Consider the following 42,209-nt stretch of genomic DNA (forward strand, 5'->3'; position numbering starts at 1 on the left):
CCGTAAGGGAATATAGGGGGAGTGTCCGCAGGACGAGGGGGTTAACCCTTACAGTCAAAAATTTTATGCTATCTTTTTCACACCCTCTCCTCAGGAACTACCGTTTCTTCGGTCTCTTCCCTATATTGTTTACACAACTCCCCGCAATGCCACTGGACACGGCAGGGGAGAAGGACAAATACGATCCATCTCATTCGATAAATAATGAGATAGAAGGGCATTAAATCTCTTTTCCTGTGTTTTGCACAGCAAAATATAGGGGAGGTGGCACACAGTGACAGACAGAGGGGTTAAATGTAGGCAAAGAGGATTACAGATTTTAAACATACCGTCTACTCCCGTCCCGAAAAACGAGCGAAAGCGAACCGCACGGCAAACCACAAATGACGCAAGAACGTCGGTAAAGTCCCGTAATATCGGCACATAATCTCGTATCTCTCCTGCAACGAAGCCTTTCGGTTGGCGGTAGTGACCCCCTCATTCAAATAATCGATAAGCACCTCGTGCGTATGAGTTATCGTTCTCGCCATTTGCATGCACCGGATACACCAGTCGAAGTCGGCGGAGAAACTATACCGCAAATCATATTCCGGCGCAATCTCCCGGCGAACGATAAACGCCTGATGGCACACCAGCATCCCCATGCGAAAACTCTTCACCGATAACCTTTCGGGAGCCTGTAACCTCCGCATGGATATAAAACGTCTTTCCGAATCGACCAATGCCGTCTCTCCATAGACAATATCGGGGTCGTTTTTTTCGATGGAATCGGCGATTTTCTGCAATGTATCAGGCTCGTGAAACGCATCGCCGGCATTCAGAAAAACGAGATAACACCCTCGTGCTTTACGCAAACCCTTGTTCATGGCATCGTATAAACCCTTGTCGGGTTCGCTCGTCACCGACGAGACCGCTGCCGAGTGCTGCGCAATCGCAACCGTACCGTCGGTCGATGCACCGTCCACGATCAAATACTCATAGTCGGTAAACGTCTGTCGTTCCACACTTTTCAACGTAGCCGGCAAAGTCCCGGCAGCGTTAAACGTAATCGTAATAATCGAAAAAAGCGGCCGTCCCATTACAATCCGTTTTTCATGAACAATCCGATATCCGAGAAACTGTCCGCCTCTTTCCGAAGTTCGTCGAACGGACGTTCCCACCATCGCGAAGCCAACAGATAAGCAATCTGCTCATCGTCGAACCGTTTCCTGATTTCCCGGGCAGGTACACCGCCCACAATCGCATAAGGAGCCACATCGCTCACCACCACGGCTCCGGTAGCAATCACCGCCCCCGTACCGATTCGAATCCCCGACATCAACGACACGTTGTTCCCAATCCACACATCGGCTCCCACCTCTACGCTCACTCGTCGTTCCCGATCGAGATACCGGCAGTCCTCATACCGCTTTTCCCGGACAAACGAAAACCCCGGTTGCCCGTTGGGAGAGAAAAAAGCCGGGTGAGTAGATACGAAGGTGCGGGTCGGATGCTGTCCGTTGACGATACGGACATTCCGACCGATCGAACAAAACGCACCGACCTCTGCATCGGTGAAATTGCTCCCTCGGCAAATATAAGTGCCCCGGCCGATACGGGCGCCGGCCAACAAAACATTGTCCTGTATGGTATTATATCCGGCCAATCGGGTACGACCGTCGATATAAGCCTTGTACGAAACCCTCGAATGACGAGCCAGTCGATAATAAAACTGCATGAAAAACATAACGATACGACTGGCTAAACGAGTCAAATCCCTCATAATCTATCTCTTTTTACGATTGAATACACGAATCCACAGATTCCCGATGAATACTTTCAATTTATGCCTGTACGAATAATTATAACGATAGGTTCGGGAATAGACTTTTCGGGCGAGCAAGTTCTCTTTTACCGGTGAAATGGGAACTACCGCTATCGGATTCATCGACAAAGTCTGCGTGCAAAGCTGCATAGTATTGCAATGCGTTCCGCTTCCGTCGAATCCCGCATTATCGACCAACGAACGGCCCGTGCCCAACATCAGCTTGTCACACAGAAACAGCGATGCATACCACCGTATGAACCACGAGTTATTCCGACCCTCGATTTGGTCGCGCAACATCTGGGTAAAGTGGAAACCTCCGTCCAAATCGAATTGCCTACACAAATCCCGTCGTTCGATTTCCTGCAACGATTTTCTACCGTTTGGCTCGAAATATTGCCATGCACGGCTCCAAGTTCCCCACCCCCAACTGTTACACCAGCGTATCAAAAACGTATCGGGCAACTCTCCTTTATGGTCGAGCATGTGGCAAGTCACATGGCAAACCTCCTCCGTATCTTTATAAACTTCCAGTGCCTCGTTCATAAAACGCAGAAAATAAGGAGAAACGATCAAATCGTCTTCCAAGACGATCACCCGGTCGTGCGTCTCCAAAACCGAAGTCACCCCCGCAATCACATTGGCTGCCAGCCCCTTGTTCTCCGGTCGCTCCACGACATTCAACCGTTTGAATTTCCACGGTTCGGCAATCACCCGACGCACGGCGGCCACCGCCTCCTCGCTGCCCTGTTTCGCGCCGTCGGCGAAAACATACAATTCGCTTTCCGCCGCCAGCTCGTTCCGCTCCAAATATTCCAGACAAGCGCGCGTATGTTCAGGACGATTATAAACGAATAAAACAATCGGGGCTAACTCCATATCGGTTTAATTTTTGAATGAACATTTTCCAAAAACACAGGTCTTCCCTGTTTGCAAAATCGCTTGATTTCTGCAATAGAAGGGTATCGACACAAAAGCCGGACACTTGTGCCTGTATAAAAACAAAATTCTTTGAATCTTCCCCGCAATAAAGCGAGCACGCCCGGTTTCAAAGGAGCTAATACCCCCCCCCACAGACACTTAGCCATTCCCGAATTTAAATCCGAAACAACCGACAAATAATAAACCCTATCCAATTTCATTTGTGTCTGGCGGGTAATCGGTCGATTTTGCCGGTCATGACACCCCGAAGTCAACGGAGTGTATCCCACCCGATAACCATAGAATCGCATTCGGTGAATATAGTCCACATCTTCGCCATAATGAAAAAACAACGGCGAAAAACCTCCCACCTTTTTCAACGCCGACACCGGGATAAACCAGAAAGCCGCATTAACGAAAGCTGCTTCGACGATATCCGATTTTTTCGATGAAACCGCCGATGCTCCCCCTACATACTTGGCGAACGAACCGTCGAGATGCTCCCCCTTCCCGTCAAGATGCACCGGCGAAAGCACTCCGTAATCGGGATATTTTTCTGCCAACCCCACCAAAGTCCCCACCGTATTCGCCTCTATCCACGCATCCTGATTCACGAGAAACACATAATCGTAATCCTCCTCCAACGCCATTCTCATGCCGATGTTATTCGCTTGCCCGAATCCGAGATTTTTCCTACTCCGCACAAGACGAATCCATCGATACCTCTCGGCGATGATCGACACCGTCCGGTCGGTCGAAGCATTATCGATTACCACAAGATCCGAGGGGTAATCCGAATCCCGAATACTACTCAGACATCGTTCGATCCACGGCTCGAAATTATACGAAACGATCACCGTCAAGACCCTCGGTCGAGCAACTGCTACCTCGTTCACGCTTCACCTCCTCTCTTCACACGACTCTTCAACATCGACAGCATCTCCTGCAACATCTCCAATTTCAACATGTATGCTCCGCCCAAATACAAAACGACATAAACGACCGGGACAAGACACAACCGCCACAAATCGCTCGGCAAAAGCAGATAAACGCCGCACGAGAGTATCGCCGACGCCAACGCCAAGATAAAATACGGAAAAATATCTTTCACATACTCCCCGAAACCGTATCCGAGAAAGCGACGGGCAAAAAAGATCGAAGCCGCCAGAGACAACACCGAATAAGAAATCCACCACCCTATCAGCCACAAAATGCCCGAAGAATAAAACAAAGCGATACCCGCAAACAAATAAATCTTTTTCCCGATTTCCAGTTGTAAATTCAGCCGGGAATAGCCCAGACTATTGAACAAATCGAAAAACAAAATAATAAACGGAGAGCATATTCCCGAAAAACAAAGCAAGCGGAAATACGGCACGGACGGAACCCATTGCTCTTTCAACATGATCGATATGAGCGGATACGAAACGACGACCATCAACAGCATGATAGGAAAAATGAAAAATGCGATGGCCCGTACATTCTTCCGGCAAATCCGTTTCAACCGTTGCAAATCGTCTTGCACCTTCGAGAAAACAGGGAAAGCGACCGAACGGAATATATTGCTGATAAGCGAAGAAGCTATATCCTGATACTTGTCGGCCTGAGTATAGTAGCCGGTCTGCGTCATGCCATAAAACTTACCGATGATAATGGGATATATCTTGTTAAACACATTGTTGATAATACCCGAAACGACCAAGTTGGAACTATATCCGAAAAACTCCCGCAACGAAGCCATGCGAAATATCCATCGGGGACGCCAGTCGTTAAACACCCAGAAAAAAACAGCCCTGAAAAACGAGAGTCCGAGTGTCTGAGCCACCAACGACCAGACTCCCATACCGCCGTAAGCCATCGCAATGGCAACGACCGAAGCGATACCCAACGACCACAAATTGACACGAGCGCTTACAGAGAGCTTGAAATGCTTCAACAACAAAGTCTGCTGTATAAGGGAAAGTGCATTCAACGGAATCACGAGAAACAAAATCCGGCAGATATATATCAAATCAGGGACTTTAAAAAACACTGCAATATAAGGAGCTGCTGCATACAACAAACCATACAGCACGCAACTGATTGCCACATTCACATAAAACACCGTGCTGTAATCGGCCTGAGTAGCCTCCTTTTTCCGAATCAAAGCCGAAGAAAAACCGCTGTCGATCAATATCCCCGACAAGGCGATAAATATCGTGAGAACCCCCACCTTGCCATAATCCTCAGGAGAAAGTTGACGAGCGAGAATAATACCGGCGACAAGATAGAACAACTGCTGTCCCAACTTGTCGGCCGTGCTCCACACGAGCGCTTTCGTCGTCTTTCTCTTCAAATTCTCCTCCATCAGCTAAATGAAAGTCGATAACCTTCTGCTCCACAAAGATAGTGAAAGGTGAGTGCAGAGACAAACGAAAACCTTGTTTCCGATTTGACTATGCCGAACCGCAGCCTATCTTCGTACTCACAAAGATAGCGAAAGGTGAGTGCAGAGGCAAATGGAAATCTCGTCTCCGATTTGACTATGCCGAACCGCAGCCTATCTTCGTACTCACAAAGATAGCGAAAGGTGAGTGCAGAGGCAAACGGAAATCTCGTCTCCGATTTGACTATGCCGAACCGCAATCCTATCTTCGTATGTACAAAGATAGCGAAAGTCGAAAGCAAAAAGCTCAATCGAGCTTAGTTTTTTGCTGAACAAGATAAGCTCCGCGGGACGGGTCTCGCATTTTTCGGAGCGAAAAAGCACTCATATATTTTCTCTTTTCGTAATTTCGCATCCGAAAACAGTTGTGTCAAACAATTTTAAAGGCTATTTTCAGTTATTATAAATATCCGGACTTCGGTGTGTACCCCCCGAAAAGTCTGGAAAAGAGAGTATGCAGATTGTAAGAATCGTTATTCTAACCCTGTGTTGTTTGGTCTTTGCCACAGCAAAGGCTCAGATCGATACGCAGTTCAGCCAATACTGGGCTCTGCCCGGCTATTACAATCCGGCAGCTGCGGGAAGTTCCGACAAGCTCAACATACTCACCTCCACCCGGCAACAATGGATAGGTATGCCGGGAGCCCCTCAAACCTATTTCGTGACAGGCGACATGCCTTTCAAATTCTTGAAACAGAACCACGGAGTAGGACTGGTCGTCACTTCCGAAACCGAAGGGCTATACTCCCATCTGATTTTAGGAGCGCAATATGCCTTCAAAATCAAATTATGGAAAGGAGTACTCAGCCTCGGCATACAACTGGGAATGCTCGATGAACGTTTCGACGGCACACAAGTCAGCATACCCACGAGCGATTACCATCAAGCCACCGACGACGGAATCCCTACTACCGAGTTGCAAGGCATGTCGTTCGATATGTCTTTCGGGGCATGGTACACCCACCCGTGGTTCTATGCGGGAATTTCGGTCTCACACCTCAACGAGCCATCGATCACCTTTGAAGACAAATACGAAACATACATCGGCAGATCCTATTATTTTATCGCCGGGAGCAATATTCCCATTAAAAACACGTTATATGAAGTGCAGCCCTCCATGATGGTGAAAAGCAACCTCAACATCACGCAGTACGAGTTATCCTGCCGTGTAAAATACAACAAACTGTTCTGGGGAGGCCTTTCATATCGCTGGAAAGACGCATGTATATTTATGATAGGTGCGGAATATAAAAACTTTATAGCGGGATATGCCTACGACTACCCGGTATCGGCCATTGTAAAAGCCAGTAGCGGAAGCCACGAAGTATTTCTCGGATACAGTTTGAAACTCGACCTGTCCGATAAAAATAAAAATAAACACAAAAGCATACGCATAATGTAGCCTATGAAAAAGATAATCGTGTATATCACCCTTGCCATTCTCGTCGCAGCATGCGCACCTTCGTCGCGCCATAGCGGTGAAGTTACAGGTGTCGGAGGTACGGCATGGAATGAGCCTACACCCTACGGTATGGTTCTCATTTCTCGTGGATCCTATAAAATGGGACCGGCCGAGAAGGACAGTATTTGGGGAACACAACAAGAACCGAGGGCTGTCTCTATCGATGCCTTCTGGATGGACGAAACGGAAATCACCAACTCAAAATACAAACAATTTGTATTCTGGGTACGCGACTCTATCATTCGGGAACGCCTCGCCGATCCCGCCTATGGAGGTAACGAAGTGTTCAAAATCGAAGAAGACCGGGAGGGAAACCCCATCAAGCCTCGGTTGAATTGGGATAAAGCCATTCCGTGGAGAAATCCCAATGAAGACGAAGCGCGAGCCATCGAAAGCGTGTACAGAATCAACCCCATTACGGGAGAGCGCCAACTCGATGCCTCCCAAATGAACTACCGCTACGAGATCTTCGACCACACCGAGGCATCCAAACGGAAGAATCGTCTCGACCCGGCACGCCGTGACCTCAACACCGACCATACCCCCGACTACGATGAAATCGTAATGATATCCAAAGATACCGCATATATCGACGAAGACGGGCGTATCATTCGCGAAACCATCACACGGCCATTAGGCAGTGAGTTTGACTTCCTCAATACCTACATCGTCAATATCTACCCCGATACCACCGTATGGGTAAACGATTTCGAGAATGCCTACAACGAGCCATACGTGAGACTCTATTTCTCCCATGCCGGCTATAACGACTATCCGGTCGTAGGAGTTTCGTGGGAACAAGCAAACGCATTCTGCGCTTGGCGTACCGCGCTCTTGAAAGGTTCGGTGGGACGTAACGCCGTTGTTATCGAACCGTACAGGCTTCCCACCGAAGCCGAATGGGAATATGCGGCAAGAGCCGGGAAAAACGAAAATAAATTCCCGTGGACGGGTAACCTGCCTATGGCCGAAAAAGGGTGTTTCTATGCCAACTTCAAGCCCGATGACGGGAATTACGTGAAAGACGGAAACCTCATCACTTCACCGGTAGGCTCCTATTCCCCAAACGAGTTCGGATTATACGACATGGCCGGTAACGTATCGGAATGGACTTCGACAGCCTATACCGAAGCCGTATCGCAAAACACCAGCGACCTTAACCCCGAATACAAATATAATGCGGCCAAAGAAGACCCCTACCGCATGAAACGCAAAGTAGTCCGGGGCGGTTCGTGGAAAGACGTTTCCAACTTCATTCGTTCCGATATCCGCATGTGGGAATACCAAAACGAACAACGATCCTATATCGGATTCCGTTGCGTTCGCTCTCAAATCGGATTCGCAAAAGCAAAAAGATAATATCAAAACCCGATAAAACCAATCATCAAGGATCATGGGAAAATACAAAAGATATAAAAACAGTATTGAAAAGTTCTTATCCAGCGATAAAGGACAACGATTTTTCAATTTCGCATACAGTATAGGTGCTGCGATTGTAATCTGGGGTGCTCTGTTCAAAATCCTGCACCTCCCCGGAGGCAGTCTCTTGCTTTCTATCGGTATGGGAACAGAAGTGCTCATGTTCATTCTATCCGCCTTCGACACTCCCCCGAAAACATATCATTGGGAAGAAGTTTTTCCCGTACTAAATAGTAAAAACCCCGAAGACCGGCCCGAATTTTCAGGAGGGAAAGGAACCGTCATTATCGGTGGAAACGGCAAAGGTGGAGGTAGTAACGGAGGGAACTATTCCGATATCACCCCGTCCGATGCCAAAAGAGCTGTGGGAATACCCGAAGGCCTCAATTTAAGCGACGCCGACACGCAAAGCCTCACCGATAGTATTCAAAAAATGTCAGCTGCCGCCGATCAACTCTCGCGTATGGCAGAACTGACAGACGCAACCCAACAATACCTCACCCAACTCTCCGGTATAGCCGAACAAATGGAACAATTAAGAAGTGCGACCGAAAGCCTCACCGCCGTATCGAACACCCTCTTGCAATCCTACCGCAACATCACGGAAAACTCCGAAGGAATATCCGACACCTCGCAAGGATATGTTTCGGGTATGGAAACGCTCAACCGTAACATCAGTGGGCTGAACACCATCTATGAGATACAGTTGAAGAGCATCAGTTCGCAACTCGATAATATAGACCGTGTAAACAACGGGCTGAAAAACATTCGCGACATGTACGAACGCTCCGCTTCCGATAGCTCCCGTTATTGCGAAGCAACCGAAAAAATGACACAGTATATACAGCAACTCAATTCGGTTTACGAAAAGATGATCACGGCAATGACCATCAACATGTACAGACCCATGGGAGGAGCTCCCGTGGAAATGCCCGAAAAACAGAAAGACGACACCGAACAAAAATAACACATGGCATCGAATAACAACAGACTTACACCCCGGCAGAAGATGATAAACCTCATGTATATCGTCCTCACTGCCATGCTGGCCCTCAACGTGTCGTCCGATGTGCTCAACGGATTCAAGCAAGTTGAAGACGGATTGGAAAGGTCTACTTCGAATGCTTCGCTGCAAAACGATGCCCTCTACCAAAAACTGGCCGACTTCAACAGTCAGAATCCCGAAAAAGGAGGACCGTGGTACAAAAAATCGCTGGAAGTAAAAAAACAGACCGCCCTCTTGTACGACTACATCGACTCCCTGAAAAACGTAATCGTCAAGAAAGCCGACGGTAAAGACGGCGATGTAAATAATATCGAACATCAGGACGACCTCGAAGCAGCATCATACATCATGTTGTCCCCCGCCCAGAAGCAAGGAATGAAATTGAGAAAGGGAATAGACGACTACCGCAATCTCATCGGCAGTCTCATGACCGACTCCATCAAAAGAGCAGCGATCGAAAACTACCTTTCGACCACCATTCACTCGGGTAACAGAACCCAAGCCCCCTCCATGTGGGAAACGACGCTGTTCGAAAATATGCCGGTAATCGCCGCCGTAACCATTCTGACGAAAATACAGAGCGACGTGCGGTATGCCGAAAGCGAAGCGCTGCACACCCTCATCAATAACATCGACGAAGGAGACGTACGTGTCAATCAGCTGAACGCGTTCGTTATTCCCAATTCGAAAAACATTATGAGAGGCGGGAAATATAGTGCCAACATCGTTCTGGCAGCCATCGATACGACCCAGCGACCAGCCATATACATCAACGGGAAACAACTCCCTCCCGAAAATAACGGTTTATATGAATTCGTCTGTGGAAGCACCGGCATATTCGATTTTCAAGGCTATCTCGAAGTTCCGCGCGGCGACGGCTCCATGACCCGTCACGAATTCTCTTCGTCCTACACCGTAGTAGAGCCGAGTGCGACCATATCGGCGACCTTGATGAACGTTCTGTATGCAGGTATCGGTAACCCCATCAGCATATCGGTTCCCGGCATCCCCAATCACGCCATTCAAGCTACGATGACGAACGGCACTCTCACTCGTCAAGGTGACAACTGGATAGCCAAACCGGCGAAAGTAGGACAAGACGCGGTAATAACCGTAACTGCCACAATGGACGGGCGGGCGCAAACAGTCGCCAACACTCAGTTCCGGGTACGGCAACTCCCCGACCCTATGCCATTCATCGCCTATAAAGATGCAAACGGTTACGAACAAAAATACAAAGGAGGGAAACCTTTCCCCAAAACACGACTGCTTTCTGCGCCCGGTATTCAAGCCGCAATCGATGACGACCTGTTGAATGTCACCTATCGGGTACTGCGATTCGAAACGGTCTTTTTCGACTCTATGGGAAATGCGATTCCCGAAGTTTCCGACGGAGCCAATTTCTCTCAACGACAGAAAGATTCGTTCCGCAGACTATCGAGAGGAAAACGGTTCTATATATCGAGAGTCCGCGCCGTCGGCCCCGATGGTATAGAACGCGATCTGTCACCTATCGAAGTAATTGTAAACTAAGGCCAATATGAAATATAATTCAGCAAATATGAATACCCTGATAAAAAGCTGTTTGACCCTCTGCCTGCTATGGTCGGCAATAGGGAGTCATGCACAAGTAATCAAAAAAAGCGATACCGACGACTCGAAAAAGACAAACAACCAACTCAGCGTCCGGGCTCAATCGCTTTATGACACTCAGGATGCATCGGATGCCGACATTCCGTGGATGAGGGTAATCTATCGGCAAATCGACTTGAACAAAGAGAAAAACATGCCGCTCTATTATCCCGAAGAGTCCACCGAAAATCAGGAGAATCTTTTCAGAATTGTCATGAAACTTTTGGCAAACAACCAGATACCGGCATACGAATACCTCGACGGACGAGAAATATTCACCGACGAATATCGCATCAAAGTAAAAGAAATGTTCGACCGCTTCCATATCCTGTATGCCCCGGCAAAAGGATACTCCGAGAAGAATCCCCGCTTCACGGTAGAGGAAAGCGATATACCCTCCAACGAGGTACTCTCCTATTATATCTTGGAAAAATGGATATTCGACCGCCGCACCTCGCAGGTAAAACCGTCCATCGAGGCCATCTGCCCGGTGCTTCACCGTACGGGCGACTTCGGAGGAGAAGCAGTCAAATACCCCATGTTCTGGGTTAAATACAACGATATACGACCCTACATCGCACGCCAATACATCTTGGCGAGCAACGAAAACAACGTACAGCAATACAACTACGACGATTACTTCCAAATGCGAATGTACGAAGGGGAAATCTACAAAACCCAAAACCTGCGGAACCAGTCGCTCATGCAAATGTATCCCAATGACTCCATTCGGAAACAAGCACAAGACAGCATAGAAAAACAACTGAAAAACTTTAATGAAAATCTATGGGTTCCCTCCCCCGAAGAAATAGCGAAAGCCAAAGAAGAGCAAGCGGCCAAAGAAGCAAAAGAAAACGGAGAAACGCTCGACAATGACAAACAAAAGAAAGAGAAAAGCCGCACCGCTCGGTCTTCACGGGCAAAAAAACAAAAAGAGGCGAAAGTAAAAAAGCAGAAACAACCGAAACAAAAAAAATCATCTGCTGCCCCCGTACGCTCCGTTCGCCGAACTCGTTAAACTATATTAAACCATAAAAGAGTTTTCTGAAATTCAGAAAACTCTTTCTTTTATATTTCTCAAACTCTTAATATTAATTTGAGCGAATCGCCCATATCGGGTTGTCCGATTCAGATAAAATTTTTATCTTTGTCCGTATTGACTTTATGAAGGATACCATATGCAAATGCCTCCAAAATCTACGGATACGAATCTAAATCCGCAAACGCAGGAACATTTTCTACTTTCTTTTGAAAGGCCCGCTTCCTCTTCCGAGGATAATACATTACTCACATCTTCCGACAAACTTACGATCGTATTATGTACCCGAGGTTGTAAAACCGTGCAACTGAACTTTACAGAATATGTACTCGAACCCGGTAGTATCGCGTTCCTCTACCCCAACACGATTTGGAAACCGATAAAAACGAGCAGCGACTTTCAGGCACGTTATCTCTCGATGAGAGAACATTCGCCCAAAGAAAGAAATGCTTTTTTGGACTTGGAAACCATTTTCTCGTTAAGTACCTATATCGCCAGACACCCGCATACGTCCCTTTCAGCGAATGAGTCGATAGTGGTCGAAGGCTATTTTCGTCTGATACAAAACAGATACGAGGCCCACGTAAACTATGCGATCATACGTTCTCTTATTTCTGCTTTCATCTTGGAGTTAAACCAAATGTTTGCCATACGGGTAGAACGCAAGAAATTGAAAATATCCCGTAAAGAAGATATTCTATGGAGGTTTCTCTCCTTGCTTACCCAGCATTATAAAGAAAATCGCAGCGTCGATTTTTATGCCGATAAACTCTGTATATCGCCCAAGCATTTATCCTCGGTCATCAAGCAATTAAGTCACAAGACCGCTCACGAGATCATTTCCGACGTCGTTATTATGGCCGCCAAGCAACTCCTAAAAACCACGACGCTAAGTATCCAAGAAATTTCGGAAGAACTGAACTTTGCCAATCAATCTTTCTTCGGCAAATTTTTTAAACAAAATACCGGACAATCTCCGTCCTCATATCGAGGTGAATGACCGTCTATAATAAATAACACACTATTCACAAATAAAAACGATAAACGACATGAAGAACATTGTGCTATTTCTATCGGCCGCTTGCCTGTTATCCGCACCTATCTTCGGACAACAGCAAGAAAATCGATTTGCCGAAATTACCGACCCGCAATTACTCAGTATCAACAAGCTGCCGCCTCACGCCAGTTTCACCTCTTACATCGACGAGACATCGGCTTTGAACAAGGACAAGGCGAACGGAAGTTTCTACCTACCTTTGAACGGGATATGGAAATTCCATTATACCGAAAAATTCAAAGAAAGACCCATGAATTTCATGGAGCCCGATTTTAACACCGCCGATTGGAAAGAGATAAAAGTCCCCGGAAACTGGGAGCTGCAAGGATTCGGCGACCCCATCTACGTAAACGTAGGGTATGAATTCGTATCTCCGGGATTCGACAAATATCTCCAAGAGCCCAATCCTCCTATGGTTCCCGAAGCGTGGAACCCGACCGGTACATACCGCCGGGATTTTGCCCTCCCCGCAAACTGGAAAGGAAAAAGAATCTTTCTAAGCGCCGATGCGGTAAAAGGTGCTGCTTACTTCTATCTGAACGGTGAATTCATAGGTATGTCGAAAGCAGGGAAAGTTCCGGTACAATTCGATATAACTCCTGTCGTAAAACCCGGGGAAAATACCTTAGCCGTACAAATGCACAGATTCTCCGATGCCAATTATTTCGAGGGACAGGACTTTTGGAGGCTGACCGGATTTGAAAGAGACGTATATCTCTATGCCCAGCCGCAAAGCCGAATCGCTGATTTCGAAGTACAAACACCTCTCGACTCATCATTCAAGAACGGGGTATTCAAACTCGATGTAAAAGTACAAAACGACGAGGTTAAGGCGCGTTCCATTTCCGTTTCGTATCGACTCATCGACCACGCCGAACAAACCGTAGCCCACGGGGAAAAAGCGATAAAACTCGACAAGAACAGTTCACAATCCGTCTCTTTTGCAGAAACGATAAACGACGTAAAAGCATGGACCGCCGAGACTCCGAATCTATACACACTACTTATTTCGACTGCCGATGAAACAGGGAAAATCGAAGAATGCATTCCTTCCCGTATAGGGTTCCGCACCGTCGAAATCAAGAACAAACAACTGTTAGTCAACGGGCAACCTATCCTTGTAAAGGGGGTTAACGTACACGAGCACGACCCGCTTACCGGTCATTACATAACCGAAGAAACCATGCTCAAAGATTTCGAGCTTTGGAAAAAATACAATGTAAATACGGTTCGTACTTGTCACTATCCTCAACAAAAAAGATTTTATGAACTATGCGACGAATACGGATTCTATGTCATCGACGAAGCCAACATAGAGTCTCATGGTATGGGATATAGCTTACAAACCGGAGGAAGTCTCGGTAACAATCCTCTCTATTTACCAGCTCATTTAGACCGTCTTAAAGACATGGTAGAACGGGATAAAAACCACCCGTCTATCATCACATGGTCTCTGGGGAACGAGGCGGGGAACGGTTACTGTTTTTATGAAACTTATTTGTGGCTGAAACAACGGGATCCGTCTCGTCCGGTTCAATACGAACGTGCCGAACATGAATGGAATACGGATATCGTTTGCCCCATGTATATTTCCCCGAAAGGAATCGAAGCATATGCTCTTAACCCCAAATCGCATCGGCCTCTTATCCTCTGTGAATATGCCCACGCTATGGGGAACAGTTTGGGAAACTTCCAAGATTATTGGGATATCATCGAAAAATACGATCTTCTTCAAGGCGGCTGTATATGGGACTGGGTAGATCAAGGACTCGAAAAGACAAATGAAAAAGGCGAAAAATTCTGGGCTTACGGCGGTGATTACGGAGATACCGGAACTCCCTCCGATGGAGATTTCTGCATCAATGGTATCGTATATCCCGACCGGAAAATAAAACCACAGACCATTGAAATGGGCAAGGTTTATCAAAATATCAAATTCAAAAACTTCGACCGAACGAAAGGAACGATCGAAGTTCAAAACGAATTTTTCTTCACAGACCTCGACAAATACGATTTCGCTTATGCGGTAAAAGGGAATGGGAAAGTATTGAAAACCGGGAAATTCACCGTCTCGTTGCGTCCGCGTCAGAAATGTACGGTTACATTGAACGGGCTGCCGAATATGGATAAAGAAACCGTAGACTATCAAATCGAATTCGAGGCCAGACAGAAAAAAGCGGAACCTTTCCTTCCGCAAGGTTATGTCGTAGCACGCGAACAAATCTCGGTCAAACCGGCCGTCAAGCCAGTTGCAAAACCCGATCAAGGAGTCGTCTCACAAACCGATAATGGTGACGAGACGATTTTCTCCGGCAAGAATTTCAGCGTTACATTCGACAAAAACAGCGGCTTGATCACCTCGTACCGGTATAAAGGAACCGAATATATCCTCGACGGATTCGGACTCCGCCCCGCTTTTTGGAGAGCTCCGTTAGACAACGACTACGGCTATAACTCACCCAAGCTATTGGGTAAATGGAAAGAAGCCTCCCAACAGCCCCCTGTCGCCCGTTCATTCTCCATCGATAAAAAAGAGAACGATAACGTTCGTGTCGTTTGCCGATACCTTTACCCGCAAACCCGGTCGGAATGGGAAATCTCCTATACGATATTCGGTAACGGGGTTATCAAAGTAGACAACACGTTCGAGGTATCCGATCCCCAAGCGCCCATGATTCCCCGCGTAGGATTGCGTATGCAGTTACCCGACTCATTCACCCGGTTGGAATACTATGGCCGAGGACCGTGGGAAAACTACATAGACCGCCGTACCAGTTGTTTTATCGGGCGATACGAAGCCAACATAGCCGACCTTTACGAGCCGTATGTACGTCCGCAAGAAAATAACCATCGCACCGATGTGAGCTGGTTTGCTCTTACAGGCAAAAAGAACGCTTTGCTAATCGTCACCGACAGCTTGTTGGAATTCAATGTTTCGAACTATCCCCTCGAATCGTTCGATAGCGGAGACCATCGTGACGACGGTCGTCAGCGTCCCGAAAATCCCGGGCAACGTCACAACTGCGATCCCAAGCCGGCCGAACTGGTCGACCTATTCATCGATTACCGTATGATGGGACTCGGCGGAGACGATTCTTGGGGCGCTCAGCCTCATGAGGAATACCAAATCAATTTAGCTCCCGGAAAAATTTCTTACGGATTCAGCTTAATTCCTTTGGATAAAAACGCTAACTTTGAGAAAGCCATCAAACAATACTAAAATTGCCGAATATATCCCGGAATGACTTCCGGGATATATTTATAAATAAACATTTTATGAGTCGATTACCCAAACTGTCTTTACTCGTTTCGCTCCTGTTTCTCTCCTCTTGCAGTTTATTCAAAGAACTATCTTCCGACGATGTTACCCGAATTACATCGGAATATTTCGACGAAAACCACGACATGGTATTTTATTCGACCTTATCGCTTCTACAAGCCGAGCAGTTCACTATCGTGCAAGCCGACAAAGAGAGCGGAATCATACGAGGTACACGACACATCGAGCGGGACGATGTAGAAAGGAATTTAAAAACCTTCGGTACAGCTACCGAAAGGGAATCGACCGAAGCCGTATTCCTCATTCTACCGCTTTCCGACAAACGTACGGAGGTAAAGCTCTCTCTTTACCGGAACGAACTGACCGTTACCCGCAAAAACGAAGTCAATCAAAAGCAAACCTCCCATACCATGCTTTTGAAGGAATCGACCTACGACAAATGGCTGAACAAATTAAAAGCCGAAGTGAAAAGAAGAAAAAAGCTCGTTTAATCGCCCACCGAGAGTCTCTTGTTTTTCAAACGGCATTCACGATAGCCTATCGATGTCTTTGGTGGCTATCTCTTTCGACGAACTTTTTTAGAAGATTGTTTTTTCAGCTTGACAATGGGATCGACCGCCCGATGCGAAACATGATTTATCGTCGAAAGGTCTGAACACTCCTGATTGTTTCGCAAAAGAGAAGCAGGTGCGACAAGCGGGACTTGCGACTGCTCACGGTCTTCTATATCCGGCAATTCGCACTCCTCCCTGTCCATATCGATGTCCGCCACCCGATTCGCCTCTTTCGGAGAGTCCGACTCCGACACAGCAACTTCGGGCATAGCCTCTTTTTGATTCGCAAACAACTCCTCGAACTTCTTTTCATATTTGCGGGCATAGCGTTCGAGCGTGTTGATACAAGTCATGACACTCTTCACTTCGTCACGATCGTTTATCACATCTAAACCGAGCAACCGTTCGTAGTACCGGAACAATACTTCACACCTCAACATCTCAATCTCCATACGGCGCATCGACAGCTGTTCCACCATTTTTTGTTCTTGTGTTTCCATTGTTTTTTCGACAAAGTAAAAACAAGTCACACACTCATTTATGGCATGATGATACAAAAACAAAATAGAAAAACCGGTTAAAATATTGCAAAATTTATTTTTTTATTTATCTTGCAAACGTTAATCTATAAACCATAAAACCATGAAAACAAACAGCCGAAAGCATTCAATATATTATAAGAATATCGGAGGATATTTATCCTTAGCATGGGCTGTTTAGGATTAACCGAATAGACACTAAGGCCATTCATAAGCTATCGACTAAAATTACTATTAACAAGAGTTCATATCAGCAACATATGTTCGAATTAAATAAATACGAAAAACAAGTGGAAACTAATATCTCTATTTGTTTCATCTTGATGCTCATGAGCGATTTGGGTACAGCAGTAGCATGGGTAGGACTGGCAGCCTGTGTGATACTGTTCGGCCAATTGGTCTATTATCCCTTTCGGTGCAAGAAAAAAGACGAATATTTATTTGTGCCGTGGTGGATTCTTTATCTGCTTTATTGGTGTATATTTACTTATTGGACTGTTCATAATTTAGTTGCCGCATCATGAAAAAGAAAAGCAAATCGGTTATCCGCTTGAAATACATCGAGCTAATCGCGTTCATGGAAACATGGCTTGCGGGGCTTTGTTTCGTTGTAGGCATCAAGTGGCTCATCGGGCTGTCGATAGCCTTGTTTGCCATACCGCTGTGGGGGCTAATCTCCCATCGACGTTGGTGCAGAGCTCACAACGAACCGTATGCCAACTGGGAGTTCTTCTACACCGTTATCGCTTGGATCGTATATATATTTATAACGCTTGTCATCTATTTCCATTTCTTTACGTGAAGTTACACAAAGTACTCCGTAATGCTACGGGACACGGCAGGGGAGTGGTTGCTGCCCAATATGCTCCGCTTACCACGGTTTTCAACCCCTCCGTCACTGCGTGACACCTCCCCTATATTTTGCATAGCAAAACACCCCGCAATGCTACGGGGCACGGCAAGGGAGGTGGAGAATAGTTCAGGCTTGCTGCATAGCCGATATTTTAATCGACAGAAAAGAAATAAAAAAGAGAGGGTACATCGAAACGATGTACCCTCTCTTTATAGAGCGGAAGACGAGGCTCAAACTCGCGACCCTCAGCTTGGAAGGCTGATGCTCTATCAACTGAGCTACTTCCGCAATTTTTTTGTGGGCAAAGATGGATTCGAACCACCGAAGGCGTAAGCCAGCAGATTTACAGTCTGCCCCATTTGGCCACTCTGGTATTTGCCCTTAAAGCGAGTGCAAAGATAGCACTCTTATTTTAATTTACAAACGAAATCGTGCATTTTTATTGCCGTCACCGCCGCTTCGTCGCCTTTATTGCCCAATTTTCCTCCGGCCCTATCTTTTGCCTGTTGCATGGTATCGGTCGTCAACACCCCGAAGATGAAAGGTATCCCGAACAGGGTATTGAGGTGTGTAATACCTTGCGTGACACTTTGACAAACATAGTCGAAATGAGGCGTATCCCCCCGCACGACACAGCCGATGGCAATCACGGCATCGGGCTGGTAAAACTCGGCCATCTGCTGCGAGGCAAAAGTCAGCTCGACAGTTCCCGGCACACGGGCCACATAGATATTCTCCTCCTTTACCCCGTTACGGAGCAGGGTATCGACAGCTCCTTTCAATAGAGCATCGGTAATCTCGGCATTCCATTCGGCAGCGGCGATAGCCACTTTCATGCCCGAAGCATCGGGCATAGTATCGGCGTCATAAGACGATAAATTGTGATAAGCAGTTGCCATATATTCGGTTTCTCTTTTTGAAATAAGGCCGCCTTTCGAAATGAGAGACGGCCTTACCGATATGATTGAATTTCTTAATTACTTGTTTTGGGCACGCTCGATGTAACGTTCTATTCCACGAGCATCGTTGGAGGTAGGATATTTGTCCTTAATCTCCTGATAGAGTTTCACGGCAGCTTCGTTGTTACCCACTTTCTCATAAGCCGCGGCAGCCTTTTTCAAATAGATGGGACTGAAAACCGCATTGTCGGATTCCTTAGCGGCTTTCTCGAAATACTTGGCACTCTCGGCATATTTTTCCATATCTACCAGACAGTTCCCGATAGCGGCAGTCACGGCAGGAGACAACACGGTCTCGTCCGCACTGAATGCAGAAAGATATTTCTGTGCCGTTTCGTATTCCCCTTTTTCATAATAAGCCAATCCCAAATAGGCATTTGCCAAATTACCGGCAGCTGTCGAACCGTATTGGTCGACAATCGTCAACAAACCGTCGAATTTTTCATTACCGTTAATCGCCAAATCGATAGAATCGTTTTCAAAAGCCATAACAGCCTGATACATCGCAGCCTGAGCTTTATCCTCACGGGGCAACAGATAGAAATGACGTACTCCCAATATAGCTCCGACAATCACCACTACGACCAGCAATCCGAGCAAGAGGGGTTTCTGATACTTTTCAACAAACTGTTCCGACATAGAGAGAGCCTCATTCATTTTTTCAAGCTCGTCTTTTTCTTTTTCTGCCATATTTTTCTTGTCTTTTAATTATTTTTTATCCTCTACACAATTCCTATTATACAGAATCGAGTGACAAAAGTAATTTATTTCTTTTTATAAATAAAATTTCATCTTCATTTTTTTGTACGAGGAGCTCTAATAGACCCAATTATGCGCATGATTTCCCCTACTCCCACGACTTTTTCATTCCATTTCCATCGAACATTATTCGCAAAAAATAAAAAAGTTTGCGTATGTTTGTAGAAATAAAAGATAACCCGACATGATTCTTTCCCGGCTATCCATAGTCAATTTCAAAAACATTGCCCAAGCGGACCTGAGTTTTTCGCCCAACATCAATTGTTTTTTAGGCAATAACGGCATGGGAAAAAGCAATCTGTTGGATGCTATCTATTACCTTTCGTTTTGTAAGAGTTATACCCGCAATCCCGATTCGCAGAACATCAGACACGGAGAAGACTTTTTTGTCGTACAAGGTTATTACGAGCGTAACGGAAACGAAGAAGAACTGTATTGCGGTATCAAACGCCGACAGAAAAAAGCGTTTAAACGGAACAAAAAAGAATATGACCGGTTGTCGGATCATATCGGGTTTGCCCCCTTAGTCATGGCCGCTCCGTCGGACAACGAATTGATTTTAGGCGGAAGCGAAGAGCGAAGAAAGTTCATAGACTTGGTTATCAGCCAATTCGACAAACAATATTTAAGCACGCTCATACGGTACAACAAAGCGTTGGAACAACGCAATGCTCTGTTGAGACAGGAGTGTTCCGAAGAGATGCTATATGACATTTGGGAAGAGCAAATGGACTCGACAGCCGCACAAATTCACAACAGCCGCGACCGTTTTCTGCAATCGTTTATTCCCGTATTCCGGCGGTTTTACAACGAAATTTCATCGCAAAACGAATCGGCCGATCTCATTTACAAATCCCATCTTTCCGAGGGCGCACTGCTGCCGCAACTGAAAGCCAACCGCCACAAAGACCTAATACTGGGATATACTTCCCGAGGCATACATCGGGACGACATGGACATGATGCTGGGCGAGTATCCCATGAAACGCATAGGCTCGCAAGGACAATGCAAGACTTACCTGATCGCCTTGAAACTGGCCCAATACGATTTTTTGCGGGAACAAGGCGATACCACGCCTATCTTGTTGCTCGACGATATTTTCGACAAGCTCGATGCCGAGCGCGTAAAACAAATCGTGAAATTGGTTTCGTCGGATCATTTCGGGCAAATATTCATTACCGACACAAACCGGAAGTATTTGGACGAAATCATACATTTCATCGGGTCGCAATACAACATTTTCTCCGTCGATCGGGGAGAAGTTAAAATCTTGGAGGGAAAAACGCCATGAAAAAACAAGATGCACTTCCTATCGGCGACATTATCTCCCAATTCATCTCGGAAAAAAATTTCGGGCAGAAACTCGACGAAACGCAAGTCATGCGCTTGTGGCCCCGAATTGCCGGAGAGACGGTAAACTCCTATACGCAATCGATGTATGTACACAACCGAACGCTCTATGTGCGTCTATCATCTGCCGTTCTTCGCAACGAACTGACGATGTTGCGAAACGAACTTCTAACCCGTATCAACGCAGAATTCGGACATCGGGTTATCGACAACATTATTTTCAGATAAAGATAAAAAAAACAGACAATGGAAACGACATCTCCTGCATTTCGACACACGCTTCCGCTTCAACTCCGCTTCAACGACATAGACCTGCTGGGGCATGTAAACAACTCGGTATATTTCTCTTTCTACGACTTGGGGAAAGCCCGTTATTTCGAGACCGTGAAAGCCCAGAATATCGACTGGAAGAAAGCCGATGTCGTTGTCGCCAACGTCAATGCCGATTTCCTATCGCCCATCTACCCGGGTGAACCCATCGCCGTGCAAACCTGTACGGTCGAAATAGGAAACCGCAGTTTCAAATTGTTACAGCAAATTGTCAATACCGAAACCGGGCAAATAAAGGGCGTTTGCCACACAGTCATGGTGGGATTCGATATAACGGCCGGTCGTGCCGCCCCTATCAGCGACGAATGGAAAGAGGCGCTTTGCCGGTTCGAAGGGAAAGAACTTCGGAAAAAGTAACGAAATATAGCACGTAGTCCGAGCTTTTTCGTCGCGTTTTATTACTTTTGTACAAGATAAAGCCTAAAACAGATATGAATTTTACCGAAAAAATAGAGGAAATCCTACAAAAAGAGGCTCAGGCCATTCTGGATATACCGGTCACAGACCAGTTTGAAAAAGCCGTCGAACTTATCGTCGAGCAGGTACATCGAAAGGGAGGGAAACTCGTTACCAGCGGAATGGGAAAAGCCGGGCAAATAGCCATGAATATCGCTACCACATTTTGCTCGACCGGGACTCCTGCCGTATTTCTTCACCCCAGCGAAGCTCAACACGGGGATTTGGGCATATTGCAAAAAAACGATTTGATGCTGGTCATCTCCAACTCGGGGAAAACTCGCGAAATACTCGAACTTCTTCAACTGGCTTCGAACCTGATGCCCGAATTGAAATTCATCGTCATTACCGGGAACAACCGAAGCGAACTCGCCCAACGTGCCGACGTATGCCTTTTTACCGGAGCCCCGGGAGAAGTATGCCCACTCGGGCTGACACCGACGACCTCGACCACGCTTATGACGGTTATCGGCGATATTCTGGTCGTAGGCGCTATGGAGGCGACTCATTTCGACGCCCATCAATATGCCCTGCGTCACCACGGAGGATACTTGGGAACCCGTTCCAGAGAACAAAGTCAGAATAAATAAACCACGAGGACATGCGTAAAATCATAGGCATAGGAGAAACTATTCTCGACATTATTTTCAGGAACAACCAACCCTCTCACGCCGTTCCAGGAGGTTCCACGTTCAATACGCTCATTTCGCTAGGGAGATTAGGTGTACCGGCCACATTCATCAGCGAAATCGGGAAAGACACGGTCGGTGACATCATCATCGACTTCATGAAAAAAAATGGCGTTTGTACCGAGAATCTGGATATTTTTTGCGAAGGGAAAACACCCATCTCGCTGGCTTTCCTCGACGAGAATAACGAAGCTCGATACATGTTCTACAACCAGTTTCCCGAAGAAAGACTCAACTTCGTGTGGCCTCGCATTGAAAAAGACGACATTATCATATTCGGGTCTTATTTCGCCTTGAATCCAGCACTTCGGAAAAAGGTATGCGAGCTGGTGGAATTTGCCAAAGAGAGAAAAGCAATCATCTATTACGATCCTAACTTTCGCGATGCCCATGCCCATGAAGCTGTGAAACTCATGCCATCGGTACTCGAAAATCTCGAATACGCCGACTTGGTGAAAGGTTCGGCAGATGATTTCAACAATCTGTTCCACGTCACAGACCCTCAAAAAATATATACGGATCATATCAAATTCTACTGCCCGAACTTTATCTGTACGTTAGGCAGTAAAGGAGTGAAACTATTTTGTGAAAAAGGCGACAAACATTTTGCGACAACCCCTGTAACACCTGTCAGTACGATCGGCGCAGGCGATTCTTTTAATGCAGGAGTTCTGTTCGGACTGCTCAAACACGACATTACGCTCGATAAGCTATACAGTCTTACTCCCGAAGAATGGGAACCGATCGTACGATACGGAAGGGAGTTCGCCGCGACCGTCTGTTGCAGTATGGACAACTACATAACACCGGAGTTCGCCGCGAATTATATTACCCCGGAGTAATCCAAACGCCCTATAAATATTCTAAAATAAAACAAACCCCGGTACGGCTAACTATCGCATTGTCTTATATTTGCAATAAAATTTCATCACCGAACGATATGCGTTACCTACAACTTTGTTCTTTGCTCCTCGCATTGAGCGCTTGCTCTACGCACAGCCCAGACATTGATGTGGCGTGTGAAATCGACTTGCAAAACAACTACTTGTTAAAATGGGAAACCACGCCGAGGATCGAAGGAGAAGTTCAAGTTTACCGATCGACCGACCCCGAGCATTTCGATACAGCAAAGGAACCTGTCGCAACAGCAAGCATTCAGACAGGTTACACCGTTGTCCCGGATAGTCTGCAAACATATCGTTATTACTTTCTTCTTCGGTTTAACGACCGATACGACCGTATCGTAGGGCCACGTGCCGAACGATTGAAATATATCGAAAACTTCCGGGACTTAGGCGGATATGAAACCAAAAACGGCAAACAAATACGATGGGGGAAAATTTTCCGGTCGGGCGAATTTAACTCTTTGACGGCAAACAGCATCAACCGGATAAAAAACATGGGGATAAAAACATTAATCGATTTTCGGGATAGCGAAGACATCATCAAAACGAGTCCCGAACTAGGCTTCGATAATGTAATCAATCTGCCGGGCTCCCTTCATTACAGACAAAATTTATTACCCCGACTCGAAAAAGAGGAACTGAGACGAGGAGATGCCAACCTGTTCATGCAAGATTTATACGTCGCGATGGTTTCCGGTTCGAAAAGAGCCTTCAAATCAATGTTCAACCAGTTGCTGGTAGAAGATAATTACCCCATCGTTCTCAGCTGTATAAACGGAAAAGACTATACCGGATTCGCCGTATCGCTTTTACTCAGCGCTTTGGATATACCCGAAGACGTTATCATGAACGACTATCTGCTCTCCAACCGTTATTTCGACAAACGAAGAACCTCGTTCGATCCTAAAAACTGTTGCGACGAAACACAAGAAGCTCTATCGTTGATACAATCGGCCGACAGCCGATTCCTATCCTATGCCCGCGATTATATCCGTCAACAGCACGGGTCTATCAATAACTACTTGGAAGAAGAATTAGGACTTACACCCGAAAAGAAAAGGCAATTAAAGCATCTGCTGCTACACTGATCTTCGAACGGTCTTTAAGAACAATTCCAAGAAGCATATAAACATAAGTCACAATATGAAACCGGGCCGATTCGAAAAATCGGCCCGGTTTGTGTTATACCTTTTCATCAACGAACAATCAGGAAACATGGTTCCGTAGAAAATCAGAGGAATTAAACTTGAATGTTAGCGATAAATCTCTTGTTGATAGGTACATTTCTGTCTTCTTGGTGAATGATTAAAAAAGCCACCGAATAGATTCTTGAAAAATTTAATCCCTCCGTCACTACGTGCCACCTCTCCTATATGGCTAACGCCACACAGAGGAGAAGGTTACAAGTGAACCGATTCCCAAAAGTTGGATAAGTTCAACCTAATCGGAAACGTTTCACTTCATAGTTAGCACCGAATTACTCAATTCATCTCCTCTATACTGAAATCTTCGAAGCACATTTTAGCCTTTTCCCTGCCGTGCCCCATAGCTTTACGGGGTATTTCAATTTTCACTATCGAAGATATTTTAAAACTCCTCCTCTGTGTTTTGCTATGCAAAATATAGGGGAGGTGGCACGTAGTGACGGAGGGGTTGAAAACAACATCTCATCAATCTATTCATACCAGATATAACCCCCTCTCCCTATATTCCTTGCTGGAACACCCCGCAATACTACGGGACACGGCAGGGGGAGAGGTTAAAAAGGAGAAAAACCACTAAGAAGCTGTTTTAAATTTATTCCGAGACAGATTGAGCCTATGTTGAAGCAGATTGGAGTTCGAGATATGCAGTCAATAGCGGGCTATTGACAAAAATCAAGGGATTCAAGATGCGAGACAGGGGCTCAATATGGCCGGAACATACCTGCCTGCAATGATAATATTATTTCTCTATAAATTTAAAACAGCTTCTTAATATCGACCAATCCGAAATTATTCTGTTTTTTCAAGCAGTATATTGTACTCAAATCGAATATATTCCGATTTTTATCGTACCTTTGCCGGCACAAACAAAACTTTAACGTACGACAAGTTTTTATTCACCCTCTCCCCTTAGCCCCATTGAGGACGAAAAAAGGCCTTGTGCCCATGCGATAAAGCAAAAAATTACAACATTATAAATGAAAACATTTCAAGAATTAGGTATCTGCGACGAGATACTGAAAGCGATCACCGAGTTGGGATACGAGAATCCTATGCCCGTGCAGGAGCAGGTAATCCCTCATCTACTTAACGAAGAAACCGACTTAGTAGCACTGGCCCAAACCGGCACAGGAAAAACTGCTGCGTTCGGTCTGCCCGTTATCCAGCGCATCGATTTATCTCTGTGTAAACCGCAAGCGCTCATTTTATCGCCCACACGGGAACTTTGTTTACAAATAGCCAGCGACCTGACCGATTATTCGCAATATGTCAGCGGATTGCGTATATTGCCCGTATATGGAGGTTCGAGTATCGAGAGTCAAATAAAAACACTGAAAAAAGGCGTACACATCATAGTCGCCACACCGGGACGGCTCGTCGACCTGATCGAACGTCGCACGGTACAACTCGACCATGTTTCGACCGTAATCATGGACGAAGCCGACGAAATGCTCAACATGGGTTTCCTCGACAGTATCAACGCAATTCTTTCCAAAGTACCCCAAGAGCGTAAAATGCTGCTCTTTTCGGCCACCATGCCCAAAGAAATCGAGCAGATCGCGCGTACCTATATGCACGAACCGAAAGAGGTGGTCGTAGGAAGCCGAAACGAAGGAGCCGAAAACGTACGACACGTGTACTACATGGTACATGCCAAAGACAAATATCCGGCACTCAAAAGAATCGCCGACTATTACCCAAGTATATACGGAATCATATTCTGCCGTACCCGTCGGGAAACACAAGAAATCGCCGACCAGCTTATCGCCGACGGATACAATGCCGACTCCCTCCACGGAGAGTTGTCACAAACCCAGAGGGATGCGGTCATGCAAAAATTCAGATTGAGAAACCTGCAATTGCTCGTCGCCACCGACGTTGCCGCCCGCGGACTCGACGTTACCGACTTGACCCACGTCATCAACTACGGATTGCCCGACGACATAGAGACTTATACACACCGCAGCGGACGTACCGGCAGAGCCGGGAAATCGGGTGTTTCGGTCGCCATCGTGCACAGCCGTGAAAAAGGGAAAATGCGCGCTATCGAAAAGATTATCGGCAAAAAATTCGAACGGGGAATGGTTCCCACCGGAGAACAAATCTGCGAGAAACAGCTCTTCAACCTCGCCGACCGTATCGAAAAAGTAAAGGTAAACGAAGAAGAGATCGCCAAATACCTGCCGAACATCTCCCGAAAACTGGGGTGGCTCACCGAACAAGACCTCATCAAGCGAATCGTATCGCTCGAATTTAACCGGCTCATAGATTATTACCGCGACACCCCTGATTTGGATATCCCCGACGAAAACACTCGCAAACCCAAAGAGGGTAATTTTGCGAAGGAAGGACGTAACGGACGTAAAAAAGACATTCGCACAGCCGAAGCCGGATTCGAACGTATATATATCAACTTGGGAAAGGCTCACGGATTTTTCCCGCCCAACCTCATCGAAATGGTCAACTCCCTCGTACCGGGGCGTGTAAACATAGGACGTATAGACCTGCTGTCTTCCTACTCGCTTTTCGATGTGGAAAAAAGCAGCGCTCCAAAAGTCGTCGGAGCATTGAAAGGCAACGAATTCTACGGACATCGCATATATGCCGAGTTGGCGACCGATAAAGATTACAGCGCACCGAAAGGAAAAAGAAAAGGCAAAGAAGAAGGAGGACGCAGAACTAACGAAAAACGTTACGGGAATTCCCGAAGGGACCATTCGGAAAGCCGGTCCAGACGAGACCGTTCTTCCTCCAAGACAAAGAGAAACTCACACTCGTCCAAGAAAAAAAAAGGATAAATGCGCTGTGACGCAAACTTCCGACTACTTGAATATTCAGATGTAGACTCTATCACCATACGAAAAGCCGGCCAATCGTTGGTCGGCTTTTCTTTTATATTGCAGAAACGAAATTTTCATCTGGGTTCGATTCAGTAAAAATCCGTGAGGGATAAACCTGAATTTAGCGATGAACTTCTTATCGGTAACCACATTCCAAATCTCTTCGGAGAGGTTGAAAAGATTTCATAAGATTCTTAACTGTAAGGGTTAACGCTTTCACCCAAATGGCACTTTCTCTCTATTCCCTTACGGGAACACCCCGTAATGCTATGGAGCACGGCAAAGGGAAGAGGGAGATGCATCACTTCGCTCCTGTTATCGAAAGTATTAACACTTCTCCCCTGTGTTTTGCACAGCAAAATATAGGGGAGAAACAGAGGAGCGGTAGCGACGATGAGAGGGGTTGGAAATATGGCATATAGTATTTTTGTAGAACTAACCCCTCCGTCACTTCGTGACACCTCACCCTATATTTTGTTTGCCAACAAAACACAGGGGAGGAGTGTTAACGCCCTTTTACCGCATTATCTTAGCGAATAAGATAAATTGCATTTATCCCTCGTCCCCGTATTGCATTAGCTACAAAGTGACAGAGGGGTTCAAAACAACATCTCATCAGTCGGTTTATATCGGACATATCTCTTCTCCCCAGCTGTGTTCCGCAACATTTGACGGGGAGCTGCGTTAGCAATAGGGAAGTGCCCACAGGGCGAGGGGGTTGAAAAGATTATATAATTTTTGATGGAGGGGGTAGAGGTATAAAAGGACAATCTCCACTAATTATCGACTGAGTCTTGTTTTCTCCTCTCGATCCTACTATATTTGCATAAAATATAGATATATTATGAATATCATTCAAAAAATCAAGTTGAATAATCCAGAAAAAGAAAACCTGCAAAAAACTCTATATGAAATAGATACTCTATCAAAAAGATGGACGGGAATTCAAAAATCGGGAGAATCGGACTCCGAAGCGATACAAAAGAATATAGAAACGACTATTTCGGCTTCGCTCTCCCTCGAAAACATACCTTACACGGCTTTGCAAATCCAAAAGATAATAGCGAGACAAAAAGCTACCAATGACAAAAAACAGAGCCTGATTACGGGATACGATACCGTACTGAAAGCACTTTATACTCACCCTCACAACTATCCGCTTCTCGAAGACACTATCGTCACGATACATGCGGCCCTGTTTCCCAACGGGAAAATACATTCGAACGATGAACCGGCCGGCAAACCCAGCGTCGTCAATTTCCTCGACTACAAAGCGCCCACTCTATTCAGCCGTAACCAAGCGGTATCGGTCAATAACGAAATACGGGATTTGGTCGAATGGACCAACGACGAATTAAGTAAACACGAACATCACGCACTCGTTATCATCGCAGCTTTTGCCTACGAATTCATTTCCATACACCCGTTCCGGGAAGGCAAAGGAGAACTATCGCGCATTCTTTCCACCTTGCTGTTACTGCAAAACGGATACGAATGGGCCAAATTCGAATCTATCGATAATCTCATCGAGAAACGTCGGACAGAATATTACGGAACCTTGAAAGAGGGTCAGCAAAATCGCTACTCATCTCGCGAGGATATCTCGGCATGGATTCTATTCTTGTGCGATATATGGCTTCAATCCATACGAAACCTCGTCCCCGCCCCATTAACCGAGACGCCCCCCACACTCGATTCGACGGATATTCCCCTACGAAACAAGAATATAACGTCACACTCTACCGAACCGGGCAACCCGCCTGTCTATCTGAACACCCGGCAAAAACGGATATTGTCTTTCATGGAAGATGAAGGCCCGGTAAAAGTAAGCGACATCGCACAAGCCCTCAAACCCGTGTCCATCAACACGATAAAAAAAGATTTGCTCTATCTGCGGCAACAGAATTTCGTCGAAATTCACGGAGTACTGAAAGGTTCCATATATACGTTGAAAAAATAAAACTTTAAAAAGGTGAAAAATTAAACCGTTTCTCCATAACAATCGGGGCAAAAAATATATATATTTGCACAGTATGTGAAGGGTCGGTCGTAGTAGAGCTCAATCGCAAGATTTTGTTCACTATATACAGCTTTCCCCGAAACAAAAACAACCTTAACAATCCATTAAACACACATCAACCCGATTATCTAAAAAGGAAACAAAAAGACAATGAAAAAAATTCTTGTAATCGGAGCGACCGGGCAAATCGGTTCGGCATTAATGACAAAACTCCGCAAAGAGTATGGCAACGACAACGTCGTAGCGGGATATATCGAGGGCGTGCCTCTAAGCGATGAGTTGAAAAACGGCGGCCCTTTGGAAATCGCCGATGTAACCAATGCCCAACAAATCGCAGCCATCATCGACAAATATAAAATCGACTCGATATACAACTTAGCAGCCATATTATCGGCACAAGCCGAAAAGCGTCCGTTATTGGCATGGAATATCCAGATAGGAGGAGTACTCAACCTTCTCGAAATATCGAGAGAAAAAGGTTGCTCGCTCTTTACCCCCAGTTCCATAGGTGCATTCGGCGACTCGTCGCCCAAAATGAAGACTCCGCAAGAAACCATACAACGGCCGCGTACCATCTACGGAGTGAGCAAGGTATCGTGCGAATTGCTGAGTGATTATTATTTCTATCGCTATGGAGTAGATACCCGGTCGGTAAGGTTTCCGGGACTCATTTCGTACGAGACATTGCCGGGAGGCGGTACGACCGACTATGCCGTAGAAATATACTACGCTGCCGTCAAGGGCGAGAAGTTCGAGATTCCGGTCAAGGCGGGAACATTCATGGATATGATGTACATGCCCGATGCCCTGAAAGCGATGGTGATGCTGATGGAGGCCGACCCGTCCAGACTGAAACACCGCAACTCGTTCAACATCGCATCGATGAGCTTCGATCCCGAAATTATCTACAACGAAATCAAGAAATTCTATCCCGATTTCGTAGCCGAATACCGTATCGACCCCGTGCGGCAACAAATAGCCGATTCGTGGCCCGATATGCTCGACGATTCGTGCGCCCGTGCCGAATGGGACTGGAACCCCGACTACGACCTCGAATCGATGTCGGTAGACATGATCGACCACTTGAAAAAGAAACTCCTTAAATAAACGCCTATGTTCACACAAATGAAAGATCATCTGGCAAAGCAGCTTGCCGAGATAAAAGCAAACGGACTGTATAAAGTAGAGCGTACGATTATCACGCCGCAAAGTTCTGCCATACGAATTGCCGAACGTAGCGGAAAAGTGTTGAATTTCTGTGCCAACAATTACCTCGGACTATCCGACAATCCCCGGCTCATTTCCGCCGCGAAAAAGGCGATGGATTCCCACGGATTCGGCATGTCGTCGGTACGGTTCATTTGCGGGGCGCAAGACCTGCACCGCGAGCTTGAAAAAGCGATTGCTCGCTATTTCCATACCGAGGACACGATTCTCTATGCAGCTTGTTTCGATGCCAACGGAGGCGTATTCGAACCCTTGTTCACCGAAGAAGATGCCATCATCTCGGATGCGCTCAACCATGCATCGATCATAGACGGCGTGCGCCTTTGCAAAGCCAAACGCTATCGCTACGCCAATGCCGACATGGAAGAACTCGAACGGTGCTTGCAGGAAGCACAGGCTCAACGATTCCGTATCATCGTCACCGACGGAGTATTCTCGATGGACGGTAATGTGGCTCCGATGGACAAGATTTGCGACTTGGCCGAAAAATACAATGCTTTGGTCATGGTCGACGAATGTCACTCGGCAGGAGTCGTAGGTCCCAAAGGACGAGGGGTAAGCGAACTGTACAACCTGTACGGGCGTATCGACATTCACACCGGGACATTGGGAAAAGCGTTCGGAGGCGCTATCGGCGGATTCACCACCGGACGCAAAGAGATTATCGACATGCTGCGTCAGCGGTCGAGACCCTACCTTTTCTCCAACTCGCTCCCTCCCGCCGTAGTAGGAGCAGGAATAGAAGTATTCAAAATGCTCGACGAAAGCGACGAACTCCATACCCGCTTAATGGAGAATGTCACCTATTTTCGAGACAAGATGCTCGCAGCAGGCTTCGACATCAAGCCTACCCAATCGGCCATTTGTGCAGTCATGCTGTATGATGCCAAGCTATCACAATCGTTCGCCGCACAAATGCTCGACGAAGGCATTTATGTAACGGGGTTCTATTATCCTGTCGTTCCGCAGGGCCAAGCCCGCATACGGGTACAACTTTCGGCCGCTCACAAGAAGGAAGAACTCGACGCTTGTATCAAGGCATTCATTAAAGTCGGGAAAAATCTGGGAGTCCTCAAATAAAATTACGATTCCTCATACAGAGACAAAGGTCGTTTCCAATGTTGGAAACGACCTTTGTCATTCGTAAATCGAGCCGACGGTCAATCTAATGATTCAGTAGAAAATTCATGGGGTGGAAATGAATTTCAGCGATGTATTTCTTGTCGACAAACACATTCCTATCTCCTCGGTGAACGGTAAAAAAGTAGCTGAATAGCTTTTGATAAAAACCAACCCCTCCGCCACTTCGTGTCACCTCCCCTATATTTTGCGTTGCAAAACACAGGGGAGGAGGGTATTCCATTTCTCACTATCGTTTACAGTGCCGGAATGTAACTATATCAGAATCCCAAAGGAAGGGTGCGACACATTGCTTATTAACCTCTAAAATTAATTTGCTATGCAGCAAATTGAAACTGTCCCCATTCTCCCCTGCCGTGTCCCGTAGCATTGCGGGGTATGGCGCTAGCCAATAGGGGAGATGACAAGAAGTGGCGGAGAGGTTGAAAACGATATCTCATCAATCTGTTCATATCAGATATTTACCCCCCCCTCGCCCTATGGGCACTCCCCCTATATTCCCTCGGGAACACCCCGCAATGCTACGGGACACGGCAAGGGAAGAGGTTAACAAATATACCGATAGTGTCATACCAATCCCCCGCTGTTCTAAGTTAAAATACAAGGGAAGAGTGTAAAATATCTCACAATGTCGCAGAGCACGACAGGGAGAGGATTAAAAGTGCTGCTCCGAACCTTATTCCCTCCGGCGCTTTGTGGGTATCTCCCTTCTCTCCTATTGCTTCGCAACATAGGAGAGACACAGAAGAAACAATCGTTTCTGAGAAAAGGGATTAGAGGTATAAAAAGACAGTCTCCTCTGATTTCTTATTGATCCGATATCCCATAATTATCAACTGAGCAAATTTAATCGTATAACGCCTTGTTTTTTAATAAAATTCAGCTATATTTGTAAATACGAACTACATACGGGACTGAACATATACAAGCAATCGAACGCTTATCGACTGTATCAAGATAAATCGAACCATGAAAACAAACCGAGTCATCAAAATTTTTCTCGCCTCCTCCGAGGAGTTAGAGGCCGATCGTTATCGTTTCGGGAACCTCATTAGAAAACTGGACAATATTTATGAGAAACGAGGCATACGCATCGAATTATTCGAATGGGAGGACTATGACGCCGCCTATAACGGCATGCGCAAGCAAGACGAATACAACGAACGAGTGAGAGCGAGCGACATGTTTCTGGCGCTATTTCATAAAAAAGCGGGGAAATTTACCATCGAGGAGTTCAACATTGCCCGAAAAGCGTTCGACGAGCAGGCTTCTCCCAAAATATATACCTATATAAAAGACCTCGAAGCAGGCGAAAGCGAAAGTCGGGAACTGGCAGAGTTCAAACGACTCATGCTCGAAGAGCTGGGACACTATTGGTGTCGATACAGCAACTTCGACACCATGCAACTGCATTTTGTCCTACAATTGCAAATGGTAGAGGCCACCACCCCGATAAAGGTGGAGGTAAAAGAGTCGCAGGTGAAAATAGGAGACAGTACGATCGCCGACTTGAACAATGTGCCTTTTACCTCGGAGAATGCCACGCACAGAGAACTGCAATCACGGAAGGAACAACTCGATCGGGAAATCGGTAATGCCGAGTCAGGCGGCCGAAGAGGATTCTTCGGGCAACGTTCCCGTATGACCGACGAGGAGCTCGCTAATCTGAGGGAAGAACGCGAGAGTGTAACCGAACAGATAGAGCGACAAGAAAAGGCACTCGTAGACACGGCAATGTCTATCGCCCGCATGCAGGGCGGTGAATGTAGCCCCCGTATGAGAACAGCCGCCGAACTGTTTGAAAAAGGAGAGATCGACAAAGCGGGAGCCGTTCTCAAAGAAGACGATATGGAAGCCGATGCCACGAACGCAAAATTGAAATTCGATACAGCAGCGCAGCCAACCGCCGAACTCACCCGAAACATAGAACGATGTGCGGGAGAATACATGCTTAAAGCTCGTATCGTCGTCAGTGGAATAGCCGACGAATCGAGATACCGACAAGCGGTAAAACTCATGTCGACGGCGATAGACCTTGTTTCGGGACGACTGCCCGAAGAAACATTGGCAGAATACCTGTTCGACTATGCCGTACTGCTTACAGATGTAGGTCAACAAACAAAAGCCCTCGAAACGTGGGAACGGTTGTCGGGCATATACGAACGTTTATACCGCAAAGCACCTCAGAAGTATGCCTACGGTTACGCCGGCGTATTAAACAATATGGCAGTACTTTACAGCGATAAGGGCGATTTCGACCACTGCCTATCCAAATACTTGAAAGCCGTAGATATTTATGATCGGCTCGACCGGGAAGGACCGGGTATATATGACGACGATATAGCACGTCTCAAAAATAACCTCGGAACACTTTACTCCGACCGAGACGAATATAACAAAGCCTTATCGGAGTTCAACGAGGCTGCACGCATACGATTCGAGCTCCTCGCCAAAGACAACGACCCCGATTCCCGATCGGCTCTGGCCGACATTTATTGTAATATGGCTACGGCATTGCAATTTTCGGACCACCCCCAAGAAGCTCTGCGATACATAGCCCAAGCGCACGCCATACTCGACGAGCTGGACAAAGAGTTTCCGAGAATATACGAGTACAAACTGTACTCGATTTTAAATCGGGAAGGCTCGATTTATACACGGCTCGACCAACTCGACAAGGCGGAAGAATCCTTGCAAAAATCCCTACAATTGGCTGCGAATCTCGCCTCCCGCATGCCATTGGCTCATAGTGCCGACTTGGCCACGGCAAAGATGGAAATGAGCGGGCTGAACTATGTGCTCGGCAAAAACGAAGAGGCAAGGAAGGGATTCCGCCAAGCATTGGACATATTCAGACGATTGCAAACGAAAGAACCGGTTTACGACCATCAAATCGCCACCGTTCTCCAAAACTTGGGTGTCATCTGCCGCCACGAGGAGAAATACGACGACGCGGAAAAGTTCCTCAAAGAGGCACTGGATATTCGCGAAAGGCAGCACGCCCAAGCCCCATACTCCTTCACCGCCGACCACGCCAAAGTCTGCCGGGACTTCGGAGATTTGTTGGTCGATATGGGAGAAAACGACCGGGCCGGCGAGATGTTCGAGAAAGCGGCAACGCTATATACAAATGCCGCCGAAAAAAGCGGACATCTAAAAGTATCCATCGCCGATTCGATTTATGCATGGGCAGATACTCGTCTCGACTCCGAGGAATACGACCGGGCCGAATCCCTGTTCAAACAAGCATTGAGCATATACAGCAGGCTCACCGATGACAAAACGAGCTACGACATGGCACGAACATGGAGCCGCATGGGCGATCTCTATATGCTTTGGGAAAAGCCCCAAGCCGTGCCTTCTTATGAAAAAGCACTATCGATGTTCAAGGAACTGCACGCCCCAGACTCCGACTATCGAGAAGAGACAGCTCACATAACCAACTGTATGGCACTAATTTCCAGCGCAAACGAAGAATATGACCGAGCGAGTGAGCTATACGAAGAGTGTATATCGATTTACGAATCTCTCTGTAACGACGGGCACGACAATCGAGCCGACTTAGCGGAAGCCTATTGCAGTCTGGGCGAAACCCATTGCAATCTGGAAGCAGCCGAACCCGCCCGCGAATGTTTCGAAAAATCGTTGAAACTTTATCGAGAAATAAATGCCTGCCCGGTTCCCCTGCATATCGACAAAATGGCAGTCGTATTGAAGAAACTCGGTATCGTACTTTACGTATGCGAAGAATACGACACAGCCATTACGCTCTATCTCGAAGCCTACGAATTACTAAACGCCATCTACCGGAAAACAGGAGAATGCGGCGAAGAATTAGGTTCGGTAGCGCTATGCCTTTCGGAAACATTCGCAGATACCGGAAAAGCCCGAAAGGCGAGAAAGTACTACGACATCGCTTTGAAATTCGGAGCTATCGAAGAAGATGAGGAGGAGGATTACAACGATGACAAAGATGAGGAAGACGAAATCGATGAGGACATGGAGGAAGATGACGAAGACGGCGAGTGTGAAGAAAGCAATGAGACAGACGAAGCTCGAACGATAGAAGACATAAGAATCGCCAAGAAAAACGCCCATCGTTTTAAAACGGCATCGGACTATCTGGAAGCCGCAAAATGCTATACTGACAAGGGAGACTTGCAGAAAGCGAAAGAGTTATATATCGATGCAATAAACATCTGCGAAAAATACCTCGTCGGAGGATTTACCGAAGACACCTATCGGGTAAAAGCAGAATGTTGCAGGAATTTCGCCGATATAATCAAGGAAGAAGGACACCTTGAAAATGCTATGGCTTTCTATCAAGAGGCTCTGCGTATCTATAAAATACTGAAATTCTATTCACCGGACTATGAACAAGCCTTATCCGAAGTAGAAAGGCGCATAAAAATTTTCACATAAAAGAGACCACTTATCATACAAAAAGTTAAAAAATGATATATATTTCAATCTTGACTATCCTTTTAACAAACCTTTCTGTCTCTTTATCATAAACTTTTAACACATTAAAATTTATGATGAATACCATGAAAAAAGGATTGGGGTTACTCATGCCTCTTTTCCTAATGGCGTGCAGCCAACAAGCTACGATCAGCAAAGACACTCTGAAAGACAAAATCGCCGGTGGGTGGGCAGGTAAAATGATAGGGGTATCCTACGGACTCCCTACCGAATTCAAAGCATTGGGCAAGATGTATGAAGATTCTATCCATTGGGCTCCCGTCCGAGTAAAAGATGCTTTGTGGGAAGACGACTTGTATGTACAGCTAACTTTGATGGACGTAATGGACAAACACGGTATGCAAGCCGAACAAAAAAAATACCAAGAGGCTTTGGCAACAGCCGGGTTCAGACTGTGGCACGCCAATGTACAGACCCGCAAAAATTATTTCGACAGCATATTTCCGCCCCAATCGGGACAGCCCGAATTCAACCTCCATGCCGATGACATAGACTTTCAAATCGAAGCTGACTATATCGGGTTCATGTGTCCCGGCATGCCGCAGACGGCCAACAAAATGGCCGATTATATGGGTCATATCATGAACTACGGCGACGGTGTGTATGGCGGTGCATTCGTAGCCTCGCTGTATAGCGAAGCCTATTTGCAGAACGATATCCGGTCTGTCATCGAAAAAGCATTGCTCTCTTTACCGGCCGAAAGCGGTTATCGCAGAATCATTGAAGATGTCATCGCTTTTCACCAAGAAAATCCCGATGACTGGACTAAGTGCTGGCAAATGTTAGAAGACAAGTGGGCTCGCGCGAACATTTGCAACCCCGGCACGAAATACAATATCGATGCCAAACTGAACGGAGCCTACATCGTTATAGGATTGCTCTATGGAGAAGGAGATATAAACAAGACATTGGAAATATCCACCCGCTGCGGACAAGACTCCGACTGCAACCCGTCCAACGCTTTGGCTGTTTTGGGTATCATCAAAGGATTCAGCGCGTTCCCCCAAGAGTATAGAGAAGCTATCGAAAAAATCGGAGACAAACCGTTCGTTCACACCAACTACTCTTTCAACAAAGCGGTGGAACGCACTGCGGATTATGCCGAAAAACTCATTGTGGAAAATGGCGGTAAAGTAACCGAAAACAGTTACTCCATCGTACTGCAAGAACCGGTTGCCCTTCCTATGGAAGATGCGTTCCCCAACTTGGTATACAGCAAACGCGCAGCCATCGTCGATGCCGACAAAGACAGTTGCTGGACTTTGAAAGGGAATTGGCAGGATGCCGAAAACGGTTATGTGAAATATAGCGAACAAGCCGGCGATGAAATAACGTTCACTTTCGAAGGAACAGGAGCTTCTATCGAAGGCTGGTGGGTTAAAAACGGAGGCAAAGCCGACGTATATGTCGATGGTATATTCAAACGCACGATAGACTGCTTTTACTACTATGCCAAACAAGAACACCGCAACATAAACATCTTCCACATCTTGAACTTGGAAGAAGGGAAACACACCATTAACATAGTAGTCAAAGGAGAAAAAAGAGAAGAATCGGAAGGCTGTGCAATAGGTGTCCGTGGCGCCGTCGTTTATAAAAACGGTACAAAGTCATACGATGCCATATAGAAAGCCCTACATTCATTCTTATCGGCAGTAAATCTCAATAAATGTATTCCCCCTATATTTTGCTGTGCAAAGCACCCGTAATGCTACGGGGCACAGCAAGGGAGAGGGTAAAATATTCAAAGTAACATTTCACGACACCTTTCGAAGCCCCTGTATTACACGGGGCAATGAAATAGAGAGTGATGCCCCGAAGGACAAAACGGGCGGGACATCGTGAAAAAATGACAAAGGTCGGCGGGGAGTTTCCCCGCCGACCTTTGTTTATGAGGGCATCGTTCCCTGTATCTTATTTCTTAATGAATTTCACTACTTTCTCGGCTTCTGCGGTCGTTACCTTGACAAGATAGCAACCCTTTGCCAAATCGGCCACGTCGACTGTTGTCTCTATCGCCGTTCTCACCAGTTTTCCCGTGAGGTTATAAATATTGACTTCAAACTCGCCGTCCGTCACACCCTCCACATGGAGAACGCCACTCACGTAGCGGGCAGATATCGCCTCTCGATCGTTCTCTGCTATGCCGGTTTCCGGATCGTATACGAAATAAGCCTCGAACGTGTAATTGCCCACGAACTGTTCGGCCGGCATCGTGTAACTGTTGTCGGAGGCCAAAGTCAACTCCATAATAGCTCCGAATTGACTCGGGCCGTACATCACTCTACCTACCTTGTAATCCTCAGCAGGATCGAACGTGATCCTGAACGATGTTCCGGCCTCGATGGGCTCGCCGCTCTCGTAACTTTGTGTGCCGTCGGCGCTCGTCAGTATTATACTACCCTCGCCCTCTACCACGCTATACGTTACCGTGTGGGTGGGCTTGGCCTCGAACGTGACGCTTATCTCCGTCGCACCCGTTACCGTATGGGTCTCGCCGCTCGTGATATCCTCGCCATTAACCGTGAGGCTGGCCAAGTTATAACCCTCGTTCGGGGTGGCGGTAATGGTCAATTCCGAATTTTCTTCCACCGTGTTTGCTCCGGGCACAAGGGCCACACTGCCGTTCATCACGGTTAGCGTACCGTTCTCTACTGTTTCGGGAAGGGTCACGGTATAAGTGGCCGGACGTTCCACGATCCGCAACGTGAAATCGACGATGTTGCCGCCGTTGCCGGTAAGGGTATTGGCGATTTCATCGGGATGCCCACAAGGATCCAAGTGACACCAGTCTATTTTCAAACGCACGCGGTATTCGCCGGGAGCAAGACTCTCGGGCAATGTGAAGGAGGGAACATCGTCCAGTCTGCTGTTATTCTCCGTAGTTTCGCCCTTGCTGTTCTTACCCCACTGAGAGTCACTCGGGCTATAAAACGTATAGGAGACCAGCTCACCGTCGGCCGTGGGATAGTCGTCGCTCCCCAAAGTATAAGAGAACGTGTAGTCCTTGTCGTAGTCGATGTAGAGGTAGCCATGCATCCATTCTCCCGCCCAATTAACGACAGGCTGTATCTCCTCTCCGGCATATGCTTCGAACACATTGTCGGTCTTGTCTACATAAACCGCTTGTCTTGTCGTGGAATATACCGATACCGAGAAAGGAGAAGTTCCCCCGTTCATAGTGATACTGCGGACATACCGCTGGTCATGTGACGAGTTCCCTTCGTACGTGCAGTATGCCGGTACGGCCTCTTCGAATTCGGCGGTAACCGTAGTCTCTTGCGTCAGCGTAAAAATGTTCACGTTTCTTTCCAATGCCACATCGTTCACCCGAATTTCTTTCAGCTGGTATCCGTCGGCAGGTTCTGCCACGACAGTCAACCTCGTATTTTCGGGTATTCCGGTTCCGCTAACCACTTCGGTGGAACCATTCATCACTTTCAATGTCCCTTGCTCGGGGTCGGGAGCAGCGATTGTCACGGTATAAAGCGTACTGTAATTGGGGAAATTCACCAATGTACCCGTATGTCCGTGACCTGAGATATCGGGAACTTCCACCCCCGAAATATCGGTAAAGTCATAAGCAGCCACCAAACCATCGGTCGTTCCGTCTACGGTAGCGTCCATATCGGCTTTAATTTCGTCCAAAGTCAACGCTTTATTATAGAAACGCAGGTCGTCCATCTCGCCATTCATAAAAAAGGAGGGAACAGATGCCGAACCGTCGCTGTTCGAATATCCGGCTCCGACCAAAACATCGAAGTTATTTTCCAGAGACTTAGATTGAAAATCGGCGTGTAGAGATTTCGATTCACCCAATACACCATCTACATAAATATTCGTCGTATTTTCGTTCCAGTCGAAAACCCAAGTCAAGTGCACCCATTGATTTTCAGTGAACGTGACACCTGTACCGTTACCTTTACCACCCCACGGCGAACCGGCAGGGGAAAGGTTGGTAGAGAATCGTGTACTGGCATTCATATCGCCCCACATTTCCCAACCGACAGTACCGCTATTGGCCGTTCCCGTATAAGAACGTTTCGACACAAAACGGCAAGAACTACCCGAGAAAGGCATTTTCACCTTGCAAGTAACCGTGTAGGATTCACCGATAGCAATATTAAAATCATCGGCAGAGGGAATACGCATATAGCGATCCGTACCGTTCAGTTGCAATGTACCTTCCGAAACCACAGGAGGCTCGGTAACATCGGAAGTGAGCCAATCCATCGTGAATCGATAGAACACGAGTTGGAACCCGTCTTCACCCGGAAGATTACTATCCCATTTACCCTCTTCGACCAAAGCGCCTATTGTCCCATCGGACAAAACCGTTAAAGAAGAATAGGCAGAATAACCGTCTACCAAACGTTTCTTTATCGGCCAAGTCTCACCATCGTCTTCACTCAAATAAATCGTGACATTCTCACGGGTTGTCGTACTTTCCGGAAGAGAGTGCAACAAGCGGCTCTTTCCTTCCGATCCTTCGTCGGTAGAATAGGAGTAACGAATGATATCGCCGTTACAAGCCGGGTCTTTCAATTCCGTCTCGAAATAGGCTTTGCCCCAAGTCTGCCCCCGGTCGGTGGATTTACAAAAAATGCGGTTGCCCTTGCTCGGATTGCGGATGCTCATTAAAATATCCCCGTTTTCAAGTTCCACCACTTTGGCTTCGTCTCCCGCAGTTGTAGCCGCATTGGTCGACAAAGTCCAATTATCGCCTCCGTCATCGGAATAGATAGCATAATTATGAAGAGGGACTCCGGTGGCAGAAGTGGCACGAATCGCCAAAACAAACATCAAACGGCCATCTTTCAAGCATAAGCCGTGACCCGATCCGGCAAAACCGGCATACCAACTGCTATGGTTAGCATACACCTGATCGGTAATAGCTACCGGCTCGCTCCAAGAAACACCGTTGTCGGTACTCTTGGAAACATAGATTCCTTGCCGCTGACTGGGCGTTGCATTCCATAGCCCCTGATCACCCACGAACATACAAATCAAATTTCCCGTCTTTTTATCGAGTACCACAGCCGGGTCGCCATATGTTTTACCGTTACCGCCCTGAGCAACGACAACCGGCTCCGACCAATTTTTACCGTTATCGGTACTTCTTCTCGACATAATGGAAATCGTATTGGGCAGGTCTCCCAAACTGCTGCCTCGTTTGTCCACCACAGCGACCAACGAATTGTCGGCAGCAGTCACCAAAGCCGGAATACGCCAATATTGGGAATCATAGTCTCCCATATTAAACAAGACGGTCCGCTCGGGAGCGTCCGACGCCCACGTCCAAGAAGCGCTTATGCACATCAAGAACAGCAACAAAAACTGTACACTTTTTCTCATGATAATTTTTAATTGTTTTGTTAATTATTGACTCACCGGCAAAATCCATTCGATATCGACACGATTCTACCGGAGAACCTTTTATTTTTAATCATTCAGTTTCACCGAATAAAGAAGAGATAATAACTCACGAAATTCTCAGAGACCCCAGAAGACACCATACAATACAAAAATTTATAGAAACGAACCCCTTACTTTCATACATACTGTGCCTCTCGCGGTATTTGAATTTTTCAGAAATCAATAGCCCCTTCTTAATAATATTAAGAAATAGTCAAATTTATATCCATAGGCTACACATATTTTTAATATTAAAAAATCAAAATGATTTCGGGAAATAAAAAGAATAACGTTTCGCGCCTCAGGTACACCCATCTCCTAAGCAACGCTCTCCCCTTCAATAGTTTAATAAGAATTATAATTTGTGATCGATTTTCTTCGTTGAAACAGGTTCTTCATAGTTTCTATTTCGTTTTTCATGATATAAAAATGCATTTTTAT

At 46.5% G+C, this 42,209-nt stretch carries 33 protein-coding genes and 2 tRNA genes; 23 read left to right on the forward strand and 12 right to left on the reverse strand.

Going from position 1 to position 42,209, the window contains the following annotated elements; all coding sequences use genetic code 11:
* Positions 1–224: hypothetical protein (locus QVD32_RS06560; protein ID WP_287710168.1), on the forward strand; the 224-nt coding region annotated here is incomplete at its 5' end.
* 108 nt (positions 225–332) lie between these two features.
* Here QVD32_RS06560 and QVD32_RS06565 read toward each other — a convergent pair.
* The 5 genes from QVD32_RS06565 to QVD32_RS06585 are packed head-to-tail and all read right to left on the reverse strand — an operon-like array spanning position 333 to position 5,060.
* The gene (locus QVD32_RS06565) at positions 333–1,079 is read right to left on the reverse strand and encodes a glycosyltransferase family 2 protein (protein WP_021891256.1); all 747 of its coding nucleotides are present in this window, start codon (positions 1,077–1,079) and stop codon (positions 333–335) included.
* Positions 1,079–1,762 (reverse strand): CatB-related O-acetyltransferase, encoded by a 684-nt coding sequence (locus QVD32_RS06570; RefSeq protein ID WP_021891255.1) that lies wholly within the window; start codon positions 1,760–1,762, stop codon positions 1,079–1,081. The genes QVD32_RS06565 and QVD32_RS06570 overlap by 1 nt, the downstream gene beginning before the upstream one ends.
* A 3-nt stretch (positions 1,763–1,765) precedes the next feature.
* The gene (locus QVD32_RS06575) at positions 1,766–2,683 is read right to left on the reverse strand and encodes a glycosyltransferase family 2 protein (RefSeq protein WP_118687049.1); all 918 of its coding nucleotides are present in this window, start codon (positions 2,681–2,683) and stop codon (positions 1,766–1,768) included.
* Positions 2,674–3,621: a glycosyltransferase family 2 protein gene (locus QVD32_RS06580; RefSeq protein ID WP_118687048.1), complete on the reverse strand. Its 948-nt coding sequence runs from the start codon at positions 3,619–3,621 to the stop codon at positions 2,674–2,676. Before QVD32_RS06580 ends, QVD32_RS06575 begins: the two co-directional genes overlap by 10 nt.
* Positions 3,618–5,060 (reverse strand): lipopolysaccharide biosynthesis protein, encoded by a 1,443-nt coding sequence (locus tag QVD32_RS06585; RefSeq protein ID WP_229033574.1) that lies wholly within the window; start codon positions 5,058–5,060, stop codon positions 3,618–3,620. The genes QVD32_RS06580 and QVD32_RS06585 overlap by 4 nt, the downstream gene beginning before the upstream one ends.
* Positions 5,061–5,604: 544 nt before the next feature.
* On the opposite strand from QVD32_RS06585, the gene QVD32_RS06590 reads away from it, so the two are divergent.
* The 8 genes from QVD32_RS06590 (at position 5,605) to QVD32_RS06625 (ending at position 16,536) form a co-directional block, all read left to right on the forward strand.
* Positions 5,605–6,552, forward strand: coding sequence for a PorP/SprF family type IX secretion system membrane protein (locus QVD32_RS06590; protein WP_021890881.1), 948 nt, complete (start codon positions 5,605–5,607; stop codon positions 6,550–6,552).
* 3 nt (positions 6,553–6,555) lie between these two features.
* The gene (gene porK, locus QVD32_RS06595; protein WP_118687046.1) at positions 6,556–7,971 is read left to right on the forward strand and encodes a T9SS ring complex lipoprotein PorK/GldK; all 1,416 of its coding nucleotides are present in this window, start codon (positions 6,556–6,558) and stop codon (positions 7,969–7,971) included.
* A gap of 34 nt (positions 7,972–8,005) precedes the next feature.
* Positions 8,006–8,998, forward strand: coding sequence for a type IX secretion system motor protein PorL/GldL (gene porL, locus QVD32_RS06600; RefSeq protein WP_046410473.1), 993 nt, complete (start codon positions 8,006–8,008; stop codon positions 8,996–8,998).
* Between the two features lie 3 nt (positions 8,999–9,001).
* Positions 9,002–10,570, forward strand: a complete 1,569-nt coding sequence (gene porM, locus QVD32_RS06605) for a type IX secretion system motor protein PorM/GldM (protein ID WP_118687045.1) — start codon at positions 9,002–9,004, stop codon at positions 10,568–10,570.
* Positions 10,571–10,577: 7 nt separating this feature from the next.
* Complete coding sequence (gene porN, locus QVD32_RS06610) at positions 10,578–11,687, forward strand: type IX secretion system ring subunit PorN/GldN (RefSeq protein WP_118687044.1); 1,110 nt, start codon at positions 10,578–10,580, stop codon at positions 11,685–11,687.
* Positions 11,688–11,853: 166 nt separating this feature from the next.
* Entirely contained in the window at positions 11,854–12,708 is an 855-nt protein-coding gene (locus QVD32_RS06615; protein ID WP_157260388.1) for a helix-turn-helix domain-containing protein, read from the forward strand.
* A gap of 49 nt (positions 12,709–12,757) precedes the next feature.
* The gene (gene lacZ, locus QVD32_RS06620; protein WP_021890887.1) at positions 12,758–15,985 is read left to right on the forward strand and encodes a beta-galactosidase, LacZ type; all 3,228 of its coding nucleotides are present in this window, start codon (positions 12,758–12,760) and stop codon (positions 15,983–15,985) included.
* Between the two features lie 56 nt (positions 15,986–16,041).
* Positions 16,042–16,536 (forward strand): hypothetical protein, encoded by a 495-nt coding sequence (locus QVD32_RS06625; RefSeq protein ID WP_021890888.1) that lies wholly within the window; start codon positions 16,042–16,044, stop codon positions 16,534–16,536.
* A 65-nt stretch (positions 16,537–16,601) separates the two neighbouring features.
* Here QVD32_RS06625 and QVD32_RS06630 read toward each other — a convergent pair whose 3' ends face one another.
* Positions 16,602–17,099 carry a hypothetical protein gene (locus tag QVD32_RS06630; protein WP_118687041.1) on the reverse strand — a complete coding sequence of 166 codons (498 nt, stop codon included), beginning with the start codon at positions 17,097–17,099 and terminating at the stop codon, positions 16,602–16,604.
* Positions 17,100–17,398: 299 nt separating this feature from the next.
* Between QVD32_RS06630 and QVD32_RS06635 the strand changes: the two genes are divergently transcribed.
* Positions 17,399–17,662: a hypothetical protein gene (locus QVD32_RS06635; protein WP_021890890.1), complete on the forward strand. Its 264-nt coding sequence runs from the start codon at positions 17,399–17,401 to the stop codon at positions 17,660–17,662.
* The gene (locus QVD32_RS06640) at positions 17,659–17,940 is read left to right on the forward strand and encodes a hypothetical protein (RefSeq protein ID WP_021890891.1); all 282 of its coding nucleotides are present in this window, start codon (positions 17,659–17,661) and stop codon (positions 17,938–17,940) included. The genes QVD32_RS06635 and QVD32_RS06640 overlap by 4 nt, the downstream gene beginning before the upstream one ends.
* A gap of 266 nt (positions 17,941–18,206) precedes the next feature.
* Here QVD32_RS06640 and QVD32_RS06645 read toward each other — a convergent pair.
* The 4 genes from QVD32_RS06645 to QVD32_RS06660 all read right to left on the reverse strand — a co-directional run bounded on the left by QVD32_RS06645 (position 18,207) and on the right by QVD32_RS06660 (position 19,640).
* Positions 18,207–18,279 (reverse strand) — tRNA-Gly (locus QVD32_RS06645).
* A 10-nt stretch (positions 18,280–18,289) separates the two neighbouring features.
* A tRNA-Tyr gene (locus tag QVD32_RS06650) sits at positions 18,290–18,372 on the reverse strand.
* A 26-nt stretch (positions 18,373–18,398) separates the two neighbouring features.
* Entirely contained in the window at positions 18,399–18,890 is a 492-nt protein-coding gene (gene ribH, locus QVD32_RS06655) for a 6,7-dimethyl-8-ribityllumazine synthase (protein WP_008863124.1), read from the reverse strand.
* A gap of 78 nt (positions 18,891–18,968) precedes the next feature.
* The gene (locus tag QVD32_RS06660) at positions 18,969–19,640 is read right to left on the reverse strand and encodes a tetratricopeptide repeat protein (protein WP_021891653.1); all 672 of its coding nucleotides are present in this window, start codon (positions 19,638–19,640) and stop codon (positions 18,969–18,971) included.
* Positions 19,641–19,893: 253 nt separating this feature from the next.
* Here QVD32_RS06660 and recF point away from each other — a divergent pair, with 253 nt between their 5' ends.
* The 7 genes from recF to QVD32_RS06695 all read left to right on the forward strand — a co-directional run bounded on the left by recF (position 19,894) and on the right by QVD32_RS06695 (position 27,442).
* Positions 19,894–21,000, forward strand: coding sequence for a DNA replication/repair protein RecF (gene recF / locus QVD32_RS06665; RefSeq protein ID WP_021891654.1), 1,107 nt, complete (start codon positions 19,894–19,896; stop codon positions 20,998–21,000).
* Positions 20,997–21,287, forward strand: coding sequence for a DciA family protein (locus QVD32_RS06670; protein ID WP_021891655.1), 291 nt, complete (start codon positions 20,997–20,999; stop codon positions 21,285–21,287). The genes recF and QVD32_RS06670 overlap by 4 nt, the downstream gene beginning before the upstream one ends.
* An 18-nt stretch (positions 21,288–21,305) precedes the next feature.
* Entirely contained in the window at positions 21,306–21,746 is a 441-nt protein-coding gene (locus QVD32_RS06675; protein WP_008863120.1) for an acyl-CoA thioesterase, read from the forward strand.
* A gap of 74 nt (positions 21,747–21,820) precedes the next feature.
* Positions 21,821–22,435 (forward strand): SIS domain-containing protein, encoded by a 615-nt coding sequence (locus tag QVD32_RS06680; RefSeq protein ID WP_021891656.1) that lies wholly within the window; start codon positions 21,821–21,823, stop codon positions 22,433–22,435.
* Positions 22,436–22,446: 11 nt separating this feature from the next.
* Entirely contained in the window at positions 22,447–23,376 is a 930-nt protein-coding gene (locus QVD32_RS06685) for a carbohydrate kinase family protein (protein ID WP_021891657.1), read from the forward strand.
* Complete coding sequence (locus QVD32_RS06690) at positions 23,268–24,527, forward strand: tyrosine-protein phosphatase (protein WP_118687040.1); 1,260 nt, start codon at positions 23,268–23,270, stop codon at positions 24,525–24,527. The genes QVD32_RS06685 and QVD32_RS06690 overlap by 109 nt, the downstream gene beginning before the upstream one ends.
* Before the next feature lie 1,094 nt (positions 24,528–25,621).
* Complete coding sequence (locus QVD32_RS06695) at positions 25,622–27,442, forward strand: DEAD/DEAH box helicase (RefSeq protein ID WP_118687039.1); 1,821 nt, start codon at positions 25,622–25,624, stop codon at positions 27,440–27,442.
* 36 nt (positions 27,443–27,478) lie between these two features.
* Here the strand turns inward: QVD32_RS06695 and QVD32_RS06700 are convergent, their stop codons facing one another.
* The gene (locus QVD32_RS06700) at positions 27,479–27,634 is read right to left on the reverse strand and encodes a hypothetical protein (protein WP_195241927.1); all 156 of its coding nucleotides are present in this window, start codon (positions 27,632–27,634) and stop codon (positions 27,479–27,481) included.
* A gap of 694 nt (positions 27,635–28,328) precedes the next feature.
* Here QVD32_RS06700 and QVD32_RS06705 point away from each other — a divergent pair.
* The 5 genes from QVD32_RS06705 (at position 28,329) to QVD32_RS06725 (ending at position 37,981) form a co-directional block, all read left to right on the forward strand.
* Positions 28,329–29,444 (forward strand): Fic family protein, encoded by a 1,116-nt coding sequence (locus QVD32_RS06705; RefSeq protein WP_021891095.1) that lies wholly within the window; start codon positions 28,329–28,331, stop codon positions 29,442–29,444.
* A gap of 210 nt (positions 29,445–29,654) precedes the next feature.
* A complete protein-coding gene (locus tag QVD32_RS06710) occupies positions 29,655–30,611 on the forward strand; it encodes an NAD-dependent epimerase/dehydratase family protein (RefSeq protein ID WP_021891094.1) in 957 nt (318 codons plus the stop codon).
* A gap of 6 nt (positions 30,612–30,617) precedes the next feature.
* Positions 30,618–31,811: a glycine C-acetyltransferase gene (kbl, locus tag QVD32_RS06715; protein WP_021891093.1), complete on the forward strand. Its 1,194-nt coding sequence runs from the start codon at positions 30,618–30,620 to the stop codon at positions 31,809–31,811.
* Positions 31,812–32,840: 1,029 nt separating this feature from the next.
* A complete protein-coding gene (locus QVD32_RS06720) occupies positions 32,841–36,293 on the forward strand; it encodes a tetratricopeptide repeat protein (protein WP_021891048.1) in 3,453 nt (1,150 codons plus the stop codon).
* Between the two features lie 113 nt (positions 36,294–36,406).
* The gene (locus QVD32_RS06725; RefSeq protein WP_118687038.1) at positions 36,407–37,981 is read left to right on the forward strand and encodes an ADP-ribosylglycohydrolase family protein; all 1,575 of its coding nucleotides are present in this window, start codon (positions 36,407–36,409) and stop codon (positions 37,979–37,981) included.
* A gap of 286 nt (positions 37,982–38,267) precedes the next feature.
* On the opposite strand, the gene QVD32_RS06730 is transcribed toward QVD32_RS06725, so the two are convergent.
* Complete coding sequence (locus tag QVD32_RS06730; RefSeq protein ID WP_118687037.1) at positions 38,268–41,708, reverse strand: exo-alpha-sialidase; 3,441 nt, start codon at positions 41,706–41,708, stop codon at positions 38,268–38,270.
* Positions 41,709–42,209: the final 501 nt, after the last annotated feature.

The sequence above is a fragment of the Barnesiella sp. genome (genome assembly GCF_022723415.1).
Classification (GTDB): domain Bacteria; phylum Bacteroidota; class Bacteroidia; order Bacteroidales; family Barnesiellaceae; genus Barnesiella; species Barnesiella intestinihominis.

What these genes read in the sequence shown, in the direction of transcription:
- QVD32_RS06565 (WP_021891256.1), bottom strand. Translation starts at nt 1,079, where the DNA reads ATGGGACGGCCGCTTTTTTCGATTATTACGATTACGTTTAACGCTGCC.
- QVD32_RS06570 (WP_021891255.1), bottom strand. Translation starts at nt 1,762, where the DNA reads ATGAGGGATTTGACTCGTTTAGCCAGTCGTATCGTTATGTTTTTCATG.
- QVD32_RS06575 (WP_118687049.1), bottom strand. Translation starts at nt 2,683, where the DNA reads ATGGAGTTAGCCCCGATTGTTTTATTCGTTTATAATCGTCCTGAACAT.
- QVD32_RS06590 (WP_021890881.1), top strand. Translation starts at nt 5,605, where the DNA reads ATGCAGATTGTAAGAATCGTTATTCTAACCCTGTGTTGTTTGGTCTTT.
- porK (WP_118687046.1), top strand. Translation starts at nt 6,556, where the DNA reads ATGAAAAAGATAATCGTGTATATCACCCTTGCCATTCTCGTCGCAGCA.
- porL (WP_046410473.1), top strand. Translation starts at nt 8,006, where the DNA reads ATGGGAAAATACAAAAGATATAAAAACAGTATTGAAAAGTTCTTATCC.
- porM (WP_118687045.1), top strand. Translation starts at nt 9,002, where the DNA reads ATGGCATCGAATAACAACAGACTTACACCCCGGCAGAAGATGATAAAC.
- porN (WP_118687044.1), top strand. Translation starts at nt 10,578, where the DNA reads ATGAAATATAATTCAGCAAATATGAATACCCTGATAAAAAGCTGTTTG.
- QVD32_RS06615 (WP_157260388.1), top strand. Translation starts at nt 11,854, where the DNA reads ATGCCTCCAAAATCTACGGATACGAATCTAAATCCGCAAACGCAGGAA.
- lacZ (WP_021890887.1), top strand. Translation starts at nt 12,758, where the DNA reads ATGAAGAACATTGTGCTATTTCTATCGGCCGCTTGCCTGTTATCCGCA.
- QVD32_RS06625 (WP_021890888.1), top strand. Translation starts at nt 16,042, where the DNA reads ATGAGTCGATTACCCAAACTGTCTTTACTCGTTTCGCTCCTGTTTCTC.
- QVD32_RS06630 (WP_118687041.1), bottom strand. Translation starts at nt 17,099, where the DNA reads ATGGAAACACAAGAACAAAAAATGGTGGAACAGCTGTCGATGCGCCGT.
- QVD32_RS06635 (WP_021890890.1), top strand. Translation starts at nt 17,399, where the DNA reads ATGTTCGAATTAAATAAATACGAAAAACAAGTGGAAACTAATATCTCT.
- QVD32_RS06640 (WP_021890891.1), top strand. Translation starts at nt 17,659, where the DNA reads ATGAAAAAGAAAAGCAAATCGGTTATCCGCTTGAAATACATCGAGCTA.
- ribH (WP_008863124.1), bottom strand. Translation starts at nt 18,890, where the DNA reads ATGGCAACTGCTTATCACAATTTATCGTCTTATGACGCCGATACTATG.
- QVD32_RS06660 (WP_021891653.1), bottom strand. Translation starts at nt 19,640, where the DNA reads ATGGCAGAAAAAGAAAAAGACGAGCTTGAAAAAATGAATGAGGCTCTC.
- recF (WP_021891654.1), top strand. Translation starts at nt 19,894, where the DNA reads ATGATTCTTTCCCGGCTATCCATAGTCAATTTCAAAAACATTGCCCAA.
- QVD32_RS06670 (WP_021891655.1), top strand. Translation starts at nt 20,997, where the DNA reads ATGAAAAAACAAGATGCACTTCCTATCGGCGACATTATCTCCCAATTC.
- QVD32_RS06675 (WP_008863120.1), top strand. Translation starts at nt 21,306, where the DNA reads ATGGAAACGACATCTCCTGCATTTCGACACACGCTTCCGCTTCAACTC.
- QVD32_RS06680 (WP_021891656.1), top strand. Translation starts at nt 21,821, where the DNA reads ATGAATTTTACCGAAAAAATAGAGGAAATCCTACAAAAAGAGGCTCAG.
- QVD32_RS06685 (WP_021891657.1), top strand. Translation starts at nt 22,447, where the DNA reads ATGCGTAAAATCATAGGCATAGGAGAAACTATTCTCGACATTATTTTC.
- QVD32_RS06690 (WP_118687040.1), top strand. Translation starts at nt 23,268, where the DNA reads ATGGGAACCGATCGTACGATACGGAAGGGAGTTCGCCGCGACCGTCTG.
- QVD32_RS06695 (WP_118687039.1), top strand. Translation starts at nt 25,622, where the DNA reads ATGAAAACATTTCAAGAATTAGGTATCTGCGACGAGATACTGAAAGCG.
- QVD32_RS06705 (WP_021891095.1), top strand. Translation starts at nt 28,329, where the DNA reads ATGAATATCATTCAAAAAATCAAGTTGAATAATCCAGAAAAAGAAAAC.
- QVD32_RS06710 (WP_021891094.1), top strand. Translation starts at nt 29,655, where the DNA reads ATGAAAAAAATTCTTGTAATCGGAGCGACCGGGCAAATCGGTTCGGCA.
- kbl (WP_021891093.1), top strand. Translation starts at nt 30,618, where the DNA reads ATGTTCACACAAATGAAAGATCATCTGGCAAAGCAGCTTGCCGAGATA.
- QVD32_RS06720 (WP_021891048.1), top strand. Translation starts at nt 32,841, where the DNA reads ATGAAAACAAACCGAGTCATCAAAATTTTTCTCGCCTCCTCCGAGGAG.
- QVD32_RS06725 (WP_118687038.1), top strand. Translation starts at nt 36,407, where the DNA reads ATGATGAATACCATGAAAAAAGGATTGGGGTTACTCATGCCTCTTTTC.
- QVD32_RS06730 (WP_118687037.1), bottom strand. Translation starts at nt 41,708, where the DNA reads ATGAGAAAAAGTGTACAGTTTTTGTTGCTGTTCTTGATGTGCATAAGC.